At 34.1% G+C, this 57671-nt stretch carries 58 protein-coding genes (2 of these 58 only partly in view); 22 read left to right on the top strand and 36 right to left on the bottom strand.

Features of this window, described 5'->3' with window-relative positions:
* The 3 genes from ACWA1F_RS10115 to trmD all read right to left on the bottom strand — a co-directional run.
* Nucleotides 1-1827: the 5' portion of an NADP-dependent isocitrate dehydrogenase gene (locus ACWA1F_RS10115; RefSeq protein ID WP_456893645.1), read on the bottom strand. The gene continues 393 nt to the left of window position 1, outside the view; 1827 of the gene's 2220 nt are visible here — the first part of the coding sequence; it begins with the start codon at nucleotides 1825-1827; its stop codon lies off the left edge, out of view.
* 280 nt (nucleotides 1828-2107) lie between these two features.
* Nucleotides 2108-2458, bottom strand: coding sequence for a 50S ribosomal protein L19 (gene rplS / locus ACWA1F_RS10110; protein ID WP_306158712.1), 351 nt, complete (start codon nucleotides 2456-2458; stop codon nucleotides 2108-2110).
* A gap of 230 nt (nucleotides 2459-2688) precedes the next feature.
* Nucleotides 2689-3363: a tRNA (guanosine(37)-N1)-methyltransferase TrmD gene (trmD, locus tag ACWA1F_RS10105; protein ID WP_456893644.1), complete on the bottom strand. Its 675-nt coding sequence runs from the start codon at nucleotides 3361-3363 to the stop codon at nucleotides 2689-2691.
* A 182-nt stretch (nucleotides 3364-3545) separates the two neighbouring features.
* Here trmD and ACWA1F_RS10100 point away from each other — a divergent pair, with 182 nt between their 5' ends.
* From ACWA1F_RS10100 to ACWA1F_RS10065, 8 genes are all read left to right on the top strand, one after another.
* A complete protein-coding gene (locus ACWA1F_RS10100) occupies nucleotides 3546-3896 on the top strand; it encodes a hypothetical protein (protein WP_456893643.1) in 351 nt (116 codons plus the stop codon).
* A 66-nt stretch (nucleotides 3897-3962) separates the two neighbouring features.
* Nucleotides 3963-4499, top strand: coding sequence for an NADPH-dependent FMN reductase (locus ACWA1F_RS10095; RefSeq protein WP_456893642.1), 537 nt, complete (start codon nucleotides 3963-3965; stop codon nucleotides 4497-4499).
* Between the two features lie 31 nt (nucleotides 4500-4530).
* Complete coding sequence (locus ACWA1F_RS10090) at nucleotides 4531-5403, top strand: sugar phosphate isomerase/epimerase family protein (protein WP_456893641.1); 873 nt, start codon at nucleotides 4531-4533, stop codon at nucleotides 5401-5403.
* Between the two features lie 9 nt (nucleotides 5404-5412).
* A complete protein-coding gene (locus tag ACWA1F_RS10085) occupies nucleotides 5413-6315 on the top strand; it encodes a Zn-dependent protease (protein ID WP_456893640.1) in 903 nt (300 codons plus the stop codon).
* 6 nt (nucleotides 6316-6321) lie between these two features.
* The gene (locus ACWA1F_RS10080; protein ID WP_306158702.1) at nucleotides 6322-6663 is read left to right on the top strand and encodes a cupin domain-containing protein; all 342 of its coding nucleotides are present in this window, start codon (nucleotides 6322-6324) and stop codon (nucleotides 6661-6663) included.
* 279 nt (nucleotides 6664-6942) lie between these two features.
* Complete coding sequence (locus tag ACWA1F_RS10075) at nucleotides 6943-8097, top strand: MFS transporter (protein ID WP_456893639.1); 1155 nt, start codon at nucleotides 6943-6945, stop codon at nucleotides 8095-8097.
* 42 nt (nucleotides 8098-8139) lie between these two features.
* Entirely contained in the window at nucleotides 8140-9072 is a 933-nt protein-coding gene (locus tag ACWA1F_RS10070) for a peptidylprolyl isomerase (RefSeq protein WP_456893638.1), read from the top strand.
* Nucleotides 9073-9163: 91 nt separating this feature from the next.
* A complete protein-coding gene (locus tag ACWA1F_RS10065; protein ID WP_456893637.1) occupies nucleotides 9164-9478 on the top strand; it encodes a cytochrome c in 315 nt (104 codons plus the stop codon).
* Nucleotides 9479-9572: 94 nt separating this feature from the next.
* Here the strand turns inward: ACWA1F_RS10065 and ACWA1F_RS10060 are convergent, their stop codons facing one another.
* From ACWA1F_RS10060 to ACWA1F_RS10050, 3 genes are all read right to left on the bottom strand, one after another.
* The gene (locus tag ACWA1F_RS10060) at nucleotides 9573-9965 is read right to left on the bottom strand and encodes a GreA/GreB family elongation factor (protein ID WP_306157020.1); all 393 of its coding nucleotides are present in this window, start codon (nucleotides 9963-9965) and stop codon (nucleotides 9573-9575) included.
* A 370-nt stretch (nucleotides 9966-10335) separates the two neighbouring features.
* Complete coding sequence (locus ACWA1F_RS10055; RefSeq protein ID WP_456893636.1) at nucleotides 10336-10890, bottom strand: thioredoxin family protein; 555 nt, start codon at nucleotides 10888-10890, stop codon at nucleotides 10336-10338.
* 126 nt (nucleotides 10891-11016) lie between these two features.
* Entirely contained in the window at nucleotides 11017-11910 is an 894-nt protein-coding gene (locus ACWA1F_RS10050) for an alpha/beta fold hydrolase (RefSeq protein WP_306157016.1), read from the bottom strand.
* A gap of 126 nt (nucleotides 11911-12036) precedes the next feature.
* Here ACWA1F_RS10050 and ACWA1F_RS10045 point away from each other — a divergent pair, with 126 nt between their 5' ends.
* Nucleotides 12037-12372, top strand: coding sequence for a tRNA-binding protein (locus tag ACWA1F_RS10045; protein WP_456893635.1), 336 nt, complete (start codon nucleotides 12037-12039; stop codon nucleotides 12370-12372).
* A 164-nt stretch (nucleotides 12373-12536) separates the two neighbouring features.
* On the opposite strand, the gene ACWA1F_RS10040 is transcribed toward ACWA1F_RS10045, so the two are convergent.
* From ACWA1F_RS10040 to ACWA1F_RS10025, 4 genes are all read right to left on the bottom strand, one after another.
* A complete protein-coding gene (locus ACWA1F_RS10040) occupies nucleotides 12537-13082 on the bottom strand; it encodes an RBBP9/YdeN family alpha/beta hydrolase (protein WP_456893634.1) in 546 nt (181 codons plus the stop codon).
* Nucleotides 13083-13106: 24 nt separating this feature from the next.
* The gene (locus ACWA1F_RS10035) at nucleotides 13107-13931 is read right to left on the bottom strand and encodes an alpha/beta hydrolase (RefSeq protein ID WP_456893633.1); all 825 of its coding nucleotides are present in this window, start codon (nucleotides 13929-13931) and stop codon (nucleotides 13107-13109) included.
* A 177-nt stretch (nucleotides 13932-14108) separates the two neighbouring features.
* Complete coding sequence (locus tag ACWA1F_RS10030) at nucleotides 14109-14477, bottom strand: PUR family DNA/RNA-binding protein (protein WP_306157030.1); 369 nt, start codon at nucleotides 14475-14477, stop codon at nucleotides 14109-14111.
* Nucleotides 14478-14545: 68 nt separating this feature from the next.
* On the bottom strand, nucleotides 14546-16324 hold the full coding sequence (locus ACWA1F_RS10025; RefSeq protein WP_456893632.1) for an ABC transporter ATP-binding protein: 1779 nt from the start codon (nucleotides 16322-16324) through the stop codon (nucleotides 14546-14548).
* Nucleotides 16325-16527: 203 nt separating this feature from the next.
* On the opposite strand from ACWA1F_RS10025, the gene ACWA1F_RS10020 reads away from it, so the two are divergent.
* The 3 genes from ACWA1F_RS10020 (at nucleotide 16528) to yajC (ending at nucleotide 19238) form a co-directional block, all read left to right on the top strand.
* Nucleotides 16528-17634, top strand: coding sequence for a Glu/Leu/Phe/Val family dehydrogenase (locus ACWA1F_RS10020; protein WP_456893631.1), 1107 nt, complete (start codon nucleotides 16528-16530; stop codon nucleotides 17632-17634).
* Nucleotides 17635-17939: 305 nt separating this feature from the next.
* Nucleotides 17940-18851: a transcription antitermination factor NusB gene (gene nusB, locus ACWA1F_RS10015; RefSeq protein ID WP_306157005.1), complete on the top strand. Its 912-nt coding sequence runs from the start codon at nucleotides 17940-17942 to the stop codon at nucleotides 18849-18851.
* A gap of 111 nt (nucleotides 18852-18962) precedes the next feature.
* Nucleotides 18963-19238, top strand: coding sequence for a preprotein translocase subunit YajC (yajC, locus tag ACWA1F_RS10010; protein WP_306157003.1), 276 nt, complete (start codon nucleotides 18963-18965; stop codon nucleotides 19236-19238).
* A gap of 482 nt (nucleotides 19239-19720) precedes the next feature.
* On the opposite strand, the gene ACWA1F_RS10005 is transcribed toward yajC, so the two are convergent.
* The 5 genes from ACWA1F_RS10005 to ACWA1F_RS09985 form a co-directional block, all read right to left on the bottom strand.
* Nucleotides 19721-20299 (bottom strand): YdeI/OmpD-associated family protein, encoded by a 579-nt coding sequence (locus tag ACWA1F_RS10005; protein WP_456893630.1) that lies wholly within the window; start codon nucleotides 20297-20299, stop codon nucleotides 19721-19723.
* Between the two features lie 3 nt (nucleotides 20300-20302).
* Nucleotides 20303-21580, bottom strand: coding sequence for a peptidase T (pepT, locus tag ACWA1F_RS10000; protein WP_456893629.1), 1278 nt, complete (start codon nucleotides 21578-21580; stop codon nucleotides 20303-20305).
* A 118-nt stretch (nucleotides 21581-21698) separates the two neighbouring features.
* Nucleotides 21699-22832, bottom strand: coding sequence for a formylglycine-generating enzyme family protein (locus ACWA1F_RS09995; protein WP_456893628.1), 1134 nt, complete (start codon nucleotides 22830-22832; stop codon nucleotides 21699-21701).
* 96 nt (nucleotides 22833-22928) lie between these two features.
* A complete protein-coding gene (locus ACWA1F_RS09990; RefSeq protein ID WP_306156996.1) occupies nucleotides 22929-23894 on the bottom strand; it encodes a DUF6515 family protein in 966 nt (321 codons plus the stop codon).
* An 86-nt stretch (nucleotides 23895-23980) separates the two neighbouring features.
* A complete protein-coding gene (locus ACWA1F_RS09985) occupies nucleotides 23981-25204 on the bottom strand; it encodes an OprO/OprP family phosphate-selective porin (RefSeq protein WP_456893627.1) in 1224 nt (407 codons plus the stop codon).
* 235 nt (nucleotides 25205-25439) lie between these two features.
* Between ACWA1F_RS09985 and ACWA1F_RS09980 the strand changes: the two genes are divergently transcribed.
* Nucleotides 25440-26474: a quinone-dependent dihydroorotate dehydrogenase gene (locus tag ACWA1F_RS09980; protein WP_306156992.1), complete on the top strand. Its 1035-nt coding sequence runs from the start codon at nucleotides 25440-25442 to the stop codon at nucleotides 26472-26474.
* On the opposite strand, the gene ACWA1F_RS09975 is transcribed toward ACWA1F_RS09980, so the two are convergent.
* Nucleotides 26460-27176 (bottom strand): DUF3307 domain-containing protein, encoded by a 717-nt coding sequence (locus tag ACWA1F_RS09975; RefSeq protein WP_456893626.1) that lies wholly within the window; start codon nucleotides 27174-27176, stop codon nucleotides 26460-26462. The two genes, ACWA1F_RS09980 and ACWA1F_RS09975, sit on opposite strands and share 15 nt — an antisense overlap.
* On the bottom strand, nucleotides 27173-27787 hold the full coding sequence (locus ACWA1F_RS09970) for a hypothetical protein (RefSeq protein ID WP_456893625.1): 615 nt from the start codon (nucleotides 27785-27787) through the stop codon (nucleotides 27173-27175). The genes ACWA1F_RS09975 and ACWA1F_RS09970 overlap by 4 nt, the downstream gene beginning before the upstream one ends.
* Nucleotides 27788-28101: 314 nt before the next feature.
* Here ACWA1F_RS09970 and ACWA1F_RS09965 point away from each other — a divergent pair, with 314 nt between their 5' ends.
* From ACWA1F_RS09965 to guaB, 4 genes are all read left to right on the top strand, one after another.
* On the top strand, nucleotides 28102-28968 hold the full coding sequence (locus ACWA1F_RS09965; protein ID WP_456893624.1) for a hydroxymethylglutaryl-CoA lyase: 867 nt from the start codon (nucleotides 28102-28104) through the stop codon (nucleotides 28966-28968).
* A gap of 78 nt (nucleotides 28969-29046) precedes the next feature.
* Nucleotides 29047-29598: a hypothetical protein gene (locus ACWA1F_RS09960; protein ID WP_456893623.1), complete on the top strand. Its 552-nt coding sequence runs from the start codon at nucleotides 29047-29049 to the stop codon at nucleotides 29596-29598.
* On the top strand, nucleotides 29595-30992 hold the full coding sequence (locus tag ACWA1F_RS09955; RefSeq protein WP_456893622.1) for a DUF5723 family protein: 1398 nt from the start codon (nucleotides 29595-29597) through the stop codon (nucleotides 30990-30992). The genes ACWA1F_RS09960 and ACWA1F_RS09955 overlap by 4 nt, the downstream gene beginning before the upstream one ends.
* 273 nt (nucleotides 30993-31265) lie before the next feature.
* A complete protein-coding gene (gene guaB, locus ACWA1F_RS09950) occupies nucleotides 31266-32738 on the top strand; it encodes an IMP dehydrogenase (RefSeq protein ID WP_456893621.1) in 1473 nt (490 codons plus the stop codon).
* A 55-nt stretch (nucleotides 32739-32793) separates the two neighbouring features.
* Here the strand turns inward: guaB and ACWA1F_RS09945 are convergent, their stop codons facing one another.
* From ACWA1F_RS09945 to ACWA1F_RS09855, 19 genes are all read right to left on the bottom strand, one after another.
* Nucleotides 32794-33096, bottom strand: coding sequence for a DNA-directed RNA polymerase subunit alpha C-terminal domain-containing protein (locus tag ACWA1F_RS09945; protein WP_456893620.1), 303 nt, complete (start codon nucleotides 33094-33096; stop codon nucleotides 32794-32796).
* A 32-nt stretch (nucleotides 33097-33128) separates the two neighbouring features.
* Nucleotides 33129-34268, bottom strand: coding sequence for an FAD-dependent oxidoreductase (locus ACWA1F_RS09940; protein WP_456893619.1), 1140 nt, complete (start codon nucleotides 34266-34268; stop codon nucleotides 33129-33131).
* Nucleotides 34269-34347: 79 nt separating this feature from the next.
* Nucleotides 34348-34938, bottom strand: a complete 591-nt coding sequence (locus ACWA1F_RS09935; protein ID WP_456893618.1) for a TetR/AcrR family transcriptional regulator — start codon at nucleotides 34936-34938, stop codon at nucleotides 34348-34350.
* Nucleotides 34939-35301: 363 nt separating this feature from the next.
* Complete coding sequence (locus tag ACWA1F_RS09930) at nucleotides 35302-36186, bottom strand: L,D-transpeptidase (RefSeq protein ID WP_306156971.1); 885 nt, start codon at nucleotides 36184-36186, stop codon at nucleotides 35302-35304.
* 87 nt (nucleotides 36187-36273) lie between these two features.
* Nucleotides 36274-37221 carry an alpha/beta hydrolase gene (locus tag ACWA1F_RS09925; RefSeq protein ID WP_456893617.1) on the bottom strand — a complete coding sequence of 316 codons (948 nt, stop codon included), beginning with the start codon at nucleotides 37219-37221 and terminating at the stop codon, nucleotides 36274-36276.
* A 3-nt stretch (nucleotides 37222-37224) separates the two neighbouring features.
* Nucleotides 37225-38715 carry a S41 family peptidase gene (locus tag ACWA1F_RS09920; protein ID WP_456893616.1) on the bottom strand — a complete coding sequence of 497 codons (1491 nt, stop codon included), beginning with the start codon at nucleotides 38713-38715 and terminating at the stop codon, nucleotides 37225-37227.
* A 106-nt stretch (nucleotides 38716-38821) separates the two neighbouring features.
* Nucleotides 38822-39613, bottom strand: coding sequence for a DUF4261 domain-containing protein (locus ACWA1F_RS09915; RefSeq protein ID WP_456893615.1), 792 nt, complete (start codon nucleotides 39611-39613; stop codon nucleotides 38822-38824).
* Between the two features lie 55 nt (nucleotides 39614-39668).
* Complete coding sequence (locus tag ACWA1F_RS09910) at nucleotides 39669-40253, bottom strand: NUDIX domain-containing protein (RefSeq protein ID WP_306156963.1); 585 nt, start codon at nucleotides 40251-40253, stop codon at nucleotides 39669-39671.
* A 52-nt stretch (nucleotides 40254-40305) separates the two neighbouring features.
* On the bottom strand, nucleotides 40306-41577 hold the full coding sequence (locus tag ACWA1F_RS09905; protein WP_125721472.1) for an adenylosuccinate synthase: 1272 nt from the start codon (nucleotides 41575-41577) through the stop codon (nucleotides 40306-40308).
* A gap of 98 nt (nucleotides 41578-41675) precedes the next feature.
* Nucleotides 41676-42140, bottom strand: coding sequence for a Fur family transcriptional regulator (locus tag ACWA1F_RS09900; RefSeq protein WP_008462215.1), 465 nt, complete (start codon nucleotides 42138-42140; stop codon nucleotides 41676-41678).
* 183 nt (nucleotides 42141-42323) lie between these two features.
* Complete coding sequence (locus tag ACWA1F_RS09895; RefSeq protein ID WP_456893614.1) at nucleotides 42324-42863, bottom strand: hypothetical protein; 540 nt, start codon at nucleotides 42861-42863, stop codon at nucleotides 42324-42326.
* A gap of 24 nt (nucleotides 42864-42887) precedes the next feature.
* Nucleotides 42888-45107, bottom strand: a complete 2220-nt coding sequence (locus tag ACWA1F_RS09890) for a RelA/SpoT family protein (RefSeq protein WP_456893613.1) — start codon at nucleotides 45105-45107, stop codon at nucleotides 42888-42890.
* Nucleotides 45108-45362: 255 nt separating this feature from the next.
* The gene (locus tag ACWA1F_RS09885; protein WP_456893612.1) at nucleotides 45363-46151 is read right to left on the bottom strand and encodes a TrmH family RNA methyltransferase; all 789 of its coding nucleotides are present in this window, start codon (nucleotides 46149-46151) and stop codon (nucleotides 45363-45365) included.
* A 188-nt stretch (nucleotides 46152-46339) separates the two neighbouring features.
* Nucleotides 46340-47425, bottom strand: coding sequence for an alkaline phosphatase family protein (locus ACWA1F_RS09880; RefSeq protein ID WP_456893611.1), 1086 nt, complete (start codon nucleotides 47423-47425; stop codon nucleotides 46340-46342).
* 118 nt (nucleotides 47426-47543) lie between these two features.
* Entirely contained in the window at nucleotides 47544-48875 is a 1332-nt protein-coding gene (locus ACWA1F_RS09875) for a DUF58 domain-containing protein (RefSeq protein ID WP_456893610.1), read from the bottom strand.
* A 221-nt stretch (nucleotides 48876-49096) separates the two neighbouring features.
* Nucleotides 49097-50110 (bottom strand): AAA family ATPase, encoded by a 1014-nt coding sequence (locus ACWA1F_RS09870; protein ID WP_456893609.1) that lies wholly within the window; start codon nucleotides 50108-50110, stop codon nucleotides 49097-49099.
* Nucleotides 50111-50215: 105 nt separating this feature from the next.
* Nucleotides 50216-51418: a DUF4350 domain-containing protein gene (locus tag ACWA1F_RS09865; RefSeq protein ID WP_456893608.1), complete on the bottom strand. Its 1203-nt coding sequence runs from the start codon at nucleotides 51416-51418 to the stop codon at nucleotides 50216-50218.
* The gene (locus tag ACWA1F_RS09860) at nucleotides 51411-52184 is read right to left on the bottom strand and encodes a DUF4129 domain-containing protein (RefSeq protein ID WP_456893607.1); all 774 of its coding nucleotides are present in this window, start codon (nucleotides 52182-52184) and stop codon (nucleotides 51411-51413) included. Before ACWA1F_RS09860 ends, ACWA1F_RS09865 begins: the two co-directional genes overlap by 8 nt.
* 9 nt (nucleotides 52185-52193) lie before the next feature.
* Nucleotides 52194-53174: a stage II sporulation protein M gene (locus ACWA1F_RS09855; protein ID WP_456893606.1), complete on the bottom strand. Its 981-nt coding sequence runs from the start codon at nucleotides 53172-53174 to the stop codon at nucleotides 52194-52196.
* Nucleotides 53175-53194: 20 nt separating this feature from the next.
* On the opposite strand from ACWA1F_RS09855, the gene ACWA1F_RS09850 reads away from it, so the two are divergent.
* From ACWA1F_RS09850 to ACWA1F_RS09830, 5 genes are all read left to right on the top strand, one after another.
* On the top strand, nucleotides 53195-53938 hold the full coding sequence (locus ACWA1F_RS09850) for an RDD family protein (RefSeq protein WP_456893605.1): 744 nt from the start codon (nucleotides 53195-53197) through the stop codon (nucleotides 53936-53938).
* Nucleotides 53939-54041: 103 nt separating this feature from the next.
* Nucleotides 54042-54893: a hypothetical protein gene (locus tag ACWA1F_RS09845; RefSeq protein ID WP_456893604.1), complete on the top strand. Its 852-nt coding sequence runs from the start codon at nucleotides 54042-54044 to the stop codon at nucleotides 54891-54893.
* Between the two features lie 117 nt (nucleotides 54894-55010).
* On the top strand, nucleotides 55011-55613 hold the full coding sequence (locus tag ACWA1F_RS09840; RefSeq protein WP_306156934.1) for a trimeric intracellular cation channel family protein: 603 nt from the start codon (nucleotides 55011-55013) through the stop codon (nucleotides 55611-55613).
* 85 nt (nucleotides 55614-55698) lie between these two features.
* On the top strand, nucleotides 55699-56646 hold the full coding sequence (locus ACWA1F_RS09835) for a FemAB family protein (protein ID WP_456893603.1): 948 nt from the start codon (nucleotides 55699-55701) through the stop codon (nucleotides 56644-56646).
* A protein-coding gene (locus ACWA1F_RS09830; protein ID WP_456893602.1) for a DegT/DnrJ/EryC1/StrS family aminotransferase crosses the window boundary here: on the top strand, nucleotides 56643-57671 show its 5' portion. It continues 123 nt past the right edge of the window; 1029 of the gene's 1152 nt are visible here — the first part of the coding sequence; it begins with the start codon at nucleotides 56643-56645; its stop codon lies beyond the right edge, outside the window. Before ACWA1F_RS09835 ends, ACWA1F_RS09830 begins: the two co-directional genes overlap by 4 nt.

Below are 57671 nucleotides of genomic sequence, written 5' to 3'. Positions count from 1 at the left end.
ACCAAGAGCTAAAAATTCTCCAAGAGAATCCCAACGTAAATATCCTTCTTCTGTAAATTGCTCAACGTGTTTAGGAGCAGAGCCTCCAGCACCAGTTTCGAACAATCCACCACCGTTCATTAAAGGAACGATAGAAAGCATTTTAGCAGAAGTTCCTAATTCTAAAATTGGGAATAAATCTGTTAAGTAGTCACGTAACACGTTTCCTGTTACAGAGATAGTATCTAAACCTTTGATGATTCTGTCTAAAGTAAATTCTGTAGCAGCAATTGGGTTTAAGATTCTGATATCTAAGTTAGTTGTATCGTAATCTTTAAGGTATTTTTGAACTTTTACGATCAATTCTCTATCGTGTGCTCTGTTTTCGTCTAACCAGAAAACAGCAGGAGTACTTGATAAACGAGCTCTGTTTACAGCCAATTTAACCCAGTCCTGGATAGGAGCGTCTTTTGCCTGACACATTCTGAAAATATCGTTAGTTTCTACGTTTTGTTCCATTAAAACAGTTCCGTTTGCATCAACTACACGAACAACTCCGTCTCCTTTAATTTGGAAAGTTTTGTCGTGAGATCCGTATTCTTCTGCTTTTTGAGCCATTAATCCAACGTTAGGAACACTTCCCATTGTTTTAGGATCAAAAGCACCGTGTTTTTTACAGAAGTCAATTGTTGCAGTATAAACTCCAGCGTAAGAACGATCTGGAATAACAGCAAATGTATCTTGAGATTTTCCTTCTTTGTTCCACATTTGTCCAGAAGTACGGATCATTGCAGGCATAGAAGCATCAACAATTACGTCAGATGGAACGTGTAAGTTTGTAATTCCTTTATCAGAATTAACCATCGCTAAAGCAGGTCCGTTTGCAATTGCCTGATCGATAGCCGCTTCAACTTCAGCCTGCTCAGGTCTTCCAGCAATTTTAGCGTAGATATCGCCTAAACCGTTTCTAGTATCAACGTTTAATTCTGCGAATAAAGTTGCATATTTAGTGAAAACATCTGCAAAATATACTTCAACGATAGCGCCAAAGATAATTGGATCAGAAACTTTCATCATTGTAGCTTTCAAGTGTACAGAAAGTAAAACTCCTGCAGCTTTAGCTTCAGCGATTACATCAGCAGCAAAAGCTTTTAATTTGTTTACGCTTAAAACAGAGCTATCAATAATTTCGCCTGCTTTTAGTGGAGTACTTGTTTTAAGAACAGTTGTAGATCCGTCTTTAGCAACAAATTCGATTTTTACATCATTAGCTTCGTTTACAGTCAATGATTTTTCACTTCCGTAAAAATCACCGTTAGACATAGAAGCTACTTTAGTTTTTGAGTCAGCAGACCAAGCACCCATAGAGTGCGGATTTGCTTTTGCGAAGTTTTTAACTGCTCTTGGAGCTCTACGGTCAGAGTTTCCTTCACGTAAAACTGGGTTTACAGCAGAACCTAAAACTTTTGCATATTTTGCTTTAATTTCCTTTTCAGCATCGTTTTGTGGATCTTCTGGGAAATTTGGTACGTTGTATCCGTGCGATTGTAATTCAGCAATAGCCGCTTTTAATTGCGGTACAGATGCAGAAATGTTTGGTAATTTGATAATGTTTGCTTCTGGCTGCGTTGCTAATTGGCCTAATTCTGCCAATGCATCTCCAGTTTTTTGAGCATCAGTCAAAGAATCTGGGAAGTTTGAAAGGATTCTTCCAGCCAGCGAAATATCTCTGGTTTCGATTTCAATTCCAGCTGTTGCTGTAAAAGCTTGAACAATTGGTAACAAAGAGTAAGTTGCCAATAACGGCGCCTCATCAGTTAAGGTGTAAAAAATTTTTGATTTTGTCATTTTCTTTTTTTTTTATAATCGTATCGTCAGGAGTTAACGATGTAAAAGATATATTCGGCTCAAAATGAGCGGAGCAAATATAATAAAATCACAACGAAAACGGTTGAGTTTTGAAGAGAAAAGATGAAATTAACAGATTGTTATTTCGAGCTTGTTAAATTGCTAAATTGATGATTTTGATATTAAAAAATTACGGTTTTCTTAGTGCTGAAATTAGGGCATAAAAAAAACTCGTTTCAAACGGTATGAAACGAGTTTTTTATAACATTTAGATAAATGATTATCTTCTTTTATCTTTAATCTTAGCTTTTTTACCAGTAAGTTGTCTGAAGTAGAAAATTCTAGCTCTACGAACAGCACCTTTCTTGTTGATTTCAATTTTTTGTAAAGCTGGTAAGTTAACTGGGAAGATACGCTCAACTCCAATAGCTCCAGACATTTTACGAATAGTAAAAGTTTCTGTGTTACCAGAACCTCTTCTTTGAATAACAACTCCTTTAAAAAACTGAGTTCTTGTTTTTTCACCCTCTTTAATTTCGTAGAAAACAGTGATTGTGTCTCCAGCTCCGAAATCTGGGAAATCTTTTTTAGCAACGAATTCGTCTTGAACGAATTTTAATAAATCTGCCATGATAATTTAAATTATGGTTTTTATATTAGAACAACATTCACGGATCTCGCCAGAGGTTGGTCAAATTCGGGTGCAAATGTAGGTAAAAAAAAGTAAATTCCAATAAAAATAAATTCCAAATCCCATTTTTTTTACATTTAAAATTCCAAGAAAATAAAAATTCCAAATTCCAATTGATCAGTGCATTACAAATTGGAATTTGGAATTTGAAAGATTGGAATTTAGAAAATTTATTCTAAAAGATCCGGTCTTCTATTTTTAGTATGTTCAAAAGCCATGTCTTCGCGCCATTTATCGATTTTTGCTGCGTGTCCGCTGGTTAAAACTTCTGGCACTTTCCAGCCTTTATAGTCTGCTGGTCTTGTATAGATTGGTCCTGATAATAAATTGTCTTGAAAACTATCTGTCAACGCTGAGGTTTCGTCACTCAAAACACCAGGAATTAATCGGATTAAGGCATCAGACAAAACGATGGCGCCCAATTCTCCTCCAGACAAAACATAATCGCCAATTGAAATTTCTTTTGTAATAAAATGATCTCTCACTCTTTGGTCAACACCTTTATAATGTCCGCATAAAATGATAATGTTTTGGTACATCGACATTTTGTTTGCCATTTTCTGGTTTAAAGTTTCGCCGTCTGGTGACATATAAATCACTTCGTCATATTCACGCTGACTTTTCAAATGCGTGATACAATCATCGATAGGCTGAATTGTCATTACCATTCCGGCACCTCCGCCAAAAGGATAATCGTCTACACTTTTCTGTCTGTTGGTGCTATAATCACGAAGATTGTGAAAATGCACTTCGGCCAAACCTTTATCAATGGCGCGTTTCATAATTGAGGCCTCAAACGGACTTCTTAATAATTCAGGTAAAAGAGTAATAATGTCAATTCGCATTGTATCCGATAATTTTCTTGCGTGCAAAGATACAAATAATGCTAATCAGTCTTTTGGTAATAATTATATAACATACTTAATAAATTATGTAAAATTTAATGTTATAACTTTAGGTATTATTACATTGTTAATTATCAGTAAAATAACAACCAAAACACCAACATAAATTTAAATACTGAGTTATGAAAAAAGCAATATTAATTCCTGCGTTACTCGCGCTCTTTATTTCCTGCGCAAGTACCAGTTCAACCACTGTCGCTGTGGGAGAATCCAAATCTAAAGTGCTTAAAATCTTGGGTAATCCGGTAAGAACATTAGATAATAATCAAAATGGTGAAATTCTAGTTTATGCAGATCAGGTTTTTACCGACGAAGGTTCGTCATCAATAGCAGGATCAAATTATTGGCGCTATAATTTTGTCTATGTAAATAAAGAAGGCAAAGTCACATCAACGCGACAAGAAAAGCAAAATTATCCGCCGCAAGCAATTGATTCATCAAAACAGGCAGGATTATATCTGACTTCTAATTAAATTTTTTTAGATATTTAAACAATTCGTATTTTTAGATTCCATTTAAAAATACGAATTGCTTATTTAATGATTTCACCAAAAATAAAAATCCTCGCTATATCGGGCAGTACAAGAAACAATTCTAGTAACTTCAAAATTCTGAAATACATTTCAAATTGCCTAAACCCTCAATTTCAAGTAGAAATATTTGAAGGTTTAGAAATGCTTCCTCATTTTAATCCAGATTTAGATACTGATAATCCTCCGCAAGAAATTCTTTCCTTTAGAAATAAAATAGTAAATGCTGACGGCGTTATTATTTGTACGCCCGAATATGTGTTCAGTCTTCCGGGAAGTTTGAAAAATGCTTTAGAATGGTGTGTTTCGACAACCATTTTTTCAAACAAAAAAGCAGGTCTAATTACCGCTTCTGCCTCTGGAGAAATGGCTCATGAACAGTTGCTGTTGATTATGAAAACCCTTGAAGCTAAATTTGACGATTCAACACAGCTTCTCATCCAGGGAGTGCGCGGAAAAGTGAATGCAGATGGAGAAATTGTTTCAGAAGAAACGGAAAATGCACTTCAAAATTTTGCTAAAAACTTTAAGAATCAATTTTTATAATATATTTACTTTCTGAAATTTATATCATAAAATGATTAGCAGAAGAAATTTTATCGTAACCACAGGTCTTGCCACGACAGCAGTTTTGGCATCGCCATCATTTGCATTTTCTATGGATAAAAAAGAAATAGGTTTACAGCTGTACACGCTTCGCGACGAACTTCCAAAAGATGTAAAAGGAACTTTAGAAAAAGTTGCCAAAGAAGGATATACCACTGTCGAGACATACGGTTTTTCGACCAAAGATCAGTTTTGGGGTTTAACGCCTCAAGAATTGAAAAAGATTTTGGATGAAAACGGCTTAAAAGCAGTCAGCGGACATTATAATTTGGGAAGCTTTTTGTACGATGGCAACACTACAGAATTAATTGCTTCGATTGAAGCGGCTAAAATTTTAAAAAATGAATTTCTAACAGTTCCGTGGGTTGATGAACCTTTCAGAAGAAATATAGAAGATTATAAAAAGATTGCGGCGCGCGTAAATGAAGCTGCAAAAATGTGTGAGAAAGCGGGTTTGAAACTAGCATATCACAATCATGATTTTGAGTTTCAAAAACACGATGGAGTTACAGGTTTTGAAATTTTATTAAAAGAAACCGACAAAGATTTGGTGTATTTTGAATTGGATTTATACTGGGTGATCCATTCTGGAAATGATCCTTTAAAATTATTTAAAGAAAATCCGGGGCGTTTTAAAATGTGGCACGTAAAAGATAAAGACAAAAAGAATAATGATTTAAATACAGAAGTCGGGGCTGGAACAATAGATTTTAAACCCTTATTCGCAGCCGCAAAACAATCAGGAATGATTCATTTTTTTGTAGAACAGGAAAATAATTTTGCGCTGAATTCTTTTGATTCTATAAAATCAAGCTGTGATTTTATTTCGAAAAATTTAATTTAGTTATTCTTTATGAAGAAACTTCTTTTTTTGTTTTTTGTGATTTTTTGTTCTTGTCAATCAGACAAAAAACAAAAATCGGTAACGAGTTCAAATATAAAGCTCGATTTAACACCTTTACCTTATTTTGAGGATATTAAAGTCAATGATGTAAAGCTAGAAAAACCCGCTTTTGGCGATTGGTTGTTTTCTCATAACGAAGAAGGACAGAGTTTTGAGCAATTCATAAAAACGAAACACATTGTTCCAACTAAAGAAGAGAATATTATTTATTTGCAGCCTATTGGAACTTTTAATTCTTCTCAAATCAAACAGATTGAATTAGTACGCCAGTATTTAGCAATATTCTTTCAGTTAGAAACAAAAGTTTTAGAAGGTGTTTCAAATGATATTATTCCAAATAATGCAAGAAGGATAGGTGATGTAGGGCAGGAACAATTTTTAGCGGGATATATTTTAACTGATGTTCTAAAAAAAGAAAAACCTGAGAAAGGAATTGCTTTAATGGCTATTACAGAAAAAGATTTGTATCCAAAACCAGAATGGAATTATGTTTTTGGTTTGGCATCTTATCGAGATAAAATAGCCGTAAGTTCTATGTACAGAATGCAAAAAGAAGCTGATTTTAATTTAGCTTTAGATCGATTATTGAAAATCTGTTCGCATGAAATAGGACATATGTTTGGCCTGCATCATTGTATTGAAGCCAATTGTGTTATGAACGGCACTAACAGTATGTCTGAGACCGATCGACATTGGATTAGATTGTGTTCTCTTTGCCAGAGAAAATTATATTCAGGATTTAAATTTGATAATGTTAAAAGGTTGAAAGAACTAGAAAATTACTTTGAAAAGAATAATCTTGCAGAAGGTTTGGCATTGATGGAAAAAGACCTTGAAAAAATAAAAAAATAAATAAAAATGGCAACAAGCAAAGAATTTATAAAAGGAGACGAAATTGAGTGGGAAGTAGTAGGAGAAGGAATCAAACGTAAGATTTTGGCTTTTGACGAAAAAGTAATGCTAGTAAATGTGCATTTTGAAAAAGGCGGAATTGGTACTTTACACGATCATTATCATTCGCAAGTAACATATATCGCAAGCGGAAAATTTGATGTAACCATAAGTGGCGTAACGCAGACTTTAAAAGAAGGAGACAGTTTCTACATTCCGCCGCATGCAGTGCATGGAGTTGTTTGTCTAGAAACTGGAATGTTAACCGATGTTTTCAGCCCTGCACGCGAAGACTTTTTGAATTATTAAAAGGTTATAATTTTTAAACCATATAAGTAATATAAGAAAATAGAAGCAGTGTGTCTGCTAATGTTTTAAAATCATATAAGTTTTCGTTCTGTATTTAAATGAACTTAAATTGCTTATATGGTTTACAAAAACATTTAGGTTTTCACGAAAACTATTTTAAATAAACCTATATGACCTATATGGTTCAAAAAACAAAATTTTATATATTTTTTAAAGTTTTGCTAATGATTAGATTGGTACTTTTGCAAAATGAATTTATCAAAAACTAATGTACTGTTTATGGCAGTTTGCACTGGTCTTATAGTTGCAAATCTTTATTACTGCCAGCCTTTGATTGTTTTAATTGCCAACGAATTTAAAATTCCTGAAGCCAGCGCTGGAACCATAACCTACCTAACTCAGGCGGGTTACGCTATCGGACTGTTTTTTATGGTGCCGCTTGGCGATAAAATAGAACGTAAAAGGCAGATTTTAATGACGACTTTCGCTACTGTAATTGCCTTATTGATTGCAGCAACGGCCAAAAGTTTTCTTGTTTTACAAATTGCTTCCCTGCTAATCGGAATCACATCGATTGTACCGCAGCTTATTTTGCCTTTGGCGGCTTCTTTGAGTGCGCCAGAACAGCGTGGAAAAGTTGTCGGAACTATCATGAGCGGACTTCTTGTCGGAATTTTGCTTTCGCGAACGTTAAGCGGTTTTATTGGTCAGGTTTTGGGCTGGAGATCGATGTTTTATATCGCAGCCGGAATTTGTCTTTTGATCTTTTTTGTTATTCAAAGTAAATTCCCGTACAATAAACCACAGTTTCAAGGAACTTATGGGCAGTTAATTCAGTCGCTTTTTACGCTTATAAAAACACAGCCAGTTTTGCGCGAAGCAACAGCAATCAACGTATTCAGTTTTGCTCAATTTGGAGCTTTCTGGACTACAATGGTTTTATTGCTTTCTGGAGAACCGTTTAACTTCAATAGTGCCACAATTGGATTATTTGGAATTGTTGGTGCATCTGGGGCTTTAGCAGCGCCTTTGGTTGGAAAACTGGGAGATAAAGGAAACTCAAGAATTGCAGTTGGTTACGGCTGTTTATTGGTATTAATAAGCTTTTTTGTTTTCTATTTTGCTATAGAAAGCGTAATCGGAATTGCAATCGGAATTGTATTTATTGACATTGGAATTCAAGGCGTTCACATTTCAAACCAAACGCGAGTATATTCCTTATTGCCTGAAGCTAGAAACAGACTAAACACGGTATTTATGTCGCTTACCTTTTTAGGAACGGCTGCAGGATCCGCTTATGGTTTGTTATTATGGAAACTAGGCGGATGGCATGCCGTAACAATTGGCTGTATGGTTTTATCTGCACTGTCATTAACAATTTACGGACTTACATATAAATCAAAATCTAAAAAACAGAAAGCGCAAATTGATTAAAAAATTAATTTGTAAATTTGCTTTCAAATTAAAAATAACAACATGGAAAACGGAATATACGCTAAATTCAATACTAGCAAAGGTTCAATTTTAGTAAAATTGACACACGATTTGACGCCAGGAACTGTAGGAAACTTTGTTGCTCTTGCAGAAGGAAATATGGAAAATAAAGTAAAACCTCAAGGGCAAAAATTCTATGACGGATTAACTTTCCACAGAGTTATCGCAGATTTCATGATTCAAGGTGGTTGCCCAAAAGGAACAGGAACTGGAGATCCAGGTTATAAATTTGATGATGAATTTCACCCAAGTTTAAAACACGATCGTCCAGGAGTTCTTTCTATGGCAAACTCAGGACCTGGAAGTAATGGTTCTCAATTTTTCATCACTCATGTTCCAACTCCATGGTTAGATAATAAACATACTGTTTTTGGACACGTTATAGAAGGTCAGGATATTGTTGATGCTGTTGCTCAAGGCGATAACTTAGAGTCTGTTGAAATTATCAGAGTAGGAGAAGAGGCTCAAAAATGGAATGCAATTGAAGCTTTCATTGGTTTAAAAGGTGCTCGTCTAAAAAGAGAAGCAGCTTTAAAAGCAGAATCTGAAGCAAAAATGGAACAATTGGCTGCTGGTTTTGATAGAACAGAAACAGGTTTACGTTACAAAATGATTCAAAAAGGAGACGGTAAAAAAGCTGAGGCTGGAAAAACAGTTTCTGTTCACTACGAAGGATCTTTAGAAAACGGAAAAGTTTTTGATTCTTCTTACCCACGTAAAAAACCAATCGAATTCAAATTAGGAATTGGACAAGTTATCGAGGGATGGGACGAAGGTATTGCTTTATTGCAAGTTGGAGACAAAGCTCGTTTTGTAATTCCATCTGATTTAGCTTACGGACCAGCTGGTGCAGGAGGAGTAATTCCGCCAAACGCAACTTTGATTTTTGACGTTGAATTAATGGACGTAAAATAAGAATTTAGAACAATTTTAAATTGTCCTTATAAGCAATCCCATGTGCCACGGCATATGGGATTTTTTTATATTTACTAAAAAACCAAAGACAATGAAAAAATATGTAATCCTAACAGGATTGGTTCTAGCTCTAGCTTCTTGCGGAACAAAAAAAACAACAGCAGTTGCAGAAACCAAAGCGACAGCTCCAGTTGAAACAGCACAAGTTACAGCAGCATTAACACCAGAATTAGCAGAAGGAAAAAATCTCTATGAGAATAGTTGTGCAAGATGCCATAAATTGTACGAACCAAAACAGTTCACCAAAGAAGATTGGGCGCCAATTTTAGCAATCATGCAGAAAAAAGCAAAGTTAGATGATGTGAAAATGGCATCAATTACCAATTACATTCATTCCCAATTATAATTGGCTCAAAACAAAAAAAACTGTTCACTCGAACAGTTTTTTTGTTTTCAGATAGATATAAAAAAACACCTTCAAAAAATGAGGTGTTTTAAATTTAAGAATGATGTACAGCTGAATTATCGACAGCTATTACTTTCAAAGTTTTGATACCAGCAGGCATTTCCCAGTCTACCTGATCATTTTCTTTAAAACCAATAATAGCAACACTTAATGGCGCTAGAATTGAAATTTTAGATTGCTTTATATCTGCTTCAGAAGGTAAAACGATCTGAATTTTCATTTGTTTGCCAGCTTTTACATCTTCAATCGTTACAAAAGAATGGACGCGAATCACTGAATTTAAATCGCTTTCTTTGCTTATTACAGCACGATCTAATTCTTGCGAAAGCTGATTGGCTTCTTTTGTATTAGTTTCATTTTTATTTTTTAAAATCAATTCTCTTAAAAATTGATAATCTGCTTTGCAGAAAGTTGGAGTTGGTTTCATATCTATCTGAATTTTATTGTTGTACTAATTATGTGAATGATTTTTTAGAAAAGTTTGTTGTGTAAACTTTTTAAATGTTTGTTTTTGAAATTTATAAAATGAGAAAAAACAAAAAATATCTGACCAATTTGATTTTGTCAAATAATTTTAAGTATTTAAAATCTGGTAAAAATCCTCCGTCAAAAAGAAGAAAAAAGTGAAGTAGACGGAGGCCTAAAAAATAAAGGCCTTATTATGCGAAATAATTACAGCAGCAAGCGGTTCTGCTATGCAAAACGGCTTTATAGAGGCTGTAGATGGTATTGTATTTCTCATAAAGTTGACTAAACCGATTTACAAAAGTACGAAATCTTTTTAAATTAATGCGTAATTACTTCCATTTTATGCCGCAGCCTAAGCTTGGTTTCTGCGGCTCTTTTAAACTTCTGTTGTAAATTAACGCATCAATTGCGCCCCTAAGATCGCTTCCGCTAAGCGGAATCCCGTTGCCAGGTCTTGAATCGTCTAGTTGGCCACGGTAAAACAATTTGTCTTGACTGTCAAATAAATAGAAATCTGGAGTGCAAGCTGCTTGATAGGCTTTTGCCGTTTCTTGGCTTTCATCATATAAGTAAGGGAAATCGATTTTGTTTTCTATAGCAAAATCGGTCATCAATTCTGGACCATCTTGCGGATATTTTACAGCGTCATTGCTCGAAATCGCAATTACGCCAAGTCCTTGCACGCGGTAATCATTGGCGATCATTACAATTTCTGTAATTACATGGTGCACAAACGGACAATGATTGCAGATAAACATCACCAAAGTGCCTTTAGAACCTTTTAAATCTTCAAAAGAAAAAGTATGGTTTGAATTGGTATCTTTTAGATAAAATTCAGGAGCAATTGTTCCTAATGGAAGCATTGTTGATTCTGTTCGTGCCATTTTATTTGAAATTTGATTTTCAAAAATAGCTTTAAAAATCTGTAAATAAAAGAGCACAAGAATAAAAATATCCAAAGAAAGCAGTTAGCTGTATCAGCTTGCTTCTTTGGATACTTTTTATATTTTTTATGAATTTAAGAATTGCAGTAAATCTTCATTCAGTTTTTCTCTGTCGGTATAAAATAAGCCATGTGGCGCTCCTTCGTATTCAATATAAGTATTGTTTGCGATAGATTTTGCTGCCTTTCTGGAAGTAAGATCAATAGGGACAATTTTGTCATCGTCTCCGTGAATGATCAGAACAGGAACTTTTATAAAATCCAATTCGTCTCTAAAATCAGTGTAAGAAAATGATTCTGCACATTTTAAAGTAGCACGCGGAGAAGCTACCGAACATAAAGCTCTATAGTATTCCAGCAAAGGTGTGCTTAAAGGTTTATTGATAATATTAACGCCGAAAAATGTTTTTCCAAAATTATCTATAAACCCGATTCGGTCTTCTTTAAGAGCTGCCGCTGTATTGTCGCTTTTCTCTTTTGGATGCCCATCAGGATTGTCGTGAGTTTTTAAAAGGAATGGAATAATAGAAGAAATCAAAGCAATTTTAGAAACGTTTTTCCCGCCATGACGGCTAAAATAGCGAACAACTTCTCCGCCACCCATTGAGAATCCGACAAGTGTTACGTCTGTTAATTCCAACTGTTCTATAATTTCTTGAAGATCATCTGTTAAAGTGTCATAATCGTAACCGTCCCAAGGCTGAGAAGATTTTCCAAATCCGCGTCGGTCGTAGGCAATTACTCTAAAATTATTTTGTACTAAATGATCAATCTGATATTCCCACATTTCATTAGAAAGAGGCCAGCCGTGAATCAAAATTACCGGTTTTCCCTGACCGTAATCTTTAACATAAAGCCTTACATTTTGTGCGACTTCTATGTATTTATCGGTATGAACCTGTTTTAAATTAGATTCAAAATCTTTAATTGACATGCATGCATTTGGTTCAGTATGTTCCATGTTATATGTTATTTACGTTTAAGCTACTAGTTTCTATAGTAAAATTAGCCCGTTAGTAAAAGAAATGGGTTATAGAATTAGGCGCATTAATTACAAAATTTATAGGTTTGTAATAAAAGCATAAATATGGATTTGACTTGGAATGAATTTGAACGAACCGACATGCGTGTCGGAACCATTGTAGAAGTAAACGATTTTCCTGAAGCCAGAAAACCAGCCTATCAGCTGACAATTGATTTTGGATCAGAAATAGGCATCAGAAAATCATCGGCACAAATAACCAAAAGATATCAAAAAGAAGATTTAGTAAATCGTCAGATTGTGGCTGTTGTCAATTTTCCGAAAAAACAAATCGGAAAATTTATGAGCGAATGTTTGGTTCTTGGTGCTGTAGGCGAGGAGGGAGATGTAATTTTACTGGCTCCCGATTTTAAAATAGAAAATGGACTGAGGATTGGGTAGTTTTTAGTATTCAGTGTTCAGATTTTTAGTGTTCAGTTCTTGGATCCTTAATATTTTAATTGAATTGTCACCCTGAGGGAAGTCGAAGGGCGTTCCTATTGGCACGGGCTTCGACTCCGCTCAGCCTGACAACTGAGCACTAAAAAACTGACCACTGAATACTCTTAATTTATTTTAGAAAGAAACTCACGTAAAATCTCCTGTCCTTCTTCCCAATATTTTAAATCAGAATCGGAGTTAATGTGACCTTGTTTTCCAACGTTTACAAAATCGCTTCCCCATTTTTCTGCAAAGTATTTTTTTCTTTCGAAAAGAGAATAAGGGTCGTTTTCGCTTGCTACCAAAACAGATGGAAAGGGTAATTTGTAAAGTGGCATTGGTGAAAAGTTTCTAGTGCATTCTGGTGTATGTTCCGGTGAATCTACATCTGCTGGAGCGACTAAAAATGCGCCAATAATGTTTGGATTACTATATTTTTCTGCCCAATGCAAAACCAATGAAACGGCTAAGCTGTGCGCAACTAAAATGGTTGGTTTGTCCAGTTTCAAGATATTCTCGTTTAGTCTTTCAAGCCATTCTTCTCGAATAGGCTCGTCCCAATTATCTTGTATAACTCGAATTGAATTTTCGAATTTTCGATGCCAAAAAGTTTGCCAGTGTTTTTCGCCAGAATCTCCAAGTCCTGGTATAATTAATAGTTGTGTCTCCATTGCCGTGGAATTTTTATTTAGTGATTATTTTTTACGTTCTTTTAAAATTCGGTTTACTTCATTAACCAAAAGCGGAAAAGCAGGTTCTGTCATTCCGTGGCCATAACCGTCTAATTCGTATAATTTAGTTTGCGTATGCCCAACCAATTTCATCATTCTGGCCATATAGGCGTTTTCTTCATAACGGCCAAGCATTTCCAATTCACGATCTCCCGTAATTAATAATAATGGCGGAGCATCGGCGCGAACGAAATATAAAGGAGCAAATTCGTCAATTGTTGGCTGTTTCTCTGGAATTCCATTTTCTCTTCTAATCTCAAAATGCGTAATACATTGACTGCTAAACGGGATAAGTCCTGCAATCGAATTAGCATCGATATTTTCTTTTTGAAGCCATTTTTTATCTAAACCAATCATTAAACTTAAATACGCTCCAGCAGAATGTCCGGAAACAAAAATCTGAGATTTATCACCGCCATAATTCGTGATGTTATTAAAAGCCCATGCAACTGCAGCGGCAGCATCTTCAATACATTTGGCAGCTTTTACTTTAGGAGAAAGTCTGTAGTTTACACCAATAATAGCAAAACCTTTATTTTTTAAAGCTTCAGGAATTTCTTTGTTTCCTCCAGTTAATCCGCCGCCGTGAAACCACACAATTGTCGCAAATCCAGTTTTATTTTTTGGATAATAAAGATCTAAAACGCATCTTTCACTGATGTATTTGTCTGCTTTATTTGCTGATGCATTATAATATTGAATGTTATTTTTCGTTTCATATTCTATATGCTGTGCAGAAAGAGAAATTACGAAGAAGAAGAAACTTAAAAGAAGAATTAATTTTTTCATTTTTTGTGAGTTAATAGTAAAATGTTAGAAGTAAAATGTAATCTGTGAAAATGTTGGAGTTGAAAGATGTATGAATTGTACGTCTCACATTTTACAATTCACATCTCAAACATAAATATATAAAAAAAGTCCAAAATGCAGAACAAATTGGACTCTTATATATGTAGATGATTTTGATTAAATATCGTCAAAATCAATATCTGTAAAACTAGATCTTTGGCTTTCAGCCTTTTCAGAGCTATATTCTTTTTTAAAATCTTTTTGGTGTCTTTCAGAAATTACTTCTTCTCCTTTGTGGTTTAAAACATAAGAAGTCATTTCTTCTAAGATTTCAGCAAAAGCACTAAAATCTTCTTTATATAAATAGATTTTGTGTTTTTTGAAGTGAAAAGAACCATCTTCCTCAGTAAATTTTTTGCTTTCGGTAATAGTAATGTAATAATCATCAGCTTTGGTAGCTCTCACATCAAAGAAATAAGTTCTTCTTCCTGCTCGTAATACTTTAGAAAAAATCTCTTCTTTTTCTAACATGTCATTTTCTCTCATAATACGTTCTATCATTTTTGGAATTAATAGTACTCAAAAATCATAAAAATTTATCTATTACGCAACAATTAAAGTAATTCTTTTTCCGAAAGTTGTTTTAAATATAACGCTGCATAATAACCTTCTTGATTTATTAATTGATTATGAGAGCCTTGTTGAATTATACGACCATCTTCGAGGATAATAATTTTGTCTGCATTCTTGGCAGATGATACTCGGTGACTTACAATTATTGTCGTTTTATCTTTAGAAATTTCAAATAAATTATTCAGAATCATTTCTTCGGTTTCGGTGTCAACTGCAGACAAACAATCGTCAAAAAGCAGAATAGCAGGATTTTTAATAATCGCCCTTGCAATCGAAACACGTTGTTTTTGCCCTCCTGAAAGTGTGATTCCTCTTTCTCCTAAAACGGTATCATACTGTTTGTTAAACGCAATAATGTTGTCATGAACTACGGCATTTTTTGCAGCTTCAAAAACCTCTTCATCTGTAGCATTTTGATTTCCGAATTTGATATTGTTTTTAATTGTATCCGAAAAAAGGAAGGCATCTTGAGGCACGATTCCTATATTGTTTCGAAGGTCATTTAAGTTTAAAGAGCTGATTTCGTTTTCATCAATTTTAACTTCACCATCGGTTACATCATATAATCTCGAAATCAAAGAAAGAATGGTTGATTTCCCAGAACCTGTTTTTCCTAAAATAGCTAATGTTTCTCCTTTTTTTACTGTAAAAGAAACATTTTTCAACGCTTCAATATTGGTATCTTGATAAGTAAAAGAAACATTGTCGAAAGTAATATTTCCTTCAATTTCTGATGAGTTTTCGTTGTTATTCTTGATTTCTGGTTCGATTTTCAAAAATTCGTTCAAACGTTTTTGAGAAGCTTCTGCCTCCTGAACCATTGAAGAAACCCAGCCCAAAGAAGCAACTGGCCAAGTCAGCATGTTTACATATAATATGAACTCGGCAATGGTTCCGATATTCGGAATGCTTCCGTTAATATACATCACACCTCCAAAATAAATGACAACCAAATTGCTGATTCCGATAAGGGCAATCATCAGCGGACCAAACAAAGACTGAACTCTTGCCAGACTTAAACTCTTGCGTTTGCTTTCTTCTGCCAGATCCACCATATTATTCTGATGCTGGTTTTCTAAAGAATAGGCTTTGATAACTCGAATTCCAGAAAATATTTCTTGGGTAAAACTCGAAACTTTAGAAAGGTATTGTTGAAAAGTGGTGCTTCGCTTGTTGATTTCTGAACTCAATTTGAAAATACAGTACGATAATATAGGTAAAGGAAGAATTGTGTAAAGTGTAAGCAGTGGCGATACATTATACATATATAATATAACGATCGCAAAACGAATAAATGTATTTATAGTATACATTACCGCTGGCCCCACATACATACGGACTTTGGATACGTCTTCGCTAATTCGATTCATTAAGTCTCCAGTTCTGTTTTGTTTGTAGAAATTCTGAGAAAGATTTTCGTATTGTCTGAAAACTTCATTTTTCAAGTCAAACTCAATATGGCGGGACATTACAATTAAAGTTTGGCGCATTAAAAACGTTAGAAACCCAGCAACAATGGTTGTTCCGATGATAAGCAACACATTATGAATAAGATCCTGACGAAACGCGGCAATAACAACTTCGGACTTTTGATCGGTTGGAGATAGCTTATCAAAATTTTCAATAGCGTTTAAAGACTTACTGATAAGCTTTGGAGTGAAAAGAGAAAATATTTGTGCGATTATAGTGATTAAAATACCTAGTGAAAAACTATATTTATATTTAACGAAATATTTATTTAAATAGCTTAATTCTTTCATTTTTTTAAGAAATCTGATATTGAATTGATTTGTATTTAAGAATTATTATTAAATAAATTTATAATAATTTGCGATTTAATCAAAACAATTATATTGTAAAATTGTTATTTTAAAGATAAAAAATTAGCACATGTGTATTTTTTAATTATGTTTGAGAAGTCTTTTTGACGAATTCATAATTTTAACTAATTTATACTAGCGCTATGGATGCAACTTTCGCAACTGGAAAGGAACTTCAAAAAATGGATCCTGTTTTTGGTCAGTTATCTTTTGACGATCACGAACAAATTGTATTTTGCAATGACAAAGATACAGGTTTAAAAGCAATTATTGGTATTCATAATTCGGTTATGGGGCCAGCTTTGGGAGGAACCAGAATGTGGAATTACAACACAGAATGGGAGGCTTTAAATGATGTTTTACGTCTTTCGAGAGGTATGACCTTTAAATCGGCTATTACTGGACTGAATATTGGTGGAGGTAAAGCGGTTATTATTGGTGATGCTAAAACGCAGAAAACACCTGAGTTAATGCGTAAGTTTGGTGAGTTTGTTCACTCATTAAGCGGAAGATATATTACTGCAGAAGATGTCGGAATGGAAACAAAAGACATGGATACGGTAAGAGATGTAACGCCTTATGTTACGGGTATTTCTGAAGAAAGAGGTGGTTCTGGAAACCCTTCTCCGGTAACTGCTTACGGTGTTTATTTAGGTATGAAAGCTGCTGCTAAAAGTCAGTTTGGAACTGATGTTTTAGATGGAAAAAAAGTTTTGGTACAAGGAATCGGACACGTTGGAGAAACTTTGGTTGAATATTTAACTAAAGAAGGAGCACAGGTTACTATTTCTGATATTAACGAAGAAAAATTATATCAGGTTGCTTCAAAATACAACGCAACAATTTATACTGGTGAAGATTTATATACTGCAGATGTTGATATCTATGCGCCATGTGCGATGGGAGCAACTATCAACGATAATACAATCGAAAAAATTAAAGCTAAAGTGATCGCTGGTGCTGCAAACAACCAGTTGGCAGACGAGAATGTTCACGGAGCTAGATTGACAGAAAGAGGTATTTTATATGCTCCAGATTTCTTAATCAACGCGGGTGGAATTATCAATGTTTATGCGGAATTGGCAAACTACGGTAAAGCTGAAATCATGAGCAAAACAGAGAATATTTATAATACTACTTTAGAAATTATTGATTTCGCTGCTAAAAACAATATTACAACGCACAAAGCGGCGCTTACAATTGCTCAAAACCGTATCGATCAAAGAAGAATCGAGAATGCGGTTAAGTAATTAAGTGTTCAGTTTTTGAGTGTTCAGTTTAATGCTCAATTTTACATGAAATAATAAAAATCTCAGTCTTCAGTTTTTCTGAAAGCTGAGATTTTTTATTTCTACAACTAAGTAAGACTAAGTTCAATACTCAAAACTGACCGCTCAAAAACTGATCACTGACCACTTTTCACATAACTTTTCTCAAAATAAACGTTTTTTTAATGTGTAAATTTTAAAATACGCATCAAAAGTTATACTTTTGCAGACTAATTTTTAAATGTTCTTACACGGTGGTAAATAGAAGACACATACGCGTTAAAGTAATGCAATCCATTTATGCAATGCATCAAAGCGGTTCTGAAAACATGGAAAAAGAAGAGAAATTTCTTTTCTACAGCATTGATAATATTCAGGACTTATACCTTATAATGCTTTCTTCATTGATAGAAATTTGTAAAAAAGAATCTGTTTTTTTACATCTGTCAAGTAAAAAACACCTTGCTACTGCAGCAGAACGTAACCCAAATGAAAAATTTGTAAAGAACAAAATTTTTCAACTTCTTGCAGAAAGCAATTCTCTTAGTATCGCTTTAGAAAATCGTAAAATCAATAACTGGTCTTTAAACGACGATTATATTATTTTGCTTTTAAATGACGTTAAAGCAAGCGATATCTACAAAAAATACATGAGCAATAATGTAAATACATTTGAAGAAGACAGACAATTTATCATTGATTTGTTTGAAAATGTTATTGTTCCAAATGAAAAATTATACGAGTATTTAGAAGATGATAAATTGACTTGGGTTGATGATATTCCGGTTGTAAATACTCATATTGTTAAACAATTAAAAGCAATCAAAACAGAAGATCCAGACGATTTTAGAGTGCCGAAATTGTACAAAGATGTTGAAGATAAAGATTTTGCAAAAGATCTTTTTAGAAGAACAGTTTTAAACGAAACTGCTTTTGCTAAAGAATACGAAGACAAAACGCCAAATTGGGACAGTGATCGTATTGCCGAAATTGATACGATTATCTTGAAAATGGCAATTTGCGAGTTTATTAAATTTCCGTCGATTCCAGTAAAAGTAACTCTTAACGAATATTTAGAAATTGCGAAAGAGTATTCTACACCAAAAAGTAGTATTTTTATCAACGGAATTTTAGATAATTTGGTTAAAGAACTTACTGCCAATAAAAAAATGGTAAAAGTAGGAAGAGGGTTGATGTAGAATTTTAAAATTCCAAAAAATAAATTCCAAATTCCAATACTTTGTCACTCTGAGCGAAGTCGAAGAGCAAAAAGAAAAATATTAAATATAAATCAAAAACAAATTTAAATTATGGGACAATTATCTCAATTTGCGCCATTCCTTTTAATGTTCGTGGTAATCTATTTCTTCATGATCAGACCACAGCAAAAAAGAGCGAAAAACGAAAAAGAATTTGAAAGCAACCTAAAAGTAGGTGATAAAATAGTTACAAAAAGTGGTTTTCACGGTAGAATCGCTGAATTAGCAGAAACTACTGTTGTTATCGAAACCATGTCAGGAAAATTAAAATTAGAGCGTTCTGCTATTTCTTTAGAATTAAGCGCTGCTCTGAATAAAAAAGCTTAAGCTTTTTTTAAATTCCAATAAAATTTAAAAATCCCAAATTCCAATTTTGAAGTGGAATTTGGGATTTTTTGTTTTGTTCAAATAATCGCATTGTATGTCTTTGCGAGGAACTAAGCAATCTCATTTCGGATGTTTTTGACGGACTTGATTAGTGTGGTTGCTTCGTTCCTCGCAATGACAATACTTTGTGTAGAAAAAAAACCTTTGTCAAAGTTTAAAACTTTGACAAAGGTTTACTGTTTAAATTCATTATGGAATTTCTAGTGTGATCCTTCCTTCGTCAGGATGACAAACTACATCGAAATATTTTGCGTTAGACGCACTGCGGTGCGTCTCTACGTAAATCTTTGCGGACATTGCTTTCTCAAAATCTTCGCGTTCTCTGCGAAAAAACCTTTGCGCTCTTTGCGTTAAAACTCTTCAACAGCTCGCATGATGACAACAATATTGGAATTTGGAATTTTAAAAATTTGGAATTTGATTTATCGATATTTATCATTCAATCCAACATTCGACAAAATCATCGGAATTACTTTCTCAATTCTAGTAAGCTTTGTTTTTTCCTGTTTTGCCGATTCTATATATTCTAAAAACTCATATTGCTTGTAAGGAGCAAATTTTTCAAAAGCTTCTTTTAGAGCTGGATTTTGTTCCATTTCTTTATTCAGCAATTCAGAAATAATAGCTTCTTTTTTAGTAGGTTTTATTATTTTTCCTTGCTTTTCGTTTTCAATAGCTTCGTGAATGTATTCTAAAATATCCTTTTCGTTTATTTCTTCTTTTGATTTAAAACGCCATTGACGCAGTGATTTGGTTACTTCTTCCTGAGCGTTGATTAGTTTTTTCTTTTCATCTTTCAAGAAAACACCGTTATAAAACCAAATGGTAAAATAATCTTTAAAACCGCCGAGACCAACAACATTCTTTTTATTGAAAACATACACAGGTGCTCCCCATTTTACAGTTTCAATAAGTTCAGTTTTATCAATAATTGATTTAAGAAGAAGAATTTCTTCCTCCCACTGATTCATTTTGTCCCAAACGTTTTTTTTCTCAGGCATTGCTTAATTTTTTCTTTTAGATTTTTCTGTCTTATCGAAAATTCCAGGAATCGCTGTAAGTTCAGCAATTTTCACAATAACTTCTGTGGCTTTCTGAATACTTTCTGCTGGAACATATTCATATTTTCCATGGAAATTATGCCCACCCGCAAAAATGTTCGGACAAGGTAATCCCATAAACGATAATTGCGAACCGTCAGTTCCACCACGAATTGGTTTGATGATTGGTTTGATGTTCAATTCTCTCATTGCTTTTTCGGCAATATCAACAATATGTTTTACAGGAAGAACTTTTTCCTTCATATTATAATATTGATCTTTCACTTCAGCAATTACAATATCTTCGCCAAACTTCTTCGCGAATTTTTTATTGAATTTCTTCGCAATTTTATGAATAAGCGCTTTTCTGTTTTCGAATTTTTTCTTGTTGTGATCGCGAATAATTAATTCTAAAACCGTTTCTTCGATATTTCCTTTTATATGATGAACGTGGAAAAAACCTTCGTAACCTTTAGTTTCCTGAGGTGTTTCTCCTTTTGGCAATTCGTTGATAAAATCATTAGCCAAAAGCATCGAATTGATCATTTTTCCTTTGGCATAACCTGGGTGAACACTTTTTCCTTTAAAAGTAATTTTAGCTCCAGCTGCGTTGAAATTTTCATATTCTAATTCACCAATCTGGCTTCCATCCATAGTGTAAGCCCATTGCGCTCCGAATTTCTCCACATCAAAATGATGCGCTCCGCGACCGATTTCTTCATCTGGAGTAAAACCGATTCTGATTTTTCCGTGTTTAATTTCTGGATGCTGGATCAGGTATTCCATTGCTGAAACAATTTCTGTGATTCCAGCTTTATCATCGGCGCCTAATAAAGTTGTACCGTCAGTAGTAATGATCGTCTGACCTTTATATTGCAATAAATCTTTAAAGTAGTTTGGAGATAAAATGATGTTTTTCTCCGCATTCAAAACAATATCTTTTCCGTCGTAATTTTCAACGATCTGAGGTTTTACATTTGCTCCGCTAAAATCTGGAGAAGTGTCAAAGTGAGAAACAAAGCCAATTACAGGAACTTCATGCTCAACATTGCTCGGAAGCGTTGCCATGATGTATGCTTTGTCATCAATAGTTACGTCTTCAAGACCGATTGTTTTTAGTTCTTCAACTAATTTATTGGCAAGATTCCATTGTTTTTCTGTACTTGGTGTTGTTTGTGAATTTGGATCCGATTCCGTATCAATCGTTACATAACTGATAAATCGATCTATGATATGTTGCATTTTTTTGATTTTTTAGCAAATATAGAAAAAAAAATCTGCTGGGAAATTTGGCTTTCAATATCTGAATGAATGAAAAAAGGGATTCTAAATTGAATCCCTTTCTGTTATGATAAGTTTGTTATTTACTTTTTACGCATCTAAAACCTAAATGATTGGCTGCAGATCGATATTCTCCTTTTCCTCTTGTTCCAACCATGTAGCGTGTGCAATATTGATCGGTGCATAAAAAAGAACCGCCGCGATGCACTCTTTTGATTTGTGAAGGATCATTCGGATCGTTGTAAGCACTTGGCCCTTGAGGGTTTTTGATCGTTTTTCCGTTTTCTGCCAATGATTTATAATAATCTACACTATACCAGTCGTGTACCCATTCCCATACATTTCCAGCCATATCATATAAACCGTATGCATTTGGAGCATATTGTTTTGTTGGAGCAATTCCTTTAAATCCGTCTTCTCCAGTGTCGCCGTCTTTTATAGGGAAATGTCCCTGATAAATATTTGCTTGAAATTTGCCGTCAGGTTTTAAATTATTTCCCCAAGCGTAAAGATTTCCTGTTTTACCGCCTCTGGCTGCAAATTCCCATTCAGCTTCTGTCGGAAGCCTTTTTCCTGCCCATTTCGCGTAAGCTTCGGCATCTTCATAAACCACATGAACAACAGGATAATTTTCTTTTCCTTTAATGCTGCTTTGCGGTCCATCTGGATGTCTCCAGTCTGCGCCCGGTTCATAACGCCACCATTGAAGAAAATTATTCAAATTAACTGCAGATGGTGTAGGGGTAAATATAACAGAACCTGTAATCAAATCCTCTTCGTTTGCAGTTGGAAATTCTTCTTTTGTTGGTTTTTGTTCCGCAACAGTTACATAGCCTGTCGCTTTTACAAATTTTTCAAATTCTTCGTTCGTAACCTCGGTTTCGTCCATATAATAACCGTCAACGTAAACTCTATGAATAGGAGCCGCATCTTTTGTAACGCCTTTTATACTGCACAAACTTTCGTCTTCTACGTTTGATCCCATTGAGAATTCGCCTCCAGGAATCCAAACCATTCCTTTTGGAGCTTTTACAGCGGGTTTGAATTTGTTTTCTACAGTTGGCTTAAATTCAGATGCTGTATTAGTTGGCGTTTCATGACATTCTGCGGCAACTTTTTTTTCTTCTTTAGCAGCAAATTTGTTGTAACTGTAAGCAATCGAAATAATGGATAATGTAAGCAAAGCAAAAATCCAGAAGGTCTTGTTTTTCATGGTTAATTATTTTTGAACGAATAATGGTTTGTCAATAGTGGGATAAAATTATAAAAATAACTTTATAGTTATACTAATTTTATAGAATTAATGAAATTAACTTTCTTTTTCAACAGACACGACTTCATATTTGTCTTTACCATCCACTTGAACAGGCTGATAGTAAGTTTCTCCAAATTTGATATATTTCACATCTCCAATGGTTACTTCTTCGCCACCTTCTGGCAAACTTTCTACAATTGTTCCTGCTGTAGGAGCTACCACTTTGTAAGTTGATCCGTCTTTTTCGTAATAGGTTCCTCCGTAATAATAATTGTTGACGGTTCCTGTATTAACAGTTTGTGCTCCGCTCGGAATATTATTAACGGTTCCTCCAACAGGAGCTGGCACTGCCGTATAACCACCGCTGCTAGAAGTATACCAAACACCCTGATCATAATGATATTGCTGGCTTTCGACGCTAACTACAATCGCTGTTACGGCCAAAGTGGCTACGAAAAATCCCCAAGGATGCCAAACTGGTCCCCAATAATAAGGTCTGTAAGGGTGATAGTAATACGGATGAAAAGTATTGTATCTATAACCTCCGTATACGTAAGGCGGACGAACGTAAGGGCGAGGTGCAGGTCTTACATAAGTGTTACGGTTGTTCCGAACATGTACGCTATTATTAACGTTAATGTTTACATTATTTCGGTTTCTGTTTACGGTATTGCCGCTGATATTTGTATTTCTGTTTCCAATATTGTTTCTATTTACCGTATTGTTTCTGTTTACTGTATTATTTCTATTTGTTGTAGATGGTCTGACCGCTTTATTATTTGAAGTGGCTGGTCTGGTGATCTTCTTGTTAGAATTTGCAGGTCTTGTGATTTTGTTTCCAGAATTATTGGCCGGACGTTTTATGCCTCCGCCATTAGAACCAGGTCGCGTATGCGTTGCTCCGCCGCCACGGTTTCCACCACCATGACGTTGTGCTAAACTGTCAATTGAAACAAGGAAAAATGTGCCGATCAAACACCAAAGTGCTGATTTTTTTACTGTTTTGGATATATTTTTCATATTCAGTGGTTTATATGAATTAAAGTTATGAAAAAAAATGAACGATTTATCGAAATTGATTGAAAGTTTAGCTGTATGATTTTGAATTACAGTGATATATCCCATTGGATTCTAAAACGCCAGCCTTGCTCTAAAGGCAGCGTTTTGTCTTGAAAACTAAAATAGCTTACTTCTGAAGTAAGTTTGTTTTTATGCCCTTTGAAAAACCAATTAAAAGCCAATGTAGATTCGTCTTGTCTATTTTGTCTAATCGAATTATCTGGTCGGTATGCTGCATGTCTTCCTGCCATTTCTAGTTTTTTTGGCCACCATTCGAAAACATTATGAAAAAAATATCCAGCCTGAATGTAATATCCTTTCATGACGGTCATTTCATCATTATTGTATTTGTCGATAATCTCTTTAGTATGCCATTCACTCTGCCAAGAAAAACCACGAAACATAAAAGCGGTTTCCAGATTCCATTGATTGACTCTATACTGACCTGGCAATCCATCTTCAAAACCATCAAGAGAGCCTCCGCCTGCTTGAGAAAATCGAGTATAAGGACTTCGGTTGGTTACCGCAGAGAAAGCAATTATAGGAGTTGGTTTTTCGTGAAATTCTAAATCACAGCCTTCAAATTCTAGAGATCTCCCTAAAAAGTTCCATTGTGCTCTTCCAAAATACATTAAATGATTGTCGTCATTGGTAGTGCTTCCTCGTCCGGTTCCTGTCAAAGCCGCAGCCCAATAATTAAAATCGGCAATTCCAGTTCCTTTCAAATGACCGTAAACTTCAACTCCGAGCTGTCTGTCTACCGTAAAAGGGCGGTTAATTAAGGATCGGTCAACCATCTGCTGTTCACCGCTGCTTATGAAACGTTCGCGAGTAAATTCTGTTTTCCATTGTCCAACTTTAAAACTCAGCCAATCCCACTTTTCAATCATAAGTCTGAAATCAAGCAAATTGGACTGACTTAATTCGTATTCCCAATAATATTTAAGCCAAGGTTCAAAAGCATGACCGCCAATTTTAAGTCGCGCACGATTAATTTTAAAAGTCGTTTTAGCATCTTGACTGTAGTCGTCATACGTTAGAGGATCGGTATCATTTGGTGTTGAAAAACGAAACTGAAGTCGGCTTGCCAATTGAAAAAGAAATTTCTTGTCTCGAGTTTCTAGTTCGATTCCTTTATTGCCATAACGCACATTCATCAATTTAGTAGTGTCTTTTTCTTGTTGCGCAAATCCGTCTAATGCGAGTGCAAAAAATAAGGCTAAGAAAACCAGTTTAAAAAAGCGATTTGATTTATTCTTTTTGAATAACATATAGCGATCATTAAATAGTATTTAAAAGTAGCTAATATCTGTATCAGAGCAATCTGTCCACAAACCAAAACAGGTTTCATATTATAATTTGCAACAAAAAAGTATGCAATTGGCGGTGTTAATTCTTTTATTTAGGAATTGAACAAAATAGAAATTATTTGTTTTTGGAAATAAGCACCTTTTTAAACTATAATATCTAAATTTGCAGCTGAAAAAATAACACAACACAACTCTTATGTATAAATTGATAATTCGTCCGATACTTTTTTGTTTTGATCCTGAAAAAGTGCATTACTTTACTTTTTCTTTTGTAAAATTCATTTCAAAAATACCTGGAGTTTCGGCAATTATAAGATCAATTTATGAAGTAAAAGACGCTCGATTAGAAAGAGAAGTTTTCGGAATTAAATTTAAAAACCCAGTTGGACTTGCGGCAGGTTTTGATAAAGATGCCAAATTATATAAAGAACTAGGCGATTTTGGTTTTGGTTTTATTGAAATCGGAACGGTAACGCCAGTTGGACAGGAAGGAAATCCGAAAAAACGTTTATTCAGATTAAAGGAAGACCAAGCGATTATCAACCGAATGGGATTTAATAATGGAGGTGTTCTTGAAGCTGTAGAACGTTTGAAAAAGAATTCGGGTGTTTTGATTGGAGGAAACATCGGAAAAAATAAAGTAACCGATAACGAAGATGCGGTAAAAGATTACATCATTTGTTTTGATGCGCTTTTTAACCATGTTGATTATTTTGTAGTGAATGTGAGTTCGCCAAATACACCAAATTTAAGAGCTTTACAAGATAAAGAACCTTTGACAGCTTTATTGCAGACTTTGCAGAATAGAAATGTTGAAAAACAAAAAACAAGTTCTCAAAAAGTAAAACCTATTCTTCTTAAAATCGCTCCAGACTTAACAGATGAGCAATTATTAGATATTATTGATATTGTAAAAACAACTCAGATTGCTGGTGTAATTGCAACAAATACTACTATTTCTAGAGAAGGTTTACAATCTGCAAACCAATCAGAAATGGGTGGTTTGTCTGGAAAACCTTTAACCAAACGTTCTACGGAAGTAATCCGTTTCCTTTCAGAAAAAAGCAATAAAGCATTCCCAATTATTGGAGTAGGAGGAATTCATTCTGCAGACGATGCTATTGAAAAACTAAATGCAGGTGCAAGTTTGGTGCAATTGTACACTGGTTTTATTTACGAAGGCCCAGCTTTAATAAAAGCAATTAACAAAAAAGTTTTAGGGCAATTGTAAAAGTAACGCCTGAATTACAAGGCCGACAATTATTGCAATTCCAAAACTGATTAAGGTTCCAATCATTACATATTCTGTAAGTTTTCGGTCTTTGGCTTCTTTTAGATCTCCGAATCTAAAAATAGATTTAGCGGCCAAAAGAAATCCGATTGCTTCAAAATGAGCGGTAAGAATAAAGCAAACCACAAGAAGACGTTCTAGAATACCAATATAATTTCCTGCATTGGCAAGAGAAAAATCTTGATGGCTATTTTGGCTTTCTGGACTCCAGATCGAAATAATGGTTTTGATAAAAATCGAAGTTGGTTTGGTAATCAATAATAATCCTGTTATTAGAATCCAGAATTCATTATCAGACCAGAAATTTATGATGCTTTTGTTTTGATACAGTAGAATAATTCCAATCAAAATTAAAATATGAGCAATTTGGTCGACAACAAACCAAGTTCGTTTGGTTTTCTTTTTCTGAAAATTCAGTTTAAGGAGATCAACAGTTCCATGTGTAACGGCAATTAAAACAGCGTACGGTATAAAACGGATTTCTCCCGCCAGAATTGCAGCTAAAACTCCATGAAGCAAAATATGAACATATAAGTAAATGCTTTTATGTTTTTTAGTTTCTTTATCGGCGACCCAAGAATTGGGCTGCCAGATAAAATCGCCTAATAAATGAGCGAGAAGCAGTTTTATAAATAAGATCATGAGGCTGTAAATTGTTTTATTTGTTTTCTAAAATAGCGGTCTAAATTCATAACCAGATCAAACTGCGCGCGCTTTTGTCTTCGACTCACAGCAGCCTGATTTATACCGAGTTTTTGTCCTAATTCTTCTTGAGATAATGTAGGGTTTTCAATAGCAAGAGCAACAAATTCTGCCGATTGTACCAGCCAACTATCCATAAATGTTAACGCTAGCTGTAGCATTAAATTCAGATTTTCATTCAAACTAAAATCTCCCGTTCGCACGGCCAAAGTAACTTTCTGTTTTTTTAAAGTTTCAAAAAGTTCTCCCGAATTAATAAAAGCAGAGCCATTGCTTTCAGATATTCTCTCAGCATTGTGCGTTTTATCTCCAAAACCAATGCTCATGCGTGCATCCGATTTTAGCGCTCTTAAACGAGCTTTTATCAAAATAGCAGTTAGCAGCGCATCTTCGGGATTGGCAACTTCAATTTGAAATTCATCCCCTCGATACACTTCCCACTGACTCGGTGTTTTGCCCAATGGGACTAAGATTTTTTTCAAATCTTCTACCCAATGTTCCGATTTTTGCTGTCTTGAACCAATTATATCGCCTGTAATTACACTAGTCATAACCAAATATAATTAAAAAATAATAAACTTTCTATTACAAATATAAGTAATAAATTTTATTATTACGTTTTTTGGTAATAATTTACAATATTACATTTTTTGGTAATTAATTGTAAAATTACGGTTTAATGTAATATTTTATTAAGTGTACTGTAGAGGCGAACTGCAGTGCGTCTCTACAAATACACGATGTATATATTGCATACGCATCCAATCTAATTAAATGAACTTATATTACTATATGGTTTAAAAAAAAACATAATTTTTATTTCTTTAAAAAAGAAACTAACTTAGCCTTTACAAAAGAATAAGCTTTGAGTAAAGAAATCAAAATCATCGAATGTCCTCGAGATGCCATGCAGGGCATTAAGACTTTTATTCCAACAAAAAATAAAGTTACTTATATACAAGCTTTATTGCGAGTTGGCTTTGATACCATCGATTTTGGAAGTTTTGTTTCTCCAAAAGCTATTCCGCAAATGCAGGATACGGCTGCCGTTTTAGAACAGCTTGATTTGTCACAAACTACAAGTAAACTGCTTGCAATTATTGCCAATACGCAAGGTGCGGTAGCAGCATCCAATTATGAGCAGATTCAATATTTAGGTTTTCCCTTTTCTATTTCTGAGAACTTTCAGATGCGTAATACGCACAAAACCATAGCCGAATCTTTGGTAACGCTCGAAGAAATTCTGGAAGTTGCCGATAAGAAAAACAAAGAAGTGGTAACCTATCTTTCTATGGGGTTTGGAAATCCGTACGGAGATCCGTGGAATGTTGAAATTGTCGCAGAATGGACAGAAAAACTGGCTGGAATGGGCGTAAAGATTTTATCGCTTTCCGATACTGTCGGAACTTCTACTCCCGAGGTAATTACGTATTTGTTTTCAGATTTAATTCCGAAATATCCAGAAATTGAGTTTGGCGCTCATCTTCATACCACACCCGAAAGCTGGTTCGAAAAAATCGATGCTGCAGGAAAAGCCGGCTGTACCCGTTTTGATGGTGCTATTCAAGGTTTTGGCGGTTGCCCAATGGCGACCGATAAATTAACTGGAAACATGCCAACAGAAAAATTGGTTTCGTATTTTACTGCCAATAAAAAAATAACAGGACTTAATTCACTCAGTTTTGAAAGCGCTTACAACGAAGCTTCGAAATTGTTTGGAAAGTTTCATTAAAAAACTGTTATATTTTCTTACCTTCGATAATCATTGTAAACATAATGCGTTACATTTAGTATCGATATAAATATTGTCATGAGATCACGCTCCATCAGTAAAATTTTCAGCATATTTTTTTCCGTTTTCCTATTGTTTTCCTGTTCCAGTGAGTTAGATTTCGATCAGGTAAATGATTTTAAGCTAGAGCCCGTTTTTGTAGCCAACCTAGCTTATTTTGATATTCCTGCAAATAAACTCGTAGATGACGGAGGAACCAATATCTATCCTGACGTAAGAGATTTTGATATATTTAAGGATAAATTTTTTAACGAACGTCTTAAAAAAGCTGAATTTGATTTTGAAGTAGAAAATAATATAAATCGTGCTTTTATCATCAATATGATTTTGCTTAATGCAGAAAATCAGCCTTTACAAACTATATCTTTTGCAGTTCCATCCTATAAAGGAACACCAAATGTTATAAAATACCCAACAGAGGTTTTTGAAAACACGCGATTAGATCTTTTAAAACAAACCCAAAGAATTGGTTTTGTGGTAATTATTACTGCAGGGCCTCCATTAAACAGTGAGAGTTTAGGAAATTTAAAATTAAGATCAAGTGCCACTGCTTATTTAGTAATCGAATGAGAAAAACGCTAATTCTTTGCTTGTTTTTTCATCTTTCTTGTTTTGCGCAAAACAGAGAGCTGTTATATAATTTTACTTCAATTCCGCAGTCTTCTCTTGTAAATCCGGGAGCCGATGTTTCATATAAATATTATTTCGGATTTCCCATTTTATCTGGGATTTCAGCCAATGTGGGCTCCAGCAGTTTTTCTGCCTACGATCTGTTTGCAGACAATGGCGTAGACTTCAATCAAAAAGTTCGAAATGTTATTAATAAATCATCTAGCCGAGATAAAGTCGTAACCAACCAGCAATTGGAGTTATTTTCTGGCGGATTTAGAGTAGGAGGAAGAGACAGTAAATCTTACGTTTCATTTGGAGTCTATCAGGAATTTGATTTTTTTATGTTTGTTCCAAAAGATCTAGCTTTGTTAGCTTTAGACGGGAATAGAGATTATATTGGAAAATCGTTTAATCTGGGAGATTTGAATATGAAGGCTGAGGTGCTTTCTGTTTTTCATGTTGGTTTTCATAAAAAAGTCAATGATAAATTGGTGCTTGGAGGACGCGCCAAAATCTACTCGAGCGGTGCAAATGCAACTTCGACAAAAAATTCAGGATACATTTATACGGGCCAGCAGGCAGGAACTCCAAATCTTTATAACCAAGTTATTTCTTCCAATTTAGAATTAAAAACTTCTGGACTATCTAGTTTTACAAAAGATGAATACGAAGGAAATATTGCTCGAGATCTTGTTAATAATACTTTTTTTAACGGAAGTTTAGGTTTTGGTGTAGATGCCGGAATTACCTATTATATAAAAGACAATCTGCAGTTCACGGCAAGTATTGTCGATTTGGGATTTGTGAGACAAACCAAAGATATCGAAACACTTACCTATAAAGGAACTTATCAATACAATGGAGCAAATCCAGACTTTTTTAGTTTAGATGATCCCGAAAATGTTTTTGATGAATTTGACAAAGCCATTCCTAGAGATACGCTTTATAATAAATATACCACTTGGCGTCCGACAAAAATTTATTCTTCCATTCAATATTCTTTTGGCGAGGCACGTCCAGACGATGAATGCAACTGCCGTGGCAGCGTCGAAAAATATTATAAAAATGCTGTTGGACTTCAGCTTTTCGGAATGTCTGCTCCGCGTGAGCCTTTAGTTGCCTTGACTGCTTTTTATAGAAGAAATATTTTTAGAAAATTAGATTTGAAAGCCACTTATACTTTCGATACTTTTTCAAATAAAAACATCGGTTTAGGACTCGCCGGAACAATCGGGCCAGTAAATATTTATGCACTCGTCAATAATATTTTAGAATATAAAGATATTTCTAAAGCCAGCAGCGCCTCATTTCAGCTCGGAATTAATTTTGTGTTCCAAGACAAAGACGATTGAATTTATGAATATTATTAGAAGCTATTTCCAGCTGTCCATTACAAGCACTCGAGCCAAAAAACTTTTTTTCAAGATTTAAAAAGAGCTTCCGCTGGTCGCTTTTTTAAATCAGAAAAAAATGTTTTTTGGCTTTTCGTGGCTTTCCATTTCCATCTGGGCTAGGGTGTATTCTTTGTAAGATGATTCGTGTAAAATCAATTTTATGAATAAGTTAGTATTCAAGTTAGCAATTTATTCACTATATTTGCACGCAATTCAACTAGAAATTGCAACATGATAGCACACAACTCCAAGATTATCGGCGAAGGTTTAACTTACGACGATGTATTATTAGTACCTAACTACTCGAATGTGCTTCCCCGCGAAGTGAGCATTAAATCAAAATTCTCAAGAAACATTACATTAAACGTTCCGATTGTATCTGCTGCTATGGATACAGTTACAGAAAGTGCAATGGCAATCGCTATGGCACAAGAAGGCGGAATTGGTGTTTTACATAAAAATATGACGATCGAACAGCAGGCAGGAAAAGTTCGAAAAGTAAAACGTGCAGAAGCTGGAATGATTATCGATCCAGTAACGCTTCCTTTAACTTCTACAATTGCAGATGCAAAAAATGCAATGAAAGAATTCGGTATCGGCGGTATTCCAATCGTTGACGAAAACAAAATCTTAAAAGGTATTGTAACCAATCGTGACTTACGTTTCGAAAAAAATGGTGCAAGACCGATCGTTGAGGTTATGACAAGCCAAAACTTAGTTACTGTTGCCGAAGGAACTTCATTAGAGCAGGCAGAAGTAGTTTTACAAGGTCATAAAATCGAAAAATTACCTGTTGTAAATGCAAATAACGAACTAGTAGGTTTAATTACCTTTAGAGATATTACCAAATTGACTCAAAAACCAATTGCTAATAAAGATAGCTTTGGACGTTTGAGGGTTGCTGCTGCTATTGGAGTTACTGGAGATGCTGTTCAAAGAGCAGAGGCTTTGGTTGCTGCAGGGGTAGATGCCATCATTATCGATACAGCTCACGGACATACAGAAGGTGTGGTGAATGTATTGAAAGAAGTAAAATCAAAATTCCCTCAAATAGATGTAATCGTTGGAAACATCGCAACTCCAGAAGCTGCTAAATATTTAGTAGAAAGCGGAGCAGACGGAGTAAAAGTTGGAATCGGACCTGGTTCTATCTGTACGACTCGTATTGTTGCGGGTGTTGGTTTTCCTCAATTCTCTGCAGTTTTAGAAGTTGCTGCTGCAATTAAAGGAACTGGAGTTCCAGTTATTGCTGACGGTGGAATTCGTTATACAGGAGATATTCCTAAAGCAATCGCTGCAGGTGCTGACTGTGTAATGTTAGGTTCATTATTAGCTGGTACAAAAGAATCTCCAGGAGAAACGATCATTTTTGAAGGAAGAAAATTCAAATCGTATCGCGGAATGGGATCTGTTGAAGCAATGCAAACAGGCTCTAAAGACCGTTATTTCCAAGATGTTGAAGATGACGTTAAGAAATTAGTTCCAGAAGGAATTGTTGGACGTGTTCCTTACAAAGGAGAGTTAAACGAAAGTATGCTTCAGTTTATTGGAGGTCTTCGTGCTGGAATGGGATACTGCGGTTCAAAAGATATTCCGACTTTACAAGAATCTGGACGTTTTGTTAGAATCACTTCTAGCGGAATCACTGAAAGTCACCCGCATAACGTAACAATTACAAAAGAAGCTCCGAATTATTCTAGATAATTTTAAGCTTTCGAGATAAAAAAAAGGCGTAAGATTTTAATTCTTACGCCTTTTTTTATTTCTTGTTTTCTTTAAAACTTAATCCATTCTTTCTTAATTCTTCCGAAAGTTTTGGCAAACTGCTTGGTCCAATTCCATGTAGGGATAAAATTTCTTCTTGTGTATATTGAGATAAATCTTCCGCAGTTTTAATATTCTTGCTTTCTAAAGCTCTTCTTGCCGGCGCTGATAAAACAGATAAAAGTCCAGATTTTGGTTTTCTTTCTGCTTCGCAAATAGGACAAGTAGGGCAATCACTGGTTTTAGTGTAATGATGCCCTTTTTTACAGATTCGATTATTTTTAGAAGCCAAATCCATTTTGAATTTTTTATCTAAGTTAACTCTTTTTATTAGAATCTACTATTCAAAATATCTTCAGCCACAATATTAGAATGCAGTAAATCTTCCATTTTCTTCGTCATACGCTGTGCTTCGAGAGCATAACCAAACATTTTTTTCTCATAATTTTCAATGGCTTCGTCAATTGTATTGAATTTTCCATTGGTTAAATTTTCCGTTAAGTGGAAAGCATCAAATAATCCCATATTTACACCTTCGCCTGCAAATGGAGGCATTAAATGCGCTGCATCGCCCACTAGAGTAATATTTGAATGTTCTTTCCAAGGTTCTTCTAAAGAAAATAAACGTAATGGCAAACCAGAAAAATCGGTTGATTTAGCAAAGAATTTTTTGTAATCGTCGTTCCAATTTTCAAATTTTTCATTCAAAAAAGAAATTACTGCTTGACTGTCTTCAAAATTGATTCCGTTATTTAAAATCCAATCTTCATCGGCTTTAAAAGAAACTCCAAAATGAACAGAACCGTCACGCATGGTATGGGTGTAAAACATTTTATGTTCTCCCATTGCCATAACATTCCCGTTTCCGTATTTCGGTTTAAACTCTGGATAATCCAAATCTGGATTCGAAATTTCTCCTTGAATAATATAGGTCCCAGAAAGTTGAGGCTCTTGATCGCTTACAAATTTTCGCGCATTCGATCTTCCGCCGTTTGCTACAATTACAAAATCGGCAGTAGTTTTTGTGCCATTTTTGAATTCTAAAACATATTGATTTTCAGATTTTTCGATATTAATTAGCTGACTATCCCAAACCACTGTATTTTCTTCAAGATTATCCAGCATAATTTTTCTCAAATCATTGCGGTCAATTTCTGGACGAGAAAAAGCGTTTGTTTCATCAGGCATTTCGTCAGAAGTAATATTTCCGTCCATGTCCGCCATTTTTTCGCCCGTTGGTCTCGCATACTTATAAAATACATCCATTAATCCTGCTTTCTGAATTGCATATTGCCCAGAATCAGAATGAATATCTAAAGTTCCGCCCGATGTTCTTGCTTCGGCATTTACGTCTCTTTCGTAAACAGTGACATCGGCACCATTAATTTGTAGAATTCGGGCTGTGGTTAGTCCGACTGGCCCGCCGCCAATTATGGCTATTTTTTTATTTTCTATAATTGAAGTTTTCATTTTAATGAAATTATATTGTATTTGAATTATGAATTATGAATTATGAATTTTGCAGTTGATCTTAATATTTGCAATTGAGTTAGGGTGTCAAAGCTTTAAGAACCAGATTAAATGCCTCATCTTTAATTTTATCAGTAAGAATAAAAGGTTTTCCAGACATTGATTTTCCTTCTCTATGAAATTCTAAAAGAGAATAAAGCGAACCGTAAGCAATGCTCCAGAATACTTCGTACGGAATAGAAATCAGTTCTTTTCTTTTAATTGCAGCAAGCATAAATTGGGTCATTATTTGCTTGTAATCGCCAGTTATTTCTTTTACGATATCATCTCCATAAGTAGAATGTTTTAAAAGTTCAAAGCAAGTTGCTTGTCGCGTAAAATTTAAATTAAAATAAATTCTATTCTCCCATTGATTTCTTAATCCATCTTTGAAAGACATATCAGCAGAAAATCCTTCAAACATATTGTCAAAAAAGTTTTTACCGATTTCGATTCCGATTTTTTTGATTAAGTCTTCTTTGTCCGAATAATAAATATAAAGTGTAGCAACTGAAATTCCACATTCTTTCGCTAGTCGATTCATTCCAAAACCTTCTACACCTTGGTTAACAATCATTTCAATTGCTTTCTGTTTTACAATTTCTTCTTTATTGATATCTCGCGTTCTCATATTTCTAACTTATTATGATGCAAAGATATAAATAATAAATGAATGATCGCTTTTTTATTTTTTTAAGGTTCTAAGATGCTAAGGTGCTGAGGTTCTAAGTTTTTTTTCTTAGTTGCAAAGTTGCAAAGTGACAGAGGGTCAGAGTTTTTTTAGCTTCTAACCTTCTAAGGTGCTGAGAAGCTAAGTTTTTTTCTTAGTTGCAAAGTGACAAAGTTGCAAAGTTCTTATTTTAAATTGCCTCCAGCTTTAGATGGAGGTTTAAAAAAGATCGAGAGAAAAGGCTTTAGCCGAACTATTTATAAAAAAAAATCAGTTGAAACAATTTTATCTGTTTCAACTGATTTTATACTTATTCTATATTTTTTAAAGAGTTTTTGTGGGTTCGGCTTCTCTTAGATTTTGGTTTTCTAAAATTTCCTTTAAATAGGGTTGTACCTGAGTATCAATATCGCTTTCAGAAATTTTTAAAGCTTCTGCGTCTGAGGCTAATTGAAGCCATGGTTTTGGTCCGTCAAAATTGTAACTTCCAAAAACAACTACTGGCGTACCTTTAACTTTTACATTTTCTTTGTCTTTCAAAATCCATTCGTCAGCAAATTTGTAAAGGTATTTGGCATCTTTTTCTAATAATCGTAAGCAAGAATGAGAAGCTGGATATCCTGGCAAATCATATTCGTGAAAACCAACACCTAGTTTATTTTCGATATTAAAATTCCATTTTAAATCCCATTCGTCATTAAAAGTACTGGTTGTTTTTTCTGCTTTCCAGTTAGTAAAAAATAATCCAGTTGGCGTTGGGTCTTTTTTTCTACCCATATTTGTTGGGCCTGTACGCACTAACTCGCCATTTTCATAAGCGGCAAAAGTTTGGGTAGGATAGGAGAAAAGTATAATTTTTGAAACTTCTTCTAATGCTGAAACATGCAGCGGAAATGGAAGATAATAAACCAAATCTCCGCTAAAATCTGCTGGAATTACAACAGAATCTAACTTTTTAAAATTGGCTTTATCAGTACGATTTAATGCATACACAATATCCATTTTTGAACTGTCAGCTTCATTAAGTTTCAGCCAGTCTTTGGTTTTTTCAATTTGATAAGAAACCGTTTTAGGTTTTTTATATTCTATAACTTCCTTTTTCTCTTTTTTATTTTCAGTCAGCGTTATGGTATCGCTCTTTTTACAAGAACCTAATAAAACTAATGTTAATATAAGTAGGGCATTTGCGGTGTAATATAACTTTTTCATGGGTCGTAATTTTATGAAGATAAAGTTATAAATATGATAGCTGAAAAGGGTTACATAATTTTTGGAATAGGTTTCGGTATTTACATTTTAAAGTTTTTCAGCTTTGGCTATAAAATCTGTAACATCGCTAACCCATTGCGATTTATTTTTAATTAAATAATTTTCGTGTCCTGTTTCTTTATAAATCACAAGTTTCTTAAAACCATTTAAATTATGATAGATTTTATCTGTTTCTTGTTTGCTGACACTTTTATCTTTTTCTCCATAAAGAAGTAAAGTTGGGCATTTGATACTTTTAGCATAATCGGAAGGGTTGTGGTTGAAACCCCAAAAACCGTTTTGAATTCCTCCCCAAAATAATAAGATTCCAGCCATAGGAAATGTGGGTGCATTCATTTTCTTGAATCTGGCGCAAACAGTTTGATACATTGAACCAAACGGACATTCTATAATTATTCCTTTTGGATTTATTTTACTGTCATTAATGCATTTCATTATGGCAGCTGCGCCCATAGAACTTCCAAATAGGAAAATGTTCTTTTCTCCCGTTGAATTAATGTAATCAAAGCAAGTTTTTACTTCTTCTGCTTCTTTAAAGCCAATTGTTGTTTGGTTTCCTTCTGAATTTCCGCTACCCATAAAATCAACCAGCAGGGTGCTATAGCCTAATTTTTGAAATTCCTCAGATCGTTCAATTAAAGAAGATTTTTCAGAACCGTAACCATGAAATAAAATAACAGTTCCTTTTGGGTTTGGGTTTTGAATAAACCAGCATTCTATTTCTTTATTACTTTTCAGTTTTAGTGTTTTATATTTCTGAGAAGGAAATTTTGAATTTTTGGGTTTGGGATTATTTACTCCTAGCAATAATGTTTTTGCTTTTTCCCAAGATGATAATTTTTCTGGACTTTGAGTTTTTTCAGATTTGTTTTCTTTAAAATGAGTAAACTTATAAGTGTGAAAGAACGCGATTACGTTTATCAAAATAAATAGGAATAACAAGGTTTTTAAAAATCTATTTTTTTGTAATTTCATTTACTATTTTTCAATAAGTTTCAAAGTATATTCAAATTGAGAATCTCTATTTTGCATAAAATCTTCCAAAGTCTGGGAGATTTCATGATCTGGAATTACTCCTCTTCCAAAAATCTGATTCGTTTTTTTAGGAACGTCTTGTTCTAAATTTACAATAGAAAATTGTGTTTTAATTTTGGTATTGGGCAATTCATATTCAATAGGAGTGTGGCCGTTGTGTCCAAAATAGCCTCCCATAGTTTCTTCTCCAATAACAATTGCCTTTGTATTTCCTGCCACAAGTGAAGCAAACAAAGATCCAGCCGAAGCAATTCTCGGACTAATCAATAAGTAAATTTGCCCTTTAAAACTATTCTTATCAGGCTGTAATAACATATTGAATTTACTGTCTTGAGAATATTTTTGATCTATCAGCTTTGGAAATTCTTCTATAAGCTCGTCTTCAAAATCTTTCAGTTCTTCCTGCTGTTTTTTAGGATCGGTTTCTTCGTAAACTAAATATTTTGGAAATGGTATTTTTTGAAAATTCACATAAGCCGATGCATTTTCTCGAAAAGGTTTTTCTGCTAAATAAGAGAAAGTTATAATATCATTTGGATCGGTGCCGCCGCCATTGTTTCTGACGTCGACAATTAGGTTTTTTATTTCCGAATGTTTGGAAAGGTATTGAAAACAGCTGTCCAAATATTTTTTGTACGCAATATGCTGTTTGTCTTTGGCATTTCGACCAATAACAAAAGTATGAACAGAAAGCAGTGCTGTATTGGAGGAAATTATTTTAAATGAATATTTATCTTTTGCTTTTTGATATTGCAGACTATCAATTGGAAGCGAAAATCTATTTTTAAAGTTTTCTTTTCGAATTTCATTAGAAACAGAAGAAATGCTTTTGGTCTGTTTTTGAGTTTGGTTTGGAAGAGAATATTCGACTAAAAAGCTTTTTTGCGCGCCATATTCCATTTCGAAATATTTAGCAAAAGAACTTCCAATTCCGATTGATTTTCCTGTAATGTTATATCCGTCGGTCGTATAATATTTGTAAAGCGAAGTGAGTATTTTTTGAGTTTCGATTCCGTTAATGCTATGAATTTGAGAACCGAGTGGAATTTCTTCATTTTTAAAATTAAGAATCAGCTTATTCTGGATGAGTTTTACGGGATAAGGGAAGAAGACATTCCCTGATGAATATTTCTTTTCAAAATCATCAGGAAGTGTGGTGTCATTATGTAGGCTTCCTTCAAAATCGGTTATCTGCAAAATGATTTTATAGAATTCAATAAGTTCTTTCGGCTCTTTAATCTGCGAAAATGCCCAATTGTAAATACTGTCAATCTGCTGTTTTGCTCTGTATTTGTAAAGTCCAGAATTGGCTTTTTCTCTAATTTCTCTAAAGATATTTAAATCTTGCTGGAGTTTTTCTGCTGGCCATTTTTCGCTTTGCGAAAAAATAAATAAAGGAAAAAGGAAAATTAGTACTATTTTAGATTTGAGCATTTTAGATCTTTTTGTCAATCTAAAATACTCAAAAAACTTCTAAATAAGACCTTTTATTTTAGCTTGCAATAACAGCATATTTTCTTAGCATTCGAAATTTTCCAGATTACATTTCTAATCTTAAAGTTTGTCCTTCTACAAACATTCCTTGCGAAGCTGTAATTTTTATTTTCTGGTCTGCTGTATAGCCTAAAGTTTCTCCATTTCGTAATGTAATATCACCATTAATTACGTACGAAACAATGTTGGCAAAGAAATTGAAAACTTCTAAAAGCTCTTTAGGAGATTTAATGATTTCCATTTCTTGCTTATCGAATTCAGGCAATCCATAGGTATACAAGTAATTTCCTTCTTCAGAGGTTTTGATCCCAATATAAACCCACAAATGAGCTGGAGATTTTCCTTGCTGTAAATCATCAATATTTTCCAAGTATTGATTTCTAGGTATCAATAAAGTCTGTTTTCCTTGATATACACCTATTGAATTTGAAGTTGAAAGAATAGAACATAATAGTTTGCTCAAAATGGTATATCTCTCTACTTGACTTCCTTGTGCAGACATAACAGAAACAACTGCATGTCCTGTATAGTTTTTTAAATCTTCTTCTGCTTTATGCCAGTTGTATGCATATTTAATAGTTGTTGAAACTTCATCACTAGGAATTTGTCCTGGTACAAAAAATATAGTCACTAATTCATTATTTACTGTAAAAACAGCTGAATTATTATCTCCAGAAAAATTTATAATAGATAATCCCCAGAGATTTTTCAGATTTTGAATTACACTGTCTATATTGTAACTCTCGTTATTAATAAATAGTGGCATTGCAAGCAATGCGCCTTTTTCATTTTTTGGTTCAGAAGTTTCCTTTTTCTTAAGAAAGTCAAATAATCCCATAATTAATTGATTTGAGGTTTAATTAAAATAGGATTCTAAAATACTCAAAAAACTTCTAAATCAGACCTTTTATTTTAGCGTGTTGCAATAGCATAATTGTTTTAGCATCCGAAATCTCTCCAGATTCAATCATGGCATAAGCTTCATCAAAAGTCAGTTCTAAAACTTCAATGTTTTCTTGTTCAGCATCGAGTCCGCCGCCTTCGCTAACTTTCATTTTTTCGTCGTATTCACCAACAAAAAGATATAAAATTTCGGTTACAGATCCTGGCGACATGTAAGTTTCAATAACTTTTTGAACTTTGCTTAAACGATAACCTGTTTCTTCTTCTGTTTCACGAATAATAGCTTGCTCTGCATTATCTTTATCCAAAAGCCCTGCGCAAACTTCAATCATCATTCCGGTTTTGTTTCCGTTCAAATAAGTCGGCAAGCGAAACTGTCTCGTTAAAATAACCGTTTTTTTAGCAGAATTGTACAGTAATATTCCAGCGCCATTTCCGCGATCATATACTTCACGTATATGTGACTCAACAGGCTGATTTTCTTTTTTATAATTAAAAGTTACTTTGTTTAATACATACCAATTATCAGATAATAACTTGGTTTCTGTAATCTCGATTTCTGGATTTTTTCTCATAAAAATATTCTTCAAAAAAAAACGCTCTGATTATCAGAGCGTTTAAAATGTATTATTTTGTTATTGTTTGTTTTCTGTCTGGTCCAACCGATACAATTTTGATTGGCACTTCGATTTCTTTTTCAATAAACTCAATATATTCTTTTAGCTCAATTGGCAATTCGTCAAAAGTTGTCAATCCTGTTAAATCTTGTTTCCATCCTTTAAACTCTTTGTAAACCGGAGTAACATTTTCTGGCTCAATGTTGTAAGGGAAATGAGAAATATTTTGACCTTTATAGTTGTACTCAGTACAAACTTTTAAAGTTTCAAAACCAGAAAGGACATCACCTTTCATCATCATTAATTGCGTAACTCCATTAACTTGAACAGCATATTTTAAAGCTACTAAGTCTAACCATCCGCAACGTCTTTGTCTTCCTGTTACAGAACCAAATTCGTTACCTACTTTTGCCATTGTAGCACCAACTTCGTCAAAAAGTTCAGTTGGGAAAGGTCCGCTACCTACACGTGTAACGTAAGCTTTGAAAATTCCGTAAACTTCTTTGATTTTGTTAGGAGCAATTCCTAAACCTGTACAAGCTCCAGCAGCAGTAGTATTTGATGAAGTTACGAAAGGATAAGTTCCGAAATCAACATCTAACAAAGATCCTTGAGCACCCTCGCAAAGAATAGATTTACCCGCTTTTTGAGCTTGGTGCATGTATTCTTCACTGTCAATAAAATCTAATTTCTTTAATTCTTCAATAGCTTCAAAGAATTCTTTTTCCAATTCAGCTAAGTTATATTGAATAGCAACATCATAGAAAGCAATCATTGCCTCATGTTTGTCTGCCAAAGCTCTGTAACGCTCTTTGAAATCTTCTAATTCAATATCACCAACACGCAAACCATTTCTACCTGTTTTGTCCATGTAAGTTGGTCCAATTCCTTTTAGAGTAGAACCAATTTTTGCTTTTCCTTTAGAAGCTTCAGAAGCTGCGTCAAGCAAACGGTGAGTTGGTAAAATTAAGTGAGCTTTTCTAGAAATGATTAATTTGCTTTTGATATCAAGGTTGAATTTCTCTAAACCTTCGATTTCTTTTTGAAAAACTACAGGATCAATTACAACACCATTTCCGATGATATTTACTGAGTTTTTATGGAAAATTCCAGAAGGAATAGTTCTTAGTACGTGTTTGATTCCGTCAAATTCTAGCGTATGTCCTGCATTTGGTCCTCCTTGAAAACGTGCAATAATATCGTAATTTGAGGTAAGTACGTCAACAATTTTACCTTTACCTTCATCTCCCCATTGTAATCCTAGTAATAAATCTACGGTCATTCTGTTTTAATTTGCGTTGAGGCAATCTAAGTTGCCCTACTGATTATGTAGTTAATTTTCTTTTTTTAATTTTTTTGAAAAGTCTAATCTTTAAAAGACTATGAATTTGAGTTTTGCTTTTTGTTTCCGTAGAAATAAAGCGAGTGATTTGTGATTTCGATATCAAAAATTTCTTCGATAGTCTTTTTGATGGTTTGAATTCTTGGATCACAAAATTCGATTACCTCACCAGAATCTGTCATAATGATATGATCGTGCTGTTTATCAAAATATGATTTTTCGTAGTAAGCCTGATTTTGTCCAAATTGATGTTTTCTAACCAAAGCGCAGTCCAACAATAACTCGATCGTGTTGTATAACGTTGCTCTACTCACACGATAGTTTTTGTTTTTCATTTTGATATAAAGGTTTTCTATATCAAAATGCTCCTCGCTATCGTAAATTTCCTGAAGTATAGCATAACGCTCAGGAGTTTTGCGATGCCCTTTTTGTTCAAGATATAGTGTAAAAACATTTTTTACAATTTCTTGATTCTTAGTGTTGTCAGTTGAAATAAGTGTCATATCCGGCAAAGATAATTTTTTATTTTTAATGAATAAAAGTTTCGGGTTTAAAGTTTAACGTTTAAACTTGATTTTGATTAGTAATAAGGCACTAAATACAGGCTTTTACGTCAAAAATATTTTGAAAGTCTATTTTAGCTTAATTAACATAATTATTTTAATTTATGATAAAACTAACAATGCTTAATTTGTTTTAGTCATATACATATACCAGTTCCATTCCCAAGTTTTTCCTTTGTCATCAGACATGGCCTGACTCCAGATTGGATTTTTTTCGTCTCTTGCATCCCATCGAAATACTTGAATAACTGGTTTTTCTTCAAAAATATCTTTAGAAAAAAAATGTCCAACTTTATTTTCGAAAGACCCTACTACAGGTTTGTCTAAAACGCCAGTATTTGAGTCCGACCAATAGATGCTCCATAATTTTGTTTTCGGATTAAATAATCTTACCGTCATTCCTTCAAATGGTTCTCCATCAAAAGTAGCAAGAAAATTATCTATATTGCCAATTCCGTGCAAAATCGTGTACATTTCCTGAGTAGAAGGAAATTCAATCCATTCGTTACAATTACAAAGTCTTTTTTTTAGTTTTTTATTTCTAATAGTAGATTTGCCAATAAAAAAATCGAAATCATTTTTTGATGAAGAATCAGAAGCAGAGATAATCAGTTCTCCATTTTCATCAAAAATCAATTGAGGAATTTCTATAGTATTATCCATAAAATAAAATTACTTTTCTAATAATTAAGTTCGATATTCTCTGGTAACCTTGTCAACTCCGTCAATTTTTTTGATGGCGCTAATCATTTTTTTCAAAATCGTGTTGTTTTTAACAATCACTGCAATTTGTCCGTGAAAAATTCCAGCGTCGGTGCTAAGCGAAATACTTTGAATATTTACGCTCATATTATTCGAAATTACTTTCGTCAATTGGTTGGTAAGTCCTAAAACGTCCATTCCAGTAATATTGATAATGGCTTTGAATTCTTCCTGAGAAGAATCAATCCATTTGGCGCTCATAATTCTGTATGCGTAATTTGACTGCATTCCGATCGCGTTCGGACAATCTTTTTTATGCACTTTGATTCCTTCGTTAATGGTCACAAAACCAAAAACATCATCTCCAGGAATCGGGTTACAGCATTGCGAAAGTTTGTAATCTAATTTATCATGCTCCGTTCCAAAAACCAGCATATCATAATTGCTGCTAATGACTGGCTTGTGAATATCTTCATCTGCGGTATCTTTGGTTCGTTTAATTTTATTTTTAAAGAAATTGATAAACGAATTGCTTTTTTGCGCCGCATAATCTTTTAACTGCTGATTTTCGATTGCACCAATTCCAACTCTATAAAATAAATCTAAACTTGTTTTTAGTTTAAAGAAATTAACTAACTCGTTTGTAACCTGTTCGTTAAAGGTGACTTTTAAATGTTTTAATTTTCGAATAAGCAATTCCTTTCCTTCTTCGGCAATTTTTTTAGTGTTCTCGTTAAGAACATTTTTGATTTTATTTTTTGCTCTAGAAGTGGTTACATATTCCAACCAGTTTACAGTTGGTTTTTGGTTTGGAGAAGTGATAACTTCGACCTGATCACCGCTTTTTAATTCATAATTAAGAGGAACTAAACGTCCATTTACACGGGTTCCACGCGTTTTGATTCCGATTTCGGAGTGAATACTGAAAGCAAAATCTAGTGAAGTGGCACCTTTTGGCAGTGATTTAATTTCTCCTTTTGGCGTAAAGACGAAAATTTCTTTAGAATATAAATTCATTTTAAAATCTTCGACAAAATCAACCGCATTGGTTTCTGGATTTTCCAATGCTTCGCGAAGGAGATTCAGCCAAGTATCCAGACCGCTTTCCTCTGTGGCTCCGTTTTTGTATTTGTAATGCGCTGCGTACCCTTTTTCGGCAATTTCGTCCATACGCTCACTTCGTACTTGAACTTCGACCCAGCGTCCTTTTGGACCCATTACGGTAATGTGAAGGGCTTCATAACCAGTTGATTTTGGTGATGAAATCCAGTCACGCAAACGGCTCGGACTCGGTCTATAGTGGTCTGTTACGATCGAATAGATTTTCCATGCAATGAATTTCTCTTCATGCGGATCGGCTTTGTACACTATTCTAAGGGCGAATTTATCGTACACTTCATCAAAAGTAACGTTTTGAGCACGCATTTTTCGACGGATAGAATAAATCGATTTTGGTCGGCCTTTGATGATATAATCTACGCCTTCGTTGTCTAAAGATTTTTTTAAAACATCAGAAATGTCTTTGATGTAAGCGTCTTGTTCTTCTTTTGTTTCACGAATTTTGCTTACAATGTCGTTGTAAATTGCTGGTTCGGTATATTTTAAGCCTAAATCTTCCAGTTTGGTTTTAATATTATAAAGTCCCAAACGGTGAGCTAGAGGCGCATAAATGTATAAAGTTTCTGAGGCGATTTTAGTCTGTTTGTATTCAGCCATCGAATCCATGGTCTGCATATTATGCAAACGGTCGGCCAATTTGATCAGAATTACGCGGACATCATCGTTCAATGTCAGAATCATTTTTCTGAAATTCTCCGCCTGCATAGAAGCATTCAAATCTTTTTGAACTAAAGATATTTTAGTCAGACCCTCAACCAATTGCGCCACTTTCGGATTGAATAAACGCTCAATGTCTTCAACCGTCATGGGAGTATCTTCAACAACATCGTGCAATAAGGCCGCAGCAATAGAAGTCGCACCCAGACCAATTTCTGAAGCAACAATTTTTGCAACTGCAATAGGATGAAAGATATACGCTTCGCCCGATTTACGTCTCTGTTCTTTGTGAGCATCGACGGCAACATCAAAAGCTTTTCGAATTAATTTTTTGTCGGTTGTGTCTAACGTTTGGTAACTTATTCGTAGTAATTCCTTGTATTCCTGCGCAATAGCTTTGTTTTCTTTTTCTATATCTATTTCTGTCATAACGGCATAGTTCAAGTACTAAATATAGAAATTTGTTGCCATATACGCAAGGGGTTGGGATTGTAGATTTTTGATTGCAGATTTTAGATTTTTTCCTACAGGAATGTGACTTCGACTTCGCTCAGTCTGACAAATTTAAAGGTGCAACTTTTTACTTTAGAAACCTTAAAACCAATCAGTATGTTAGACGCACTGCGGTGCGTCTCTACGGAAAATCTTTACCACTTTGTGACTTTGAAACTTTGTCACTCTACATTAGAACCCTCTCTGCCTTTTCGCTTCAAAAATTAAAATTGCCGCGGCAACAGAAACGTTCATGCTGTCGATTTCGCCTTGCATCGGAATAATGATATTTTGAGTTGCGGCATCACGCCATTCTTGCGTTAAACCTGTAGCTTCTGTACCCACAACTAAAGCTGTTGGAGTAGTGAAGTTTTGTGTATGATATGAAGTCGAATTTTGTAAAGTCGCGCTGTAGAAATTGATCTTTTTTTCTTTTAAAAAGGAAATAATTTCTGAGGATGTTCCCGTTGCAATTTGGTTGGTAAACAAACAGCCAACGCTAGAACGAACAATATTCGGATTGTATAAGTCGCTTTTTGGATTGGCGATTAAAACAGCGTCCAATTTGGCGGCATCTGCGGTACGCAAGACAGCGCCGATATTGCCTGGTTTTTCAAGAGATTCAACAACCAAAATCAACGGATTATCTGATAATTTTAAATCAGATAATTTTAAAGATTTGGTTTTTGCAACCGCTAAAATTCCTTCTGTAGTATCACGATACGCCAGTTTTTGATAGACTTCTTTATTGATTTCGATAAGTTGAAACGGATTTTGAATCAGTTTGTTGATTTCTGATTCAGAAACTAATTCGGGTAAAAACAAAACCGTTTCGATTTCGTAACCGCCTTTTATCGCTAATGAAATTTCGCGTAAGCCTTCAATCAAAAATGTTCCGGTTTGTTTTCTGGCTTTGGATTTTTCCTGAAGTAAAACCAAAGATTTGATAAACGGATTTTGAATTGAAGTGATTTGTTTCATTTTTTAAGGCTCAAAGTTGCAAAGAGGCAAAGGTACAGAGTTTTTTTCTTCCTGCAAGGTTTTTAAAACCTTGCAGGTTTAGGAGTGGATTATTTGTTTAGCCACGAATTACACGAATTGCACTAATTTTTCCAATAGAATTGAAAATTTAAAATTCGTGAAAATTCGTGTAATTCGTGGCTAAAAAACTATTTTTCAAAAACTGCTTTTACTTCTTCTTCAACAGGATGATCTGTTTTGAAAGTATAGCCTAGAAATTTAGCTATGGTTTGCGCGAATTGTTTTTGGTAGATCTGAGAATTGGTTTTGATTTCGCCTTTTGGAGCAATTTCTGGTCCCATTGCGGCAAACCAAATTTCAGAAGCGCCAGCAACATCAGAGCCGTGATCTGTCCATTGCGATTTTACTTTGTCACCGCGACCGTGATCAACCGTTATAAATAAGGTTGTTTTATTTTTGTACTGTGGATCGTTCTGAACAAAATTCCAGATTTCCTGAATCCATTTGTCTACTTGATTTGCGGCATCTAAATACGAGCGATATTGTGCGTGATGCGCCCATTCGTCGGTTTCGCCGTATGCGATGTAGAGTACTTTTGGCTTTTTTGTTTTTAATTCGTCTAAAGCTTGATAATGTGTAAAAAGGTCTAAACATTCGTCTTGATGAAACGGCTTATAGGAGTTGTCACGCATTTCGTTAAGCAATTTTTGCGCTGCAGTTGGTTTGTTTCCACCCACTTTATCAAAAGCAGAAATTACTGGAAAACCACTTCTTTCTTCGTTCAAAATTCTGTCAAAAGCATCCCAAGTGCCAAATGCTGCAACTTTCCCTTTTAGTTTAGACTGCTGATTTAAAAACTCTAAAACATTGACATTCGGATTGGCTTTGTAACCATTTGAATTGACTTTTAAATCGACATTTCCGGTCATGATTTCACTATATCCAGGATAACTAAACCAATACGGATTGGCAACATCAACTTTATTTCCTAAATCTCGGTTTCCGTAAATCTGACCTTTCGAGGCAATTTCAGACCAGAAAAAAGGCATTATTTTTTTGCGCGATTCTTTGCTATCTGGACTGCTGTATTTTTTATAAATATAAGTGCTGTCTCCCTGATTGAATTTTTTATCATTAGCAATTGCTAAATCTACTCCTTTAAAAAGTTCCTGCCATCTAAAACCGTCGGTTGTGATAATAATGATGTTTTCTGTTTTTTGGGCTTGAGTTTTAATGCTTAATAAAAGGAACAGAAATAGAATTGCTTTTTTCATTTTGATCTGTTTTTGAGTTTTTATAATCAGAATATTATTTCTTTCAAAACTAATTTATTAATGACAATTGCAGCGAAGCTAATCTGTAAAATAACCATAAGTTAACAGATTAATTGAGTTATAAAATCCCTCTAGATTTAATCTCCAGATATTTATTAATAGCGTCCAAAGTCAGATTCTCAGGTTGCGTTAAAACAGAATGTATTCCGTATTTCTTCAGTTCATTTACAATTAATCGTTTTTCGAACATGAATTTTTCGGCAATCACTTTATCATAAACTTCCTGAATAGTAGTTGTTTTTTTATTGATAATGCTGTTTAATTCTGTATTGCTAAAGAAAACAACTACCAATAAATGGCTTTTGGCAATTCCTTTTAAATAAGGCAATTGACGGTTTAAACCATCCATTGTTTCGAAATTGGTGTATAGAATTATTAAACTTCTCTGATTGATGTTTTTCTTAATATCAACATACAATCTGCTGTAATCGCTTTCAAAGAAATCTGTTTTTACGTTATAAAGTGATTCTAAGATTTTCTGCATCTGCGAACCTCTTCTTTCTGCAAAAACACGGTTTTCTACCTTTTTAGAAAAAGAGAACAGACCAGCTTTGTCTTGTTTTTTCAAAATAACATTCGACAAAACCAAAGCAGAATTAATAGCATAGTCCAATAAACTTAATCCGTCAAAAGGCATTTGCATGACACGGCCTTTGTCGATTGCCATATAAACCGATTGTGATTTTTCGTCCTGAAACTGATTGACCATTAAAGAGTTTCTCTTGGCAGTTGCTTTCCAGTTCAGCGTTCGCAAATCGTCGCCTTGAACATATTCTTTAATTTGTTCGAACTCCATCGTATGACCAATTCGGCGTATTTTTTTGATTCCGTATTGAAATAGATTATTCGAAAAAGCAATCAGATCGTATTTTCTTAACTGAATATAAGACGGATAAGTAGGCACCATTTGATCATTATCAAAAGAAAATCTTCTCGAAATTAATCTTAAAGGCGAAGAAACATAAATGTTTAAAGCTCCAAAATGATATTCTCCACGTTCTGTTGGACGAAGATCGTAACCAATTTCTTTTTGTGAAGCTGCTTTTATCGTTTTTACAATTTTGAAATTACGAACTTGAAATTGAAACGGAATTTCGTCAATAATTTTAACCGAAATTGTAAAAGTATAATGATTTTTTAGATTGATTTTTATAGGATTCAAATCTCCGTTGGATAACTTTTCGGGAGTAATTCTTTCTGCTTCTAGTCCTGTTCGCGCTAGATACAAAAGTAAAATATCAAGTCCCAAAAAAGTAACTAAACCTAAAACCAACAGCCAAACCGCATTGTACATATTCGGAAAAATAAAGGCACAAATAAATAATCCTATAATACCAATGAGCACATAGAAAAAGAAATTGTTCAGATATAGACTTTTTATGAATTTCACTTTATTTTTTGTTTACTTCGTCCGTTCGGCTTTCAGCCTCGGGTCAGGTTTAAAGTTTCAGGTTTAAAGTTTGCCCTTCGACTTCGCTCAGGGGGACAAAACTTGTTTGCAAATTTCAGGTTTCACGTTTCCTGCAAGGTTTTCAAAACCTTGTAGGTATTAGTTGGTCTGTTGTTAAGAAATACACCTACAAGGTTTTGGAAACCTTGCAGGAGTTTTAACTATCTCGGAATCTCTACTGTTTCAATAATTTGTTTAATGATTTCAGAACTTGTCAAACCTTCCATTTCGCGTTCTGGCGCTACAATTACACGGTGCTGTAAAACAGGAATTGCGGCTTCTTTAATATCTTCTGGCGTAACGAAATCGCGTCCGCGAATGGCAGCAAAACCTTTCGAAGCATTCAAAATTGCTATCGAAGCACGAGGCGAAGCTCCTAAATATAAAAAGGCATTTTCGCGTGTATTTACCACAATTCTCGCAATATATTCCAAAAGGTTTTGTTCCACTCTAATTTGTTTTACCAAACCTTGATATTCTTTAATTTCTTCAGCAGAAAGAATGGTTTTTATAGCATCTAATTTTCCGTGATCTTGCAAAGAATGTTCTCTTTGAATGATTAAAATTTCTTCATTCAATTTTGGATAATCGATTGTGATTTTAAAAAGAAAACGGTCCAATTGTGCTTCAGGCAAGCGATAAGTTCCTTCTTGTTCTACAGGATTCTGCGTTGCAATTACCAAAAATGGCGCTTCTAATTGGTAAGCAGAACCGTCAATTGTAATCTGGCGTTCTTCCATTACTTCAAAAAGTGCGGCCTGAGTTTTTGCAGGAGCACGGTTGATTTCGTCAATTAAAATCAGATTCGAAAAAATCGGACCTTTTTTGAATTCAAATTCTGAGTTTTTCAAATTGAAAATAGAAGTTCCTAAAATATCAGAAGGCATTAAATCTGGCGTAAACTGAATTCTGCTGAAACCGATATTTAAAGTTTTAGCCAATAATTTAGCCGAAATTGTTTTGGCAACTCCAGGAACACCTTCTAGAAGAACATGACCGTTTGACAAAATCGCCACCAAAAGTTGGTCTACCATTTTGTGCTGTCCCACGATTACTGTTTCGATCTCTTTTTTAATCGTATTTACATGCTCTAAAAGAGGAGTAAGGTTAATTCTCGTTTCAAAATTCACATTTTCATTTGTGATTTCGTTTGATGTTGTATTGATGTCGTCCATAATTGGGTCTGTTTTTATTTTCTTTTTGCCACTGATTTTAAGGATTAAAAAAGATTTTTTTAGTTAATCTGTGCGAATCTTTTTAATCTGTGGCAACTTTTTTAGTTAATGTAAAATCTTTTCTATTGCTGTATTTATTCTAAGAAGATCTTCTTCCAGACTTCCGTGATAACTATTTCGGTGGTCATTTATTAATTGTACCAAATCTTGAATGTCTTTTTTGTCTTTTCCTGTTTTATAGTGCAATTTGGTTATAAAATCGTCATCTAGCTTAGTAGTGTCAAGCAAATAATCGGTTCTAATTCTTTCCAAAAAATAAATAATCTTTTTGTCAATAATATTGGTATGATCGCCTTCCTGATAATATAAATTTCCAACGGTTTTAGTAAAATCAACGGTTAAATTTTGCAAAGGTTTTATGATTGGCACAATGCGCTGTTTTCGTTTGGCATTAAAAATCATGAAAATAAGAATTCCGATTATGCCCAAATACCAAGCCGATTTCAAAGCGGGCTGACTCCAAATATATCGCATTGGAGAACTTGAGATTCGTTTGTCGTCAAAACTTTTATTGTACCAAAAGATATTTCCTTTTGGAATATAAGATACCAGACTTTCAGTATACTGATAGTTGTCTTTTTTCAGCAGATAATAATTGGTAAAAGCGACTGGCTGCGTGTGCAAATAGAGATATCCATTTTTATACGGAACTTCAATAAAATTGACTTGCCTTTTGTTTTTACGAGTAGATTGGTATCCTAAAACTTTTGTGTTTAAAGTATCGATTTTAGAAAAATAATCGCTTAGACCTGTATTAAAAGTATATTTTTTTTGACTTATGTTTTTATTTGCCATCCAAGCCGAAGTGCTGTCATTGGGAATAAAATCGGTTTTCAATTCAATTTTTAAAGAATCCAATAACACTTTCGGGAACACTTTCATGCTTAAAAAAGCATTATTTCCGTGAGAAACAAAATATAAAATCTCTTTCATCGACTGATCGTCAATGTTTTCAGCCTCAGAAATATTAATGAAAGTGCCTTTTATTTTATAGGTTTCTACATTTTCTCTTGCATCATATTGCGAATCCAGATATTCATAAGGCGTCTGGGTAGAAATTCTTTCTACTTTTTGTTTAAAAAGGCCATCAGCTTCCTGATCAAAAACGTACAATCCGAATGGGATTTTATCTTCAACAGAGTACGTCGGAGTCCAATCAATAGGTTTTGGCTGTCCTTTGTCTACTAATAATGTTATTCCGAGAATTAAAACCAGAATAGCAATGTATATTTTAACTTTATTATCCATTGCCAAATGTTTTTAATGCTTTTTTAAATCTGTTTTCAGTCTTTCTAAATGTTGCTTCGTCAATTTCAAATTCTCCGTACCAAATATAATTGTACAGATAAGAAAGATAGGTAAACTCTTCTTTATGAGCAGGACTCTGCAATTCGTACAAATAATCAGAATTGGTTTTTTCGATATCCCATTCAATAAAATGATTTTGTGCCATTACTTTCAAAAGCCATAAATAGTAATATCGTATTGCGACTCTTCTTTCGCCGGCTTCAAGGCTTTCTTTAATCAGTTTTTCAAAATCCAAAAGATGAATGTTTTTCTCGGCATCTGAATAGAATAAAGTTCTCTTGGTATTCTTTCCAAAAATCCATCTTCCTTCTTGTTTGGTCAAAGCTCTGGCAATAAAATAAATCAAAACTATAACCACTAGAACTGCGATTATTCTAAACAGAATTGCAACAAAATTCAGAGATGTTTTTACACTGCTGAAATTAAACAAATTGAAAATTTGTCTCGCCAGCCAATGCTTAAAATGATCCCACCAGTTTTTTTCGGGAGTTTTATATTCGTAGATATACTCTTTGCCGGTATATTTTTTCTTGAAATTTTTTTCAAAATGTCTAGCTTCTACAGTTCTAGAATCGACTTGAATGTCTTTTTCGGTGTATTTAATTCCAGTAACTTTTGGAGGATCTTGGGTTACAGGAATAGAATCTTGAGCCTGAGAAATACCGCAGTACAAAAGAAAAGATAAAATAAATAATAATCTGGTCATTACTTGTTCTTAAAGTTTTTCGGCGGTTAAAGAATGCATTTTTTTGTGTACAATAAAAGGATAAACCAAGTAATAAAACGAGATTATGGCAAGCGTCACTAAGATAATAAAACTGCTTAGCCAATTGGGCATATCGATAGAATATCTGGTAATAAAGCCTTCTAAAAATCCTGCACTTATCGTGAAAGGGAAAGTACTCAAAAATATTTTGAAACTGTTTTTGAAACCAATTTTGAAAGAATTCAATCTGGAGAAAGTTTTAGGAAATAGGATAGAAGCCCCTAAAATAAATCCAGCAGTCGTTTCGATTACAATGGCGAAAATTTCCATAGAACCATGAATCCAGATGCCTCGCACACTTTTCCAGAAAACGCCTTGTTCGTAGAAAAAATATTGGAAAGAACCCAGCATAATGCAGTTTTGAAGAAATATATTAAAAGTGCCGATTCCAACAAATATGCCATAGAAATAACATTTTGCGCCTACAAAAAGGTTGTTTACGGTAATGCCAATAAAACTTCCCCAATTGCTTCCCGAACCGTACACGGCCATCGGATTGCCTTTTTTGATATTTGCCAAAGTCATATTGACGTATTCGTCGCCTAAAATTAAACGCACAAAATCACGATCGTAACGGGCAGAAAGAACGCCAATTGAAACCGTAACAAAAAACAGCACAAAAGCATAAACCAAATATCTTCTGTATTCGTAAACCAATAAAGGCACTTCGATTTTAAAGAAATCAACAACGCGGTTCTGGTCTGTGCGTTTGGTTTTGTAAATCTTTTGATAAATCTGAGACGCAAGATGATTAAGGTATACAACCGTTTTACTTTTAGGATAATACGTTTGAGCATACGACAAATCATTCATCATTTGAATGTACAAATTAGCTAATTCATCAGGATTTTTTTTAGCTTTACCAAAAATTGCCAGCTCAAACTCGAGCCATTTTTCTCTGTTTTGTTTTATAAAGGCGATTTCTCTCATTGTAGGCTAAAATATGAAATATGTCAGAATTATCTATTAACACGACACAAAATGTCAAAATAAATTTTATTGCTGCTTCTGTAGGCGAAAGATTAGGTGCTTTTTTTATCGATCTATTTATTATAATCTGTTATATAACAGCACTTTCAATAGTTCTTTTTGACTGGTTGCAACTAGATCGGCTAATGGTTAATTTGGACGGTTGGTCACGAGGAGCGATTTTTTTAATGCTCTATTCGCCAGTTATAGTCTACTCGCTAGTTTTAGAAAGTGTTTTTGAAGGACAGTCACTTGGCAAAAAGTTATTAAAAATTAAGGTCGTAAAAATTGATGGTTATCAGGCAGGTTTTGGTGACTATTTAATCCGCTGGTTTTTTAGAGTAATAGACTTTTTTACCTTCTTTGGACTTCCTGGACTTATTGCGGTTATCACAAGTCAGAAATCGCAGCGATTGGGCGATATGGCGGCAGGAACAGCAGTAATTACTTTAAAGAATAGAATTAATATCAGCCATACTATTTTAGAAGAAATTGGCGAAGCATATGTGCCAACTTATCCTTTGGTAATTAAGCTTTCAGACAATGATATGCGTATTATTAAGGAAACTTTTCAAAAAGCGGTTGCTAAAAACGATCATGAAGTGATTTACAAATTGGTAGCCAAAATTGAAAGCGTAACAGGCATAAAAAATCAATCTGGAAATAATAGCGATTTTATTCGTGTCATTTTAAAAGACTATAATTTCTACACTCAGAATATGTGATTTTTCATTAAAGATTTAAAAGTGTTTTTTGAGTTTTATTGATAATTTTTTAAATTTTATCAATATATTTACGATACATTTTTAATTCAAAAATTTCCAACAAATGAAAATTACAAAGCCATTTCTAGTGTTACTAGTACTATTATCTGCTTGTATTACTTTTGCACAAAGCGGAAAAAAATTAGATAGAATTATAAAAAGAGATTATCAGATAATCGATTGTACGATTTTAAAAATGTCTGATAAAACCGTAGATTATTCGCTTCCTGGCGAAACAGTTCAGATTTCGCTAGATGTTTCGCAGATCGCGAGAATCGATTTTGCAAGCGGAAGAACTCAAACTTTTGATGCGTCTTCAAGTTCAAACAACACAGCTCAAAATACTTCTCAAAGTATTGAAACTGCAGAGATGAAACCCAATACGATTGCAGTACTGCCAGTTCCTTACGTAAACGCCGATAATCAGCAAGGTTCTGAAGATATGGCGAAATTTGCTCAAAATGATCTGTATAACAAACTGTTGGATAAAGCGTCGAATATTTTGCCATTAACGGTTCAGGATTTAAGAACAACCAATAGCCTTTTGCACAAAGCAGGAATCGATCATAACAATATTGACGAAACTCCAATTGCAGATCTTGAAAAAATACTAGGAGTTGATAATATAGTGGCTGCAAAAATTTCATATACCATTGGAACAGCCTCTACAGCTACTACCTACAGCAGTGGAGATACAAAAGTGAGCAACAATAACAAAAAAGTATCTTCAAGCGATATTTCTACCACAACAGCAAACAATCAGGTGTATTATTACTATACGGTTTATTTTGACATGTATAAAAATAAAGACAAGATCTACTCGCAAACCCGCAAGCCATTATTGGCAGTAAAAGACAGTTGGATAGATTCGATCACATATTTGCTAAAAAGAAGTCCGATTTACGTGAAAAGATGATAAGTGATTTTACGAGTTAGATTTGCTAAGATTATTCCTTGCAACTTTGTAACTTTGGCTTTTTGTTAAGAAAAGCTTAGCAGCTTAGAATCTTAGAAACTCAGCAACTCAGAAAGAATGTTTCACCTACTCGATATTATTGGGACCATGGCGTTTGCAATGTCTGGCGCCTTAACCGCAATGCACAAAAAACTAGATCCGTTTGGGGTTTTTATCATTGCATTTGTAACTGCAGTTGGAGGCGGAACACTTCGTGATGTTTTAATCGGAAGAACTCCCGTTGGCTGGATGCGCGACATGCAATATGTTTACGTAATTATTTTAGGATTTTTTCTAGCCATTCTATTCAGAAAAAGCTTCGATAAACTTCGTACTTCGTTGTTTTTGTTTGATACCATTGGTCTTGGCGTTTTTACATTAATTGGTCTCGAAAGAGGAATTCTAACAGGACTTCATCCAGCAATTTGTATTGCGTTAGGAACCATGACAGCCTGTTTTGGCGGTGTAATTCGTGATATTTTATGTAACGAAATTCCAAACGTTTTTAGAGAAGAAATCTATGCCACAATCTGTATTTTGGGAGGAATCGTATTTTTTGGATTGCGAAAACTAAATTTAAACGACGATATATTATATTTAGTTACCTCTCTTGTGATTATTGTGGTTCGATTAATGGCAGTAAAATACAAATGGCATTTAAAAGCATTCGATCATAAGTAGAAAAAATATTTAGCCACGAATTTCACGAATTTGCACTAATTTAATTCGTGAAAATTGGTGAAATTCGTGGCAAAAAAATAAAACTTTGAAAACATTCGTCGTAAGAAAATACAATAAGAACGATTATACTATTTGGAACGATTTTGTCGCTCAAGCTAAAAATGCGACTTTTTTATTTCATCGCGATTTTATGGAATACCATAAAGATCGATTTGAGGATTTTTCGCTTTTAATTTTTGAAGACGAAAAACTGAAAGCGATTCTTCCCGCAAATAAAAAAGAGAATTCTATATATTCTCACCAAGGTTTAACTTATGGCGGATTAGTGTTTTTATCGAAATTGAAAACAGAAAAAGTAGAATCAATTTTAGATGAAATTTTGCTTTTTTTGAAAGAAAATAAAATCGAAAATCTTTATTATAAGCCAATTCCAGATTTTTATTTTTCAGAAGGAAATGCCGCAATGGACTTTTTTTTAACGAAAAGAGGAGCGGTTTTAGAAAGAAAAGAAATGAATCTGGCCGTTAATCTGACAATTCCTTTGAATATTTCTAAAAGTAAAATGAAACATTTCAGAAGAATTGAAAATCTCGATTTAGATATTTTTGAAGAAGAGAATTTTGATCCGTTTTGGGAGAAAGTTTTGGAGCCAAGATTATTAGAAAAATTTGATGTAAAGCCAGTACATTCAAAAGAAGAAATAGCGATCTTAAAATCTAAATTCCCTCAAAATATTAGGCAATATTCAGCCTATAGAAATGATGAAATTATTTCAGGAATAACCATTTTTGAAACTAAAAATGTTGTTAAATCTCAATATGGCGCTACTTCAAAAATGGGAGAAGAATTTAGAGCGCTCGACTTTTTGTTCATCAATTTGATCCATAAATATAAAAGAAAAGGAAAGCATTTCTTCGATATGGGAATTGTGGGTGAAGAAAATGAATTTGGTTATAATAAAGGTCTTATAAAGCAAAAAGAAGAATTAGGCTGCAGTGTTTATAGTCAGGACTTTTACAAACTTACATTATGATTTCTTTTCTGGATTTAAAAAAAATAAACGAACCGTATGAAACTGCTTTTCAGGAAAAACTGAAATCAGTTTTAGAAAACGGCTGGTATATTTTAGGAAAGGAAGTAGAAACTTTTGAAAAAGATTTTGCTGAATATTGCCATTCTAAATATTGTATCGGAGTAGGAAATGGTTTTGATGCTTTGGTTCTCATTTTTAAAGGATACATCGAACTCGGAAAACTCCAAAAAGGCGATGATGTAATCGTTCCTGCAAATACTTATATTGCGAGTATTTTAGCCATTTTACAAGCCGATTTAATTCCAGTTTTGGTTGAGCCAAGATTAGAAACGTACAACATAAATTCTGATTTAATTCAGGAAAAAATCACTCCAAAAACTAAGGCTGTTTTAGCCGTTCATTTGTACGGACAATTGGCTGAAATGGAGAAAATAAACGAGATTGCAGAAAAGAACAATTTAATTATTGTTGAAGATTGTGCGCAAAGTCACGGTGTTAATGCAAATTCCAATATTTTTAAATCCCAAATTTCAAATTCTGGAGATTTAGCTCGAAATCTAAAATCTAAAATCTACAATCTAAAATCTGCAAGCGCTTACAGCTTTTACCCAGGAAAAAATTTGGGCTGTTTGGGCGATGGTGGAGCGATCACAACAAACGATTCTGAATTAGCAAAAGTGCTTTTTTCGCTTCGAAATTATGGTTCAGAAAAGAAATATCACAACGAATATATCGGAGTAAATTCGAGATTAGACGAATTGCAAGCTGGATTTTTAAATCTGAAATTGCCTAATTTAGACGCAGATAATCAGAGAAGAAGAGGTGTTGCAAAACGCTATTTAGCAGAAATTAAAAACGAAAAAATAACATTGCCGTATTGGGATTTTTCCAATAATCACGTTTTTCATCTGTTTGTCATTCGAACAGAAAATAGAGAAAATCTACAAGAATATTTAGCTCAAAATAATATTCAAACTGTTATTCATTATCCAATTGCGCCACACAAGCAAAAAGCTTTTAAAGAA

The sequence above is a fragment of the Flavobacterium erigeronis genome (genome assembly GCF_054075165.1).
Note: the sequence above shows the minus strand (reverse complement) of the source record. Positions and strands in the feature narration are given on the sequence as shown.

Coding starts and splice junctions, on each gene's coding strand:
- rplS (WP_306158712.1), bottom strand. CDS start 2,458: ATGGCAGATTTATTAAAATTCGTTCAAGACGAATTCGTTGCTAAAAAA.
- trmD (WP_456893644.1), bottom strand. CDS start 3,363: ATGCGAATTGACATTATTACTCTTTTACCTGAATTATTAAGAAGTCCG.
- ACWA1F_RS10100 (WP_456893643.1), top strand. CDS start 3,546: ATGAAAAAAGCAATATTAATTCCTGCGTTACTCGCGCTCTTTATTTCC.
- ACWA1F_RS10095 (WP_456893642.1), top strand. CDS start 3,963: ATGATTTCACCAAAAATAAAAATCCTCGCTATATCGGGCAGTACAAGA.
- ACWA1F_RS10090 (WP_456893641.1), top strand. CDS start 4,531: ATGATTAGCAGAAGAAATTTTATCGTAACCACAGGTCTTGCCACGACA.
- ACWA1F_RS10085 (WP_456893640.1), top strand. CDS start 5,413: ATGAAGAAACTTCTTTTTTTGTTTTTTGTGATTTTTTGTTCTTGTCAA.
- ACWA1F_RS10080 (WP_306158702.1), top strand. CDS start 6,322: ATGGCAACAAGCAAAGAATTTATAAAAGGAGACGAAATTGAGTGGGAA.
- ACWA1F_RS10075 (WP_456893639.1), top strand. CDS start 6,943: ATGGCAGTTTGCACTGGTCTTATAGTTGCAAATCTTTATTACTGCCAG.
- ACWA1F_RS10070 (WP_456893638.1), top strand. CDS start 8,140: ATGGAAAACGGAATATACGCTAAATTCAATACTAGCAAAGGTTCAATT.
- ACWA1F_RS10065 (WP_456893637.1), top strand. CDS start 9,164: ATGAAAAAATATGTAATCCTAACAGGATTGGTTCTAGCTCTAGCTTCT.
- ACWA1F_RS10060 (WP_306157020.1), bottom strand. CDS start 9,965: ATGAAACCAACTCCAACTTTCTGCAAAGCAGATTATCAATTTTTAAGA.
- ACWA1F_RS10055 (WP_456893636.1), bottom strand. CDS start 10,890: ATGGCACGAACAGAATCAACAATGCTTCCATTAGGAACAATTGCTCCT.
- ACWA1F_RS10050 (WP_306157016.1), bottom strand. CDS start 11,910: ATGGAACATACTGAACCAAATGCATGCATGTCAATTAAAGATTTTGAA.
- ACWA1F_RS10045 (WP_456893635.1), top strand. CDS start 12,037: ATGGATTTGACTTGGAATGAATTTGAACGAACCGACATGCGTGTCGGA.
- ACWA1F_RS10040 (WP_456893634.1), bottom strand. CDS start 13,082: ATGGAGACACAACTATTAATTATACCAGGACTTGGAGATTCTGGCGAA.
- ACWA1F_RS10035 (WP_456893633.1), bottom strand. CDS start 13,931: ATGAAAAAATTAATTCTTCTTTTAAGTTTCTTCTTCTTCGTAATTTCT.
- ACWA1F_RS10030 (WP_306157030.1), bottom strand. CDS start 14,477: ATGAGAGAAAATGACATGTTAGAAAAAGAAGAGATTTTTTCTAAAGTA.
- ACWA1F_RS10025 (WP_456893632.1), bottom strand. CDS start 16,324: ATGAAAGAATTAAGCTATTTAAATAAATATTTCGTTAAATATAAATAT.
- ACWA1F_RS10020 (WP_456893631.1), top strand. CDS start 16,528: ATGGATGCAACTTTCGCAACTGGAAAGGAACTTCAAAAAATGGATCCT.
- nusB (WP_306157005.1), top strand. CDS start 17,940: ATGCAATCCATTTATGCAATGCATCAAAGCGGTTCTGAAAACATGGAA.
- yajC (WP_306157003.1), top strand. CDS start 18,963: ATGGGACAATTATCTCAATTTGCGCCATTCCTTTTAATGTTCGTGGTA.
- ACWA1F_RS10005 (WP_456893630.1), bottom strand. CDS start 20,299: ATGCCTGAGAAAAAAAACGTTTGGGACAAAATGAATCAGTGGGAGGAA.
- pepT (WP_456893629.1), bottom strand. CDS start 21,580: ATGCAACATATCATAGATCGATTTATCAGTTATGTAACGATTGATACG.
- ACWA1F_RS09995 (WP_456893628.1), bottom strand. CDS start 22,832: ATGAAAAACAAGACCTTCTGGATTTTTGCTTTGCTTACATTATCCATT.
- ACWA1F_RS09990 (WP_306156996.1), bottom strand. CDS start 23,894: ATGAAAAATATATCCAAAACAGTAAAAAAATCAGCACTTTGGTGTTTG.
- ACWA1F_RS09985 (WP_456893627.1), bottom strand. CDS start 25,204: ATGTTATTCAAAAAGAATAAATCAAATCGCTTTTTTAAACTGGTTTTC.
- ACWA1F_RS09980 (WP_306156992.1), top strand. CDS start 25,440: ATGTATAAATTGATAATTCGTCCGATACTTTTTTGTTTTGATCCTGAA.
- ACWA1F_RS09975 (WP_456893626.1), bottom strand. CDS start 27,176: ATGATCTTATTTATAAAACTGCTTCTCGCTCATTTATTAGGCGATTTT.
- ACWA1F_RS09970 (WP_456893625.1), bottom strand. CDS start 27,787: ATGACTAGTGTAATTACAGGCGATATAATTGGTTCAAGACAGCAAAAA.
- ACWA1F_RS09960 (WP_456893623.1), top strand. CDS start 29,047: ATGAGATCACGCTCCATCAGTAAAATTTTCAGCATATTTTTTTCCGTT.
- ACWA1F_RS09955 (WP_456893622.1), top strand. CDS start 29,595: ATGAGAAAAACGCTAATTCTTTGCTTGTTTTTTCATCTTTCTTGTTTT.
- guaB (WP_456893621.1), top strand. CDS start 31,266: ATGATAGCACACAACTCCAAGATTATCGGCGAAGGTTTAACTTACGAC.
- ACWA1F_RS09945 (WP_456893620.1), bottom strand. CDS start 33,096: ATGGATTTGGCTTCTAAAAATAATCGAATCTGTAAAAAAGGGCATCAT.
- ACWA1F_RS09940 (WP_456893619.1), bottom strand. CDS start 34,268: ATGAAAACTTCAATTATAGAAAATAAAAAAATAGCCATAATTGGCGGC.
- ACWA1F_RS09935 (WP_456893618.1), bottom strand. CDS start 34,938: ATGAGAACGCGAGATATCAATAAAGAAGAAATTGTAAAACAGAAAGCA.
- ACWA1F_RS09930 (WP_306156971.1), bottom strand. CDS start 36,186: ATGAAAAAGTTATATTACACCGCAAATGCCCTACTTATATTAACATTA.
- ACWA1F_RS09925 (WP_456893617.1), bottom strand. CDS start 37,221: ATGAAATTACAAAAAAATAGATTTTTAAAAACCTTGTTATTCCTATTT.
- ACWA1F_RS09920 (WP_456893616.1), bottom strand. CDS start 38,715: ATGCTCAAATCTAAAATAGTACTAATTTTCCTTTTTCCTTTATTTATT.
- ACWA1F_RS09915 (WP_456893615.1), bottom strand. CDS start 39,613: ATGGGATTATTTGACTTTCTTAAGAAAAAGGAAACTTCTGAACCAAAA.
- ACWA1F_RS09910 (WP_306156963.1), bottom strand. CDS start 40,253: ATGAGAAAAAATCCAGAAATCGAGATTACAGAAACCAAGTTATTATCT.
- ACWA1F_RS09905 (WP_125721472.1), bottom strand. CDS start 41,577: ATGACCGTAGATTTATTACTAGGATTACAATGGGGAGATGAAGGTAAA.
- ACWA1F_RS09900 (WP_008462215.1), bottom strand. CDS start 42,140: ATGACACTTATTTCAACTGACAACACTAAGAATCAAGAAATTGTAAAA.
- ACWA1F_RS09895 (WP_456893614.1), bottom strand. CDS start 42,863: ATGGATAATACTATAGAAATTCCTCAATTGATTTTTGATGAAAATGGA.
- ACWA1F_RS09890 (WP_456893613.1), bottom strand. CDS start 45,107: ATGACAGAAATAGATATAGAAAAAGAAAACAAAGCTATTGCGCAGGAA.
- ACWA1F_RS09885 (WP_456893612.1), bottom strand. CDS start 46,151: ATGAAACAAATCACTTCAATTCAAAATCCGTTTATCAAATCTTTGGTT.
- ACWA1F_RS09880 (WP_456893611.1), bottom strand. CDS start 47,425: ATGAAAAAAGCAATTCTATTTCTGTTCCTTTTATTAAGCATTAAAACT.
- ACWA1F_RS09870 (WP_456893609.1), bottom strand. CDS start 50,110: ATGGACGACATCAATACAACATCAAACGAAATCACAAATGAAAATGTG.
- ACWA1F_RS09865 (WP_456893608.1), bottom strand. CDS start 51,418: ATGGATAATAAAGTTAAAATATACATTGCTATTCTGGTTTTAATTCTC.
- ACWA1F_RS09860 (WP_456893607.1), bottom strand. CDS start 52,184: ATGACCAGATTATTATTTATTTTATCTTTTCTTTTGTACTGCGGTATT.
- ACWA1F_RS09855 (WP_456893606.1), bottom strand. CDS start 53,174: ATGAGAGAAATCGCCTTTATAAAACAAAACAGAGAAAAATGGCTCGAG.
- ACWA1F_RS09850 (WP_456893605.1), top strand. CDS start 53,195: ATGTCAGAATTATCTATTAACACGACACAAAATGTCAAAATAAATTTT.
- ACWA1F_RS09845 (WP_456893604.1), top strand. CDS start 54,042: ATGAAAATTACAAAGCCATTTCTAGTGTTACTAGTACTATTATCTGCT.
- ACWA1F_RS09840 (WP_306156934.1), top strand. CDS start 55,011: ATGTTTCACCTACTCGATATTATTGGGACCATGGCGTTTGCAATGTCT.